Source organism: Epilithonimonas hispanica (assembly GCF_003385395.1).
In the GTDB taxonomy this organism is placed as follows: Bacteria; Bacteroidota; Bacteroidia; order Flavobacteriales; family Weeksellaceae; genus Epilithonimonas; species Epilithonimonas hispanica.
This window is the reverse complement of sequence record NZ_QNUG01000021.1, coordinates 1-57,671: the sequence shown is the minus strand read 5'-3', so window position 1 is coordinate 57,671 and position 57,671 is coordinate 1. Positions and strand designations below refer to the sequence as shown.

The window sequence follows — 57,671 nt, the reverse complement described above, 5'->3', positions numbered from 1 at the left end:
GGTAGATGCTATTCTTATGAATTGGTGGATAAAACAAAAGCTATAGAATGATATCTTGGTCGGACCTATTTTTGTGTTTGTAGATTGTAAAAATCAATTGATAAAAGAAATCCGAAAAAGCAGTTTATTATTTTAATGAAACAACAAATCAATATCGCAAAAAAGTTTTCAGGATCTTAAGGAACTAATGCCTCATACAACTCTATTTTTATTGTTAATTCTTTAGCCAAAACTATCACAGCTATGATTGCATTGAAATTGGTAAGCTTAAGAAAATGGAATTTTAACGAAACTATATAAGTATACCATCCATTAAAATTGTCTCGCGGTTGAAATAAAAATTTTTCAAAAAAAATATTAGATAAAGCAAAAATACGTAAAACGGTTAAAACTGTTACTATACAGCGGTTTATAAAAGAGCAATACTAAGTTGGAAGTTGTTGTACGTTATCCAATAGGTAAATGTTAGATGGTCGCAAATGTATATTACATAATACTATTTGTATAATATCAGGAGATTTGGGGAGTATAACTTTGCATTATCAAATTAGAAGAAATAATTATTAAAGTTCTTCTAAAAGCAAAAAATGGAACAAGTGAATACTACAATAGACAATTTAAAAAAGATCCTGATCGAAAATGAAGAAATCTCAACTCTTCTGAATCCAGAATCTCTATCGTTGCTTGAAAATCATATTAAGCAAGCAAAACGTATCTTTTTTGTAGGAGCTGGACGTACTGGATTAGCATTAAAGATGGCAGCTATGAGGTTTATGCACCTTGGATTTGAAGTGCATGTAGTGGGAGAAACTACAACACCTGCTATTTTAGAAAATGATCTGCTTATAGTCGGTTCCGGTTCTGGCACAACATCAACCCTTGTGCTTGCTACAGAAAAAGCTAAAAAACAAAATGCCACAGTAATTGCAATTACAGCAGATGAGCATAGTAAAATCGCAACTCTATCAGATCAAATAATAGCCATTAAAGCAGCTGTAAAAACCGATTTCGGTATATCTGCTTCTGAGCAATATGCAGGTAGCTTATTTGAACAATCTGTTTTGTTGATTTTAGACGCAGTCTTTATGACGCTATGGCAAAAATCAGGATTAACAAAAGAAAATCTTTGGCCGAAACATGCCAATCTCGAATAATTAAAATACAATTAAATTTTTAAATTTTATATCATGACTAAATTACAAGTAGCAATCGACTTATTAACTACTGAAGCAGCCTTAGAATTGGCAGAAAAAGTAGCACCTTATGTAGATATCATTGAGTTAGGTACTCCATTAATCAAGGCAGAAGGTCTTAAAGTAATCACAGCAATGAAGGCCGCTCATCCAGATAAACTGGTATTTGCAGACCTTAAAACTGCTGATACAGGTGCATTAGAAGCAGAAATGGCATTCAATGCTGGAGCAGATTTAGTAACCGTAATGGGTGCTGTAGATGATGCAACAATTATTGGCGCTATTGAAGCTGCGAAAAAAGCAGGTAAAAAAGTAGTAGTAGATACAATTGGTGTTAAGAATCGTGTACAACGTGCTAAAGAAGTAACTGCTTTTGGAGTAGAGTTTGTGGAATTACACGCTGGTTTAGATGAACAAGCATTACCCGGCTATAATGTACAAAAATTAATCAGCGAAGGTAGAGAAGCTCAAGTTCCTTTCTCAATCGCTGGTGGTGTTAACATCAACACAATAAAAGATGTCGTAGCTGCTGGTGCTGCAGTAGCAGTTGCTGGTGGAGCAATCTATGGTGCAGAAGATCCTGCCGCAGCTGCAAAAGCTTTAAAAGAAGCAATAATATCATAATTTGCTAGTAACTCACCATCAAAGTCTTCTCTATTATTGTAGGGAAGACCTTGTTCTATGATATTGATGATATAAATTCTCTTTTTTTAATCTCTGCATATTAAAATAAGCATTAATTTTAGTTAGGGATTTTAAATTCAGAATGGCTAATATCTCAATTAGTTTGTTAGTAATTGATATTAATAAAAAACTTAGAAAATGATTACATATAATTTCGGTATAGTTGGTTTAGGTGTTATGGGCAGAAATCTATTGCTCAATATGGCTGACCATGGGTTTGCTGTAGCAGGTTTAGATTTGGATCAAGAAAAAGCAGATTCATTACAGGCAGAAGCTCAGGAAGGTCATTCTGTTTTTGCAACTGTTAAACCAGAAGACTTTGTAAAGTCCTTAGAACAACCAAGAGCTATAATGCTATTAGTTCCGGCTGGTGTTCCAGTAGATGGAGCAATTAAAACATTGCTTCCATTTTTGGACGAAGGCGATATTATTATTGACGGAGGAAACACGTATTTTACAGATACAGACAGAAGATATAATGAGCTTTCTTCAAAAGGAATCCATTTTTTCGGAATGGGTATTTCTGGCGGAGAAAGTGGGGCAAGAAGAGGCCCAAGCATGATGCCCGGAGGAGATAAGATAGCTTACGAACGTTTACGTCCAATCTTCGAAGCCATAGCTGCAAAAGTAGATGGTGAACCTTGTGTAGAATTTTTAGGCAACGGATCTGCTGGGAATTATGTAAAAATGGTGCATAATGGTATAGAATATGGAATTATGCAGCTTATTGCAGAAACCTATGATATTATGAAAAATGTTTATCATTTGGATCATGAAACCATTCAACAATTATTTGAACAATGGAATAAAGAAGAATTAAACTCTTTCCTTATTGAAATTACAGCTGATATTTTGAAGCAAAAAGAAGGTGATGAACATTTGGTTGATTTAATTTCAGACTGGGCTAAATCTAAAGGAACAGGAAAATGGACTTCACAAAATGCAATGGATTTACAGGTTCCGGTTCCAGTTATTGATGCTGCTGTAAATATGAGAGATATGTCTAAATACAAACTCGAAAGAATACAGGCTTCAGCTTTATTAAAATGGAATAAGGAAGAAAATATCAGTAATGCAAATTTAGATGATTTGAAAAAAGGACTGTACTTTGCCATTATAACCACTTATGCACAAGGATTAGCTCAACTTAAAATTGCTTCTGAAATCTATGAATACGATTTGAATTTAGAAACAATATGTAAAATTTGGAGAGGAGGATGTATTATTAGAGCAATTTTATTAGAAGATTTTAGACAAGCATTTGCAACAGAATCCGATTTACCAAACGTAATGCTCGATAAGCACATTGCAGAAAAACTGAATACAACACAAAACAGTATTCGTACTGTTTTGAAAGACACTATTCAAAATGGAACTCCAGCTTCTGCATGGATGAACGCATTATCTTATTTTGATGCTTATCGTTCTGAAAAATTGCCAACCAATCTTATTCAAGCGCAACGTGATTTCTTTGGAGCACACACGTATGAAAGAATTGACAAAGATGGAATATTCCACACCCGTTGGGAATCGTAAAAAATAAATCAAATGAAAAATAATGATAAAAAACCAACTTCTATTGTCATTTTTGGCGCAACGGGAGATTTAGCAAAAAGAAAATTATTTCCTGCATTTTTTAATCTGTTTTTGGACGGTTGGATGCCAGAAGATTTTGAACTTCTTTCTTTAGGAAGAACAGAACATACTCAGGAAGAATTCAGAAATTATATTTTAGAAAATATCAACGATTTTTCGAGAATCAAGAACTTTTCTGAAGAGAAATGGAATCAATTCAAAGAAAAAATCAAATTTGTCAGATTCGATATTACACAAGAAGAATCTTTCATTCAGTTGAAAAATCAACTTGACGGCATAGATGCTAAATTAGGTGCCAGAGCCAACCGTCTTTTTTACCTTTCGGTAGCGCCAAGCTTTATTGAAAAAGTTTCAAAAAGCCTTAAAGAAAATGGCTTGGCTAATAATATGAATCAAGATCGCATGATTATCGAAAAGCCTTTTGGGTACGATAAAGATTCGGCTGTGGCGCTTAATGCAATGTTAGCACAAACGTTCAAAGAAGAGCAAATCTACAGAATTGACCATTATTTGGGTAAAGAAAATGTTCAGAACATTTTAGCGTTCCGTTTTGGTAACACTATTTTCGAACCACTTTGGAATAATAAATATATCGATTCTGTGCAGATTACTGTGGCGGAAACCGTAGGTGTTGAAGATCGTGGAGGTTATTATGACGGTTCGGGAGCATTGCGAGATATGATCCAAAACCATTTAATGCAGATTCTTTGCATGGTAGCTATGGAACCACCAACTGCATTTGAATCTACAGAAATCAGAAACCGAAAAGTAGATGTCTTAAAAAGTGTGAGAAGAATCAATTTGGAAGACATCAACCATTATACGGTTAGAGCACAATATACTGAAGGCGAGATTGATGGTAAAAAGAAATTAGGCTATTTGGCAGAGCCAGGAGTTAATCCAAACTCAAATACAGAAACTTATGTTGCCATGAAGTTTTATGTTGATAATGAGCGTTGGAAAGGTGTTCCGTTCTATATGCGCACAGGAAAACGTATGTCCAAAAAAGAATCTTCTATTGTAATCAGTTTTAAAGAAGTACCTTGTACTACTTTTCAGGATAGAATAAAAAAAATGCAACCCAATAAATTAACCATCAATATTCAACCTGAAATGGATATCAATTTATCGTTTATGACGAAAAAGCCAGGGCTTGATATGAAACTGAAACCTGCTGAAATGGTATTCGATTATTTTGAATGTGCACCAGATACACCGGAAGCTTACGAGACGTTATTATTGGACGCTCTTGATGGAGATTCAACACTGTTTATGCGTTCAGATCAAGTGGAAGAAGCTTGGGATGTTATTGCGAATATTCAAACAGCATGGGAAAATGGAAACGTGTCAAAAATGGTAACTTATCCTGCTGGAAGCTCAGGGCCAGAAGCAGCAGATGAATTGTTGAAGAGACAAGGACATACTTGGCTGAGCAATTCTAATGAAACATTGAAAACCAAAAAAGATGCTTAATATACAATCATCAACTGAAGAAATATTTAAAACGGCAGCACAATTATTTGTAGCTGCCGCTTGTGATGCAATAGATCAAAAAGGCTTTTTTACAGTTGCATTAACGGGAGGATCTTCACCAGAAGGTCTATACAAACTTTTGTCCGAAGATCAATACAAAAATCAAATTGACTGGACTAAAGTTCTTGTTTTTTGGGGAGATGAAAGATGGGTTCCTTTAGATAATGAGCTAAGCAATGCTAAAATGTCACAAGAAATACTTCTACAAAATGTTCCTGTACTGCCGTCTAATATTTTTCCAATGTATGCAGATGGTGTAAAACCCGAAGATTTTGCATCAACTTACAGTACACTTTTACATGAAAAACTTGGAGATGATGGAGTAATGGATTTTATTCTTTTGGGGATGGGAAGTGATGGACACACTGCTTCATTATTTCCTGGAACTGCCGTTCTTGAGGAAAAAGAAAAATGGGTTGCTGCTTATTATTTAGATGCACAGAAAATGTATAGGATCACTCTTACAGCTCCTTTTTTAAACAAAGCAAAAAAAATAATCGTGTTAACTTTTGGCGATGCTAAGGCTGATGCCTTGAAAGAAGTTTTGGAAGGAGATTATAATCCGTCCCTCTATCCATCGCAATTATTGAAACCCACAAAAGGAGAACTTTTGTTTTTAGTGGACAAAAAAGCGGCAAAATATTTGAGCAATAATGATTAATTAGCAAAAAGAAAAACTACAATATGTTTACACATTATCTTAAAGATATACAGCATAATTCTGAAAGGGCAATCTCGCCTTTTCATATTTTTGATTTGGATAAAGAGGATATGAAGCAATATCGAAATCCTCATACAAAAGACCATTTTTGTCTTCTGTTTGTTAAAAAAGGGAGTATGAAAATGCAAGTAGAAAATCGTCGTTATGATGTCAGTGAAAATTGCATAAGCGTTATATTTCCTGGTCAATTATCCTCAAAAGAACAAATCAGTGATGATTTTGATGGAAAAATGATTTTATTTGATGAAGTATTATTTTGTTCAGATATTTTAAAAAATGAGTTAAGTATCTACAATCACAATATATCCGTTAAGCTAAACCATATTGAATTACCCGTTGCCGAAATAAATGAAGTACAAATGTTATTGGAACAAATTGAAAAGTTGTATCATGACCTAACCTCTGTCAAAAAAGAGCAAGCACGATTTTTTATCAAGATAACATTGTTGAAATTAGTGGAGTTTGCACATACAAAATGGGATAAAGATAAAGTAACAAATGAGAATACCAGACTTTATGGAAAATTTCTTGAATTGTTGGAACGCCATTATAAAACGGAACGAATGGTTAGTTGGTACGCTGAAAAACTACTCATTTCACCAAAGAAATTAAATGAAATAACGAAGAAATCGGCAGGTTTAACTTCAATTGAAACCATTCACGCAAGAATAATGAACGAGATCAAACAATTGCTCTTACTATCCAGTTATTCTCATAAAGAAATTGCTTTTGAACTTGGATTCAATTCGCCAGCAGCGTTGAATAAGTTTGTGCGTGCAAAATTGGATGAAACCCCAACAAATCTGCAACAACAATTGGTACAAATGTATAATACATAGACTTAACTTGATAGCATAAACGCAAGATTAGAGTTAGGTTTGTATTACAAATTAAAAGTATATGTTACCATCAGTTCAATTAAAAAACACGCAAGCATTTCAGAATCTTGCATCACATTTCGAGGACACAAAAGATGTGCAGATTAAGGACTTATTTTCAAAAGATCCACAACGATTTTCTTCGTTTTCTATCTTATGGAATGATATTTTGTTCGATTATTCAAAGAACAGAATCACAAAAGAAACATTTGATTTATTGCTTGATTTAGCAAATGAAGTGAAACTTCAGGAAGCTATAGAAAAGATGTTCGCAGGCGATAAAATTAATGCAACAGAAGGAAGAGCTGTTTTACATAGAAGCGGTCTTTTTTCTAGACCATCATAAATTGCATGTTTTCTTAATTCAGTATTTTTGAATTAATAGTCTAATGTTAAACTTGATATTCTTAAGTTTATTTTCTAACTCAAAAACAGCAAATCTCCTTGCAAGGAATCTGATTTGTACTCCAATTCATAAAAAATTTATGAGTCTGAGCATCTAATAATCCTATGAATAAAATACTAATGAAGTAAATAATTCTTTTCATATTAATGTTACAATCTATTTTTCTTAATTATACCAAAAACACAAAATATAAGACCATTATTCTTCGTAACTATAACTTATTACAATATTAAAAAATAGCATTGTGATTAACATTTTTTTAACAAAACCATCAAATTTTCATTACATTTGTTTCTTTCACAAAAATTAACAACTTAGATGAGTTCACTTTTCAGAAGAAAACACTACGTAGAAAATACAGATTCGGGACAACTAAATAGAGTTCTTGGAACTTGGGACATTGTATTTTTTGGGATTGCCGCCATTATTGGAGCAGGAAGTTTCAGCAGTTTGGGAGAAGCTATTTTCCGTGGCGGACCCGGTGTTATTGTTTTATATCTGATTTGTGGTTTTGCCTGTGCTTTTACTGCACTTTGTTATGCCGAATTTGCAAGCAGAATCCCTACTGCAGGAAGTGCTTACACCTATGCTTACGCCAGTTTCGGAGAGTTGATTGCGTGGGTTATCGGCTGGGCTCTGATTATGGAATATTCTTTCGGGAATATCTATGTTGCCTTTTCCTGGTCCGATTATTTTACCAGTTTTATGGAAAGAATCGGGGTTCATATTCCTGATTATTTTACCTGTAGTTATACCGAAGCTAAAAAAGCTTTTCTCAATAATTCAACAAACGGAGAACTCATCAACGCTTGGAAATCTGCACCAATTATAGGCGGATTGAAAATTATCGTTGATATTCCTGCTTTGGTTATTAATGGATTAATCACTTGGCTTTGTTATCAAGGCATCAAGGAAAGTAAGAACTTTAACAACTTTTTTGTAATTCTGAAGTTGTTTGTCATTCTTTTGGTGATAGCTGTGGGTGTGGCTTATGTCAATACGGGAAATTGGTTTCCGGTGACCGATACGCATACTTCCGGCTCTTTTATGCCTAATGGCTTTGCAGGAGTAATGTCTGCCGTTTCGGGCGTTTTCTTTGCTTATATCGGATTTGATGCCATTTCTGTTCTATCAGAAGAGACCAAAAATCCTCAAAAAGACCTTCCGAAAGGAATGCTTATTTCTCTTGGACTTTGTACTGTGATTTATATTATTCTGACTTTAGTTTTAACAGGATTAGTAGATTATAAAAGATTTGATGGGATTGGAGACCCGTTGTCATTTGTTTTTGACAAGAGCAATCTCAACCTTCCGTGGATGGAATTTGTAGTCGCTTTGATTGCAATTGTTGCGATTACAACAGTTCTTTTGGTGTTCCAAATGGGGCAACCGAGAATCTGGATGGCAATGTCGAGAGACGGACTTTTACCAAAGAAATTCCAAGAAGTTCACAGCAAGAACAAAGTTCCTTCTTTTGCAACCATCGTTACAGGAATCGTAGTAGGTATTCCTATCCTATTCACCGATAAAACTTTCATTCTAGATTTCACAAGTATCGGAACTATCTTTGCATTTGTTTTAGTTTGTGGTGGTGTTTTAATGTTGCCTCCAAAAGAAAAAATCAAAGGAAGATTCCATTTGCCTTATATTAATGGGAAGATTATTTTTCCTACAATTTTCATTGGTGGATTGGTATTTTTCTACTTTTTTCAGCCAGAATTCTTCCACAATTTAACTAATATTAATGACCCAAAAGAAGGCGAATTCAGACTAGCAATTATTGTTTATTTGATTGCAAATTTTATCCTGTGCGGTCTTACATTTATTAAAAATCTTTCATTAATCCCATTGATTGGTCTAAGTTCTTGCCTTTATCTATTGACTGGAATGAGCCACGAAAACTGGTTTTGGTTTGGACTGTGGTTTGCTATAGGCTTGGTAATATATTTCCTTTATGGATATAAAAACAGCAAACTAAATAAGTTAAACAATGGAAACTCAAAAAATCAAAACCTATAAAGAGTTTTATCAATTATATCTTAAAGAACATAGCCAAGCAATAACAAGAATATTCCATTTCGTTGGGATATTTTTGGTTTTTGTAGTTATTTTTTATGTTATCTATTCGGGAAAAGAGCGGTTTCTTTGGTACTGTCCGATTTTTGGATTAGGATTAGCTTGGTTGAGCGATGCAATTTTTGAGAAAAAATGGCCTTCAACATCCAGATATCCGCTTTGGTCCTTGATTTCGGATTTCAGATTGTTCTTCGAGTTGTTGATAGGAAAACAACATTTTCAAAGTAAAAACTAATATAAATTATTAATCATGTTGCAATGAAAAACTTCATCAAAAGTAATATTTCTCAGGATTCGCTTTCATTATTATTTGTTCAGGCTCCTGTTGCTTTGTCTATGTTGATGGGAGACGAATTTGTCATTCAGGTTGCAAATCCACAGATGTTGGAAATATTAGGGAAGAATATAGAAATCATTGGTAAAAAATTAATCGCCGCTTTACCAGAGTTGGAAGGACAACCTTTTATAGAAATTCTAACCAATGTCAAAAAAACAGGAGAAACTTACAAAGGCTATCATCAATTAACCAAACTTATAAGAAACGGAAAAGAGGAAGAATGCTTTTTTGATTCCACTTTTGCTCCCATTTATAATGAAGATGAAACTGAAATAATTGGAGTAAGCATCGTTGCAATAGAATCGACTGAACAAGTTCTTACCAAACAAAGAATTAAAGAAAACGAACAGCGATATAAGAATCTTGCAGACAGTTTGCCAATCATTATTTGGACTGCCGACAAAAATGGAAACATAGATTATTACAATCAAAAATGGTACGATTATACTGGTTTTGAAGGCATCGATAGTCGTGAATCTGCCACTCACAAAATCCTACATCCCGACGATGTAAAAAGAGCAATGCATATTTGGAAAACCAGCCAACAAAACAAAAGCGCTTACGAAATCGAATATCAGTTCAAAGACAACAAAACCGAAGATTCTTACAAATGGTTTCTTGGTCGTGCTGTTCCTATAAAAGACCCAAACGATAATATCATCCAATGGATTGGCACCTGCACAGATATTGATGAATTCAAACAATTCCAACAGCAGAAAGATAATTTCTTAGGAATCGCCAGTCACGAGCTCAAAACACCTTTGACAAGCCTCAAACTCTATTCTCAATTCTTAGAAAAAAATCTCAGAAAACAAGACGACAACAAGAATGCAGATGTTGCAATGAAGATGGATGAACAAGTCAACAAACTGACCAGCCTCGTGAATGATTTGCTAGATGTGACGAAAATCCAAAACGGCAAAATCCTTCTTAACCGAAATGAATTTGATTTTGATGAACTCGTGAACGAAGTGATTGCGGAACAACAGATGAGCACAAGCCACAGAATCTATCTGGAAAACGAAAGAATTGGAAATATCTATGGCGACAAAAATAGAATTTCGCAAGTCATGACTAATCTCATAAGCAATGCGATAAAATATTCTCCCGACTCCGATAATATACAAATCACAACAAAATTAACTGAAGAAGATTGCGTACATTTCTCCGTGAGAGACTTTGGAATCGGCATTCCTGAGGATAAACAAGACCGAGTTTTCGAACAATATTACAGAGTGAGTGGAAGTAAGGAACACACGTTTCCAGGACTTGGTCTGGGACTTTATATCTCATCGGAAATTATAAAACGAAGCGGTGGCAGGATTTTTGTAAATTCTGTTGAAGGGAAAGGTTCAGACTTCTGTTTTGAAATCCCAAAAAATTACAACCACTAATTAATTACTTTAAGAAAATGTCAACTTCAAAAAAAATATATGTTGTGGATGATAGCCCAGCCATTCTAGACTCAGTCAAATTGATGCTCAATATGGAAGGTTATGATGTAGATAATTATGAAAAAGGGTCTGAGATGTTCAACTCTCTTCAGACTTCTTCTACCAAACCCGATGTGATTCTGATGGATATGTGGCTGTCCGGAGAAGATGGGCGAGACATCTGCAAGATGATAAAAGCACATCAGGATTTTAAGAACATTCCGGTGGTGATTATGTCTGCTAGCCGAGGTTTAGGAGATTCTGCAATAGAAAGTGGCGCAATAGATTTTATTCCAAAACCATTTGATTTGGGAGAAATCGTTGAGAAAATTAGATATTACTCTAGTTCCAGTGAGTAATTAAAAATCAATAGCAAATTAATTATATAAAAAATCCGTTTTAAAACTTTTTAAAACGGATTTTAATTTTTCTTACTAAAAATTTAAAAATCTACTGTTTCAGGATTCAATCCAGAGAATCCAGTTTCTTCCAATGTCTTCAAAGCTTTCATATCACTTTCAGAAATCTTGAATCTTTCAAAATGTAAATTATTGTAGATATTATTTGGATTTTCAGATTTTGGTAAAACAATCACACCGGACTGCAGACAAAACTGAATACAAAGAATCGCAGGAGAAACACCATAACTGTCAGCAATATTTTTCAAATCCTCATCTTTTAGCAATCGTCCAGAACCAATCGGACTCCAAGCTTCTATTGCAATTCCTTTTTCTTTACAAAAATCTACAACTTGCGGTTGCGTGTATCCCGGATGAAACTCAATTTGATTGACTACAGGAATCACTTCTGCAGTTTCCAAAAGTGCTTCGATTTGTGGCAACATAAAATTACTTACACCAATCGCTTTTACAACGCCGGATTTGTAAAGTTCTTCCATCGCTTTCCAAGTTTCCGCATTGATTTCTTTCCAATTATCAAATTGTTTTGCATTCGCAGGCCAATGGATGAGAAGCAAATCCAGATAATTGGTTTTCAGGTTTTTGAGCGATTGCTCCACAGAATATTTTACACCTTCTGCACTTCTGTTGGAATTCCAGATTTTGGTTGTGAGATACAAATCTTTTCTATCAATTCCGGATTCTTCAATCGCCTCTCCTATTTCCGCTTCATTTCCGTAGATAGCGGCTGTGTCAATATGTTTGTAACCTGCTTTCAAAGCTTCTTTTACCGTTTTTTGAACACCTTCTGTCGTCTGCCAAGTTCCAAAACCGATTTCAGGAATTTCTGTCCCGTTATTGAGAACAACATTTTTCATTTTAAAATAATTTGATTTTTTCGAAATCCAAAATTACGCCAACAGAAAGAGATTTTAAAATAATTCAGCTGATGGAAGAATCAAAAAATTATGATGAATCTTGTGTTGATATTTCCTAAATTTGGACTATGGAAAAACAGGAATTCGGATTACTTGGGAAGAATATCTCTTACTCATTTTCAAAAAAATACTTCGAGGAAAAATTCAAAAAATTATTTCTAAAAAATCATTCATATAACTTCTTCGATATCTCTGAAATCGAAAATGTTACGCCTTTCTTAGAAAACCCGAATCTCATTGGAATGAATGTCACTATTCCTTACAAACAAGCGATAATCCCCTTCCTTGACGGATTGAGTGATGAAGCGCAACAAATCGGTGCTGTGAATTGTGTGAGTTTCCAAAACGGAAAAAAAATTGGTTATAATACAGATGCTTTTGGATTCGAAAAAACTTTACTTATCAATAAAAAAGACTACCATAAAAAAGCTTTGATTCTTGGAGATGGCGGCGCTGCAAAAGCGGTGAGATATATTCTTAACAAACATAATATCGAACATCAGACGATTTCCAGAAAATCTGAAATTACTTTTGAAAATCTTTCGGAAGACTTGGTAAAAGATTCTTTACTGATTATCCAGACAACACCAGTTGGAACTTTCCCGAATGTAGATGATTTTGTTCAGTTTCCATTTGATGCAATTACAGATAAACACTATGTAATTGATTTGATTTATAATCCTTCCGAAACGGCTTTTCTAAAAAAATCTGCAGAAAAAGGTGCTACAACGCTTAATGGTTTTTATATGCTAGAACAGCAGGCGGAAAGAGCTTGGGAGATTTGGAACAGTTAATTCTACAAATAATCCTTAATCACTTTCCAGCTCTCCAATTTCTCATCAAACTTCACCGTATGAAGCGGACTTGTAGAAGGCAAAACTACAATCGGTATTTTGAAATTTTTGCCTAGAATCTTCAAAAGGTTTTTGTAAGACTTTTGTCCGTTACAAAAGATAGTTTTGATGTTGGGATGATTTTCGATTAATTCGAGGATGTTATTATCAATTTCATCTTTGATTTCTGTATCCAAGCTACCTTTTCTTTCGCAACTTTCGATAACATCCCAAAGTGCGACTTTATTGGTTTTCAGTAATTCTAATCTTGTGTTATAATCCGTAGAAAATTCTGAATCAAAAAGATAAAACATCAATTTCCAAAACTGATTTTGTGGATGCGCATAATACTGTTGCATTTCCAAAGACTTCACACCTGGAACCGAACCAAGAATCAAAATCTCTGAATGTTCATCAACAATTGGCGGAAAAGAATTGATTCTGTTCATTTTGTTTTATCGCAAAGTCGCAAAAATATTTAAAAATAATTTAGCAAAAGTCGCAAAAGTAAATCTTCGATTTTAGAATTTTAACGAAGTTAAAATCTTTGTGCCTTGAAAAGCGTTATAAATATTAACCTTTTGTGCCTTTCCGTTAAAATCTTACTTCAAATTATCCAAAATCTTAAACAAAGCATTACTGATACTTCCGCCTTGATAATTATTCAGAATGATGGAAAACACATAATTCTTACCACTTTTAGAGGTCTGATAACCAGCAAAAGATTTACTGTCTTTGATAGTCCCGCTCTTCATTTTGATACCATTTTGAGTGGGAAAACCTTCGTAAAAAGCATCAAACCAGTTTTGTTTTTTCGCATACAACAATGCCTGAACCTGCGCTTTTGCCGAAACATAATTCTGTGGAGAAAGTCCACTTCCATCTGCAAAGTTTATCATCATTGGATTAATTCCTTTTGATTTCCAAAAGTCTTTTAAAAAGTCAACACCGGTTTCAAAACTCGGGTTATTTCGTTTTTCTTTCGCCATAGTTTTGATTAATGTTTCTCCATAGAGATTGATACTTTTTCTCAAGAACCAATAGACTATTTTGTCCAACGTTGGCGATTTATATTCAAAAATCTGATTCTGAGTTGGTGCTTTGGAAATAGATTTCCCAGCAATCTTCTCATTATAATAAGTGGTTGTTCTTCCAGAAATAGAAACTCCGTTTTCTTCTAATAACTTTTTGATTTCGACAGCTAATTGCATTGGTGGATTGGGTGTTGCTCCGGAAACTGTTGTTATTTTTCCTGCAGGCAAAGTTCCATTAATCATTGCGGTTTCGGAATGTGGCGCAGTGAAAATTAGACTTTTATCAGAGTTTCCTCCGGTTTTCAGTTCATTAATCCAATTAACTTGATTCAAATCGTAAGAAAAACTCTTGAATTGATTTCCATTAATATGAATATCAAATTGATTTTCTCTCCAATTCACACCAAAAGTTCCTGCACCGTAATAATTTCCTAAATCATTCCAAGGCCAACCTCCGGGTGTACTTTGAAAATCGAAATAAGAATCATCTACAATCAGATTGCCTGATATTTTCTTGATTCCGGATTTCTTTATGGCTTCTAATAACTGCTGTTTGAAATTTTCAGGCTTATAATTTTCCCAACGCCAACTTCCCAAAGTCGGATCGCCATTGGAAGTGATGTAAAAATCGCCATCTAAAATACCATTCGATATCTTCCCGGAATATGAAGCTGTGGTTTTGAATTGATAATTCTTTCCCAAAGTTTCCAAAGCCGCCGCAGATGTGAAAATCTTCTGCGTACTTGCCGTAGAAAGTCCTTTGTTCCCATTGTATTCATAAACAAGATTTCCATTCTCATCCGAAATATAGAACGAAAGATTAGCTGACAAAGCGTTGGAAGTCGACAACATTTCTTTTACAGATTTGTCCAAGTGATCGGAAACTGATTGTGAGAAATAGGTTTGAGAAAACAATATAAAAATAATGAAAAGTTGCTTCATTCCTGAATTTTTATCAAAACTAAGAATTTTAAATGATGTTAATAGTAATTAAACTCTGTTAAAACAAACATCTTCTGACAATAATCGCAACTTTGAAAAAGTTTAATAACTAACTTTACTTCAAAATCAACATTATGCCGAAAAAGAATAGAAAAAAAGAAGAGCTTTACAATGTGATTACACACGGTTTAGGAGCAATTCTGTCCGTTGTGGCTTTGGTTCTGATGATTGTTTATTCTGCTATCAGCGGAAGCGCTATTGCAATTGCCTCATCGTTGGTCTTCGGGATTAGTTTGATACTACTCTATTCCGCATCCACCGTTTATCACGCAGTTTACAAATTGAAATGGAAAAAAATCTGTCAAAGAATCGACCATCTTAGTATCTATCTTCTCATCGCCGGAACATACACACCTATTGCTTTACTGGGGCTGAAAGGCGCTTGGGGCTGGAGTATGTTTGGCGTGATTTGGGGAATGGCCTTGATAGGATTTATTTTCAAATTTTCCCCCTTGAGAAACAATGAAAAAATCTCACTTTCTCTGTATGCTCTAATGGGTTGGGCCGCAATTATCGCCATTAAGCCAATGATAGAAAATCTTTCCACAGGTGCATTAACACTGATTATTCTTGGTGGATTGTGCTATACTTTTGGGATTTATTTTTATGCTAAGGACAAGAAACCTTTTTACCATCCTATTTGGCATTTATTTGTTTTAGGTGGAAGCATTATGCACTTTTGTGCAGTTTTCTTTTTTATCTTGCCATAAATTCTAAAAAATATTAAACCACAAAAGTCACAAAAGAAATTCTATAATTATATCTTTTGTGACTTTTGTGGTTTTTAAATTAAATCTTTATTGCAAAGATTTTTTAAAGTCAAAGTATCCAAAGCATCAATAAATTGATATGTTGATAAAGCTTACGATTATATATTCGCCTTTAATAAAATCAACTTGTTGATTCTTTACCTTCTTAACACGTTCTTAATTCTTAAAAAAACTTTGCGTAAAATTTATATTAAAATAAAAACTCAATAATCTCATACCAAATTCCTGTGGTCACAAAACCAACAATAATACTAATTCCGATAATCAGATTAATGAGCTTTGTATTAAGTCGGTATTGTTCTGCGATGATGCTTGAAGTGATTACTGTTGGCATTGCCGCCTCGAAGATGCTAATTTTTGCAATATCACCTTTGATTCTAAAAGCCAGTGCCAAAATCAAAACCATTAATGGCATCAAAATCAATTTATAAAGCATTGATGTGGAAATCTGCGGAATAAGCTTTCTCCAACCATTGAATTTCAATTGTAGTCCTACAGAAAATAAAGCTAACGGAGCAACGGTTGAAGCCAGTTTATCAAACATAGGTTCGGCAAAATCCAGATCGATAAACTGCGACAAAATCAACGCACTCACACAACCTATAAACGGGGGAAAAGTAACAAGTCTTTTTAATATGAATTTGGGATCAACTTTACCACTTTTACTTCCACCTTTCAAAGCCGCTACAATACCCATTGTAGAGAGCATCAAAAACATCGTTTGATCGCAAATGATAGCAATACTCAGATATTTTTCACCATAAAAAGCTGTGATTAAAGGAAACCCTATGAAAGATGTATTACTATAACCGCTCGCCAATTCCATCGTACTTCTCGACCTTCGGGAGTAGTTTTTCATCCGGCTATAAAACAACATAAAAACCCAACCGCCAATTGCCGCTAAAACTGTACTCAAAATCGGGAACAGCATTTCCCACGACCATACTACTTTGGGAAGATATTTGAAAGAAACTGCAGGTAAAGCGATATAGAGAAGCCAAGTATTGATTCCTTTATGGGCATCTGGATGAATAGTTTTGGTAGATTTGAAAATCATTCCTGCAACTACGCAAACTATAATCAACACAAAATTTATCATCCTTTAGAAATTTGATTCTGCAAAGTTAAATATCACAAAACAAAAAACCCTCTAATGAAGAGGGTTTTATTTGATAATTTGATAAAAATTATTTTTTGATAAACTTATGAGAAGTAGAACCAGCTTCTGTGTTCACTTTCAATACATAAGTTGCGTTTTGTAATGATTTTACATCAATTTTAGAATCAACTACCGTTGGAGAAGCTACTAATTTACCTGCCATATCATAGACTTGAACAGAATTAACTTTTTGGTTAAATGTTAAATAGTCTGATGTTGGATTTGGATATACAGAGAATGCTTTTTTATTAACATCAGAAACAGCTAATAGACTTGTAGCGCTAACTGTTACATCATCGATAGAAAGGAAATCTTGATCTGTACAATCGTAATGTCTAAAAGCTACATATATCTGAGGCTGACCAATAAATGAAGTAAGATCTAAAGTATGATTTACAGGAGTTCCTGCATTTGTACCTTGACCTAAAGTCTCAATTACCTGAACATTAGATGCTAATAATGAAGTTTGATCCGGAGAAGTAGAAACATATACAGCATACTTTTCCTGATCCCAACTTTGTGCTGCAACTTGTGTAATCCACGATAAAGTAAGTGTTCCCTGAGCTTTAGAGATATCAATTGCTGGAGATACTGCCCAATTATCAGGAGTTAGGGGCACTTGTTGCCAAGATCTAGAAATCAATGAAATAGGTGTAACGGGATTTTCCTCACTATCTTGTATTTGAAAAATATCTCCAAATTGAAATCCATCTCCATCATCATCATATAAAGTCCAGTCAGATACATCTTCATCATTAAAGTCATCTTTCCAAACTTGTACTTGCGCATTCATTGAATTAAAAGCTAATGCTAAAGCACCAGCAAAAAGTAATTTTTTAATCATAACTATAATTTTAATATTTTCAAATATACAAACATTAATCAAATCACAGCTATAAAAAACAATTTTAACAACATAAAAAACCACATTAAACAATCATTTGTTTTCTTTAAAGACAATTCTACAATTCAAATATTAACAATTGTCTTTAATTTAATTTTATCATTAATTTTTTAGATTGTAAATTTGTAAAAATCAAAATATAAAATTATGTCTAAAGCGATTTCTCAAGTGCCTTTTGCACAAAATGAACCAGTAAGTTCTTATGCTCCAGGCTCTGAAGAGGTAAAAAGCCTTATTTCTACTTACAAAAAAATGTGGAAAGAAAAAACCGAAATACCAATGGTAATCGGTGGAAAAGAAGTAAAAACAGACAAAAAAATACAACTGAGTTCGCCTCAGGACCACCAGCACGACTTTGGTTTCTATTACGAAGGTGATATGTCGCACGTTGATCAAGCTATCGATTCTGCGCTTGCTGCAAAAGCAAAATGGAATGCACTTGGTTGGGAACATAGAGCTGCGATTTTCTTGAAAGCGGCTGACCTTTTAGCTGGACCTTACAGAGATGTTATCAATGCTGCAACAATGATTGGACAGTCCAAAAATGTTCATCAGGCAGAGATTGATGCGGCTTGTGAGTTCATCGATTTCTTGCGTTTCAATGTGGAGTTTATGACCGAGCTTTATGCGGAGCAACCAGTATCCGATGCAGGAATCTGGAACCGTGTAGAATACAGACCACTTGAAGGATTCTGCTTTGCGGTGACGCCTTTCAACTTCACAGCAATCTCTGGAAACTTGCCAGCTTGTATGGCTTTGATGGGAAATGTGGTGGTTTGGAAACCGTCTGATAAGCAAGTTTATTCAGCTAAAGTGATTATGGACGTTTTCAAAGAAGCTGGACTTCCTGATGGTGTTATCAATATGATTTTCACAGATGGTAAAGAAACGGCTGAGAAAGTTTTGGCGCATCCAGATTTTGCAGGTCTTCATTTCACAGGTTCTACCAAGGTTTTCCAAGGAATGTGGAAAATGATTGGCGATAATATTCATAATTATAAATCTTACCCAAGAATCGTTGGAGAAACTGGTGGAAAAGACTTCGTAATGGTTCATCCGTCTGCTAATGTTGAAGCAGTTGCAACTGGTTTGGTAAGAGGTGCTTTCGAATATCAAGGACAGAAATGTTCTGCAGCATCCAGAGCTTATATTCCAAAATCTCTTTGGAATGAAGTAAAAGCGGTGATGGAAGCTCAAATGAAAACCATCAAAATTGGTTCTCCTGAAGATCCATCAAACTTCGTTAACGCCGTTATCGACAAAAATTCTTTCGAAAAATGTAAAGGTTACATCGACAGAGCTGAAGCTGCAAATGATGCAACAGTTGTTATCGGTGGGAAATATGACGATAAAAAAGGTTGGTTCGTTCATCCAACTGTTATTGAAACTATAAATCCATATTACGAAAGTATTGTTGAGGAAATCTTCGGTCCAATCTTGACGGTTTACGTTTATGAAGATGAAAACTGGGAAGACACTTTGAAATTAGTTGATACTTCAACGCAGTATTCCTTGACTGGTTCTATCTTCGCACAAGACAGATATGCGATTGATGAGGCTTATAAAGCATTAGAAAATGCTTCTGGAAACTTCTATATCAATGATAAACCAACCGGAGCAGTTGTAGGACAACAGCCCTTCGGAGGCTCTAGAGCGTCTGGAACAAACGATAAAGCAGGTTCTAAAATGAACTTGACACGTTGGGTTTCTGTAAGAAGTATCAAGGAAACTTTTGTCTCTCCAAAAGATTACAAATATCCATATTTAGGATAATTTTAAAATAATTTAAGTCAAAATGTCATTTTGTAGGAATCTAAATGCTAATTATATTGATTGGCTCGGTTCTTTCAGAATGACATTTTGTATTTTAACAACCCAAATCTCAGACAATGAAAAAAGCACTTATTATAGTTGATGTTCAAAATGATTTCTGCGAAGGTGGCGCATTAGCCGTTCCAGAAGCTAACAGCATCATCCCTTATATCAATCTTCTGATGGAAGAAAACGAATATGACCAAATCGTTTTAACTCAAGACTGGCATCCTTCCAATCATAAAAGTTTTGCATCAAACAACGGAAAGAACGTTGGGGAAACAATTTCTCTAAATGGCGTTCCACAGTTTATGTGGCCAGACCATTGTGTTCAGGGAACTTTCGGGGCAGAGTTTCAGAAAGATTTGAATCGTGATAAAGTAACACACATTATTCAGAAAGGAAAAAATGTTGAAATTGACAGCTACAGCGGGTTTCAAGACAACAATCACTTTATGAAAACTGGTCTTGAAGACTTCCTAAAATACCACGATATTCAGTTGGTTGAGATTGTTGGATTAGCTTTGGATTATTGTGTGAAATTAACTGCGATTGACGCTTTCAATGCAGGTTTTATAACTTGTTTACATTTCAACGGAACAAAAGCTGTGAATGTAAAACCAGACAGCGCAAGAAATACGATTTATGATTTAGCAGAGAAAGGAATTACTATTTTAGCGTAATTCAAACTTTTTAAAGTCTTCGACTCCGCTCAGACTGACATTGTTAATTAAACTTTGTCACACTGAGCGGAGTCGAAGTGTTTTTATAATATGCTTTTACTGATTCCTAAACTTCCTTTTCATCTTAGTTTTATGTCTGGAATAATGTGTCTGTTCGGTATTTTTATCGGTAGAAATAACACTGATATTTCCATCTACTTCCAGAATCGCTAATTTCACTTCAGACACTTTTTCGATGCCATGTTCGTGAACAGCTTCTTCCAGTTCATCTTCGGAAATTGAGACTTTCTTTAAAATCTCAGGATACACTACCCCATCTTTGACCAAAATATAAGGATGATCTTCTATCAGTTCTTTGATTATTGGGTTTTTAAATATAAATTTCTTCACAACAAAGTTCGCTACAAACAAAACCAACGCGGCGACAATTCCGCCTTGTAAACTGTTATTGGGACCAACCATTGCATTTTGGACCGCATTACTTATCAAAAGCAAAAGAATTACATCACCTGCATTAAGCTGTGATAATTGATTTTTACCAAAAACGCGCACAGCAATCACCATAAAAAAGTAAACTGCCAGCGACCGAACGACAATGTCAAGAATTGGATTCAATTTTCAAAAAATTTATTCAAATAAAAATAGATAATTTTCGGGAGATTATTAAGTTAAAATTTGCCTATTTTTTGTATTGCAAAAGCTTTGTGAGGACAATTGTTCTTTCTCCATTTATGGATTTAGACAAATTCTTTAACATAGAAATTGGAAAATCTTTTATTGATTTTTTTGAACGATTTGAAAAAGGAATAGATTGGTTTATATAATTTATAAAAAAATCCGCCTCACAGCGGATTTTTATTATTAAGATTATAAATTGTCTAACTTCTAATATCTGACATCTAAAATCTGTCCTATTTTCTTCTCTTTAATTCCTTACTTATCAAACCAAGCTCTCTACCAGTTTGTCCCGCAACAGAAGTATTTTCCTGCGCACGTCTCGTAAGATAAGGAACAACGTCTTTTACAGGTCCATACGGAAGGTATTTTGCAACGTTATAATGTTGGTCTGCCAAATAATAAGTAATGTTATCACTCATCCCGTAAAGCTGGCCAAAATATATATGCGGATTGTTGTGTTCAAGACTTTTGGCTTTCATTTTATTCATTATCAATTCGGACGAAATCTCATTATGTGTTCCGAAAAATGCAGAAACCTTGTCTAAGTTTTCCATCACAAAATCAATTCCTGAATTGTAATTATCATCAGTCGCTTGTTTATTCGGCTGAATCGGATTTGGGTAATTCATTGCTTTTGCGCGGTCGGCTTCTTTTTCCATATATGCACCACGAACAATCTTATAACCAATGAAATAGCCTTTTTCCCTTGCTCTTTCCAGATGAGCATTCATATATTCCAAACGACCGGTTCTGTACATCTGAATCGTGTTCCAAACGATGGCTTTTTCCTTGTTGTATTTCTCCATCATTTCTTCACAAAGCTGGTCAGCTGAATCCTGCATCCAAGTTTCCTCAGCATCCACCATTACTTTTTTATCACTTTCGAAACAAAGTTTGCAGACTTCGTCAAAACGAGTCACTACTCTATCCCATTCTTCTTTCTGGCTGGTTGTCAACTCTTTTCCTTTTCCAACCGCTTCATAAATATCAATTCTGCCAAAAGCCGTTGGTTTGAAAACGATAAACGGAATCGCTGGATTTCCTACAGAAAATCTCACAATATCCTTGATTTCCTTACAAACCGCATCGAAAACCTCTTCCTCTTCTTTCCCTTCAATCGAGTAATCAAAGATACTTCCAACACCACGTTTGAACATCTGTTTCACTACTTTCATACTTTCTTCTCTAGTTTCGCCACCGCAAAACTGTTCGAACAAAGTCTGCTTCACAATCCCATCTACAAACGGAAAATTGTTCCTCACTGTAAAATTGAGAAGAGAAACGCCAATATTGGTCACTGCAGGCTGTTCAATCGCCTTGAACATCCAATAGGCTTTTTTGAGCTGAGCATCCGTTTTATCAGCAAATGCGAGCTTTGTATCATTGAAAATACTCATATCCAGAATTTGGTCTCAAATGTAAATATTATTTCGATTTTTGAATGAATTTTAAAGCTAAATTTTATCAGAATTATAAAATTAATTCAACAAAAAATCGATACTTCATCATAACTCGAAATCATTAGAATTAATGATAATTTTTACACTTGATTATTATTAATTATTAAAAAGAAAACCCTTTTGAAGTTAAACTTTAAAAGGGCTATTTATTTTGAACCACAAAAGTCACAAAAGAAATTATTATTAAATTTATTTCAGCTTTTGTTTAACTTAAAAGACAACAAAACTTTTGTGACTTTTGTGGTTAATTTATCAATGCAGGAAATGTCTCATTCCTGTAAACAACATCGGGATTTTATGTTCATTAGCTGCTTCGATAGAATCTCCGTCTCTCATACTTCCACCAGGCTGAATGATTGCTTTGATGCCTTCCTGCGCACAGAAATCAACGACATCTCTGAAAGGGAAAAACGCATCTGACGCTAAAACCAATTCACCATCGAATTTCTCTTTAGCTCTTTCAATTGCTTGCTGAGTTGCCCAGATTCTGTTCACTTGTCCACCACCGATTCCGATTGCCTGAACGCCGTTTGAAACCACAATTGCGTTAGATTTCACATATTTAACCACTCTTTGAGAAAATAATAAAGCTTTTCTTTGCTCTTCTGTCGGAGCCGTTTCTGTCATCAATTTGATATCTTCTGAGAATTGGTCATCTGCATTCTGAACCAGCATTCCGCCATCAATTTTTACCCAAACTTGTTTGTCTGTAACCGCATTTTTTATTTTGATGATTCTAAGGTTTTTCTTTTTTCTAAGAATTTCCAAAGCATCTTCATCAAAGTCGGTTGCCATTACAATCTCAAGGAATGTTTTGTTTAATTCCTCAGCTGTTGCAGCATCTACTTTGTAATTCATTCCAATGATTCCACCGAAGATAGAAACCGGGTCACATTCAAATGTTTTAGTATAAGTTTCTAAAGCCGAAGTTCCAACTGCAACACCACAAGGCGTAGAGTGTTTTACCGCGCAGCAAGCCATTTCTTCTTTGAACTCATTAACCACTTTCCAGCACAAATCCATATCGCGAAGATTATTGAAAGACAATTCTTTACCTCCCAAAATTTCGAAATCTTTCATTGCTCCGTTTTCGAAAGTCGAAGTGTAATAAGCTGCAGATTGATGAGGATTTTCACCATATCTTAAGTCGGAAACCTTTTTGTAAGAAGCGTTTAAGTAAGTTGGATATTCTTCATCCAAAAGCATACTAGAAATCGCAGCATCGTAAGCAGAAGTCAAGTTGAATACTTTTCCAGCTAATTTTTTTCTGGTTTCAATGTAAGTATCACCGTTTTGCTCCATTTCGATTTTAACGATTTGATAATCATTAACGTCTGTCAAAACCGTAACCGAATTGAAGTTCTTAGCTGCAGAACGCAACATAGAAGGACCACCAATATCGATGAATTCTACTTTTTCATCAAGAGAAATATCCTTGTTCACGTTTTCGAAAAACGGATAAAGATTCACAATCACCATATCAATTAGCCCGATTTCGTACTCTTGAACTGTTTTCATATGCTCCTCGTTGGAACGAACTGCCAACAATCCGCCGTGAACTTTTGGGTGAAGTGTTTTCACTCTTCCGTCCAGCATCTCCGGAAAATCGGTCACTTCATCAATTTGGATTGGATTAAGACCAGCGTCTTTCAGATGTTTGAAAGTACCGCCTGTGGAAATCAATTCGTAATTGTTAGCTTCCAAAAATTTGGCAAAATCTACCAAACCGCTTTTATCAGATACGCTGATAAGTGCTCTCTTTTTACTCATTTTTTCTTTCAAATTTTACTTTTTACAGTTTTATTCAAACTGTGATTTACCGGTTCTTTCACCTCCGGATTTACTTTTTATTTACTTTAGATTTTATCTTTTATTAATTAAAGTCAATTTTAATTAAAATCTGTAAATCATTATATTAAAACAATTTACGAATTATAATATCATTTTCACTTTAACTAAACCAATTCTATTTATTAAGAACCAAATCAATGGCTTTTGGGAAAATATCATATTCAATCTGATGAACTTTTTGAGCTAAAGTCTCAGCTGAATCATTTTCTTCAACATCAAATTTTCCTTGCAGAATAATCTCACCTTCATCGATTCCCGAAGTCACAAAATGAACGGTTGCCCCACTTTCTTTTTCGCCTGCCTCAATTACTGCATTGTGAACGTGATGTCCCCACATTCCTTTTCCTCCAAATTTCGGCAACAGTGCAGGATGAATATTTATAATCTTACCTTCCCATTTTTTGCAGAACTCAGGTTTCAAGATGGATAAAAAACCAGCCAGAACAATCAAATCTGTATTTTCCGGAATCGCTTTTTCTAAGTTCTCTGAAAAGTCTTTTCCACGTTTGATTAATAAATTCGGGATGTGATGTTTTTCTGCTCTTTCTAATCCGAAACATTCTCTGTCTGCAATCACCAGATTCACTTTTGCATTTCGGATTTCGCCGTTGCTGATGCAGTCAATGATTCTTTGAAGATTGGTTCCTGAACCTGAAATTAGTATGACTAAGTTTTTCATTTTAATGCTATGCTTTTTAAACGCCAAGTCCGCAAAGCTTTTTTTTAATACTCAATGTTTTTAAGTTCGCAATTCGCCTTTGGCATAATCATCGATTCCTTTAAAAACAATAAACATATTGAGATAAAGGCGTTTTACTCAGCAAAGAGTTTTTAACCATAATATTTACCTAGCCCCGATAGTAGCGGCATCCTTTTTTGTTTTTCTTTTCAATTTCTATTGATGACAAAACGTCTAAAAAACAAAAAAGATATAGCGGATAGCGGGATTAAGCTCCTAAAATTTTAAATCGATTTTCTCGCTTCCTTCTGTTATTTCGCCCACAACATAAGCATCTTCCAAAAGGTCAAGGATTTTTTCAGAATGTTCGGCATCGGTTACCAAAACCATTCCCACACCCATATTGAAAGTTCCGTGCATTTCTTTTCTATCGATGTTTCCTCGTTTTTCTAATTCTAACATCACGGTTGGAACTTTGATTTTAGATTCATCGATAGTGGCGCAAAGACCTTCCGGAATGATTCTCGGAACATTCTCGTACAATCCGCCCCCTGTGATGTGCGCAATTCCGCAAACAGGAACTTCTTCCAAAACTTTGTGGATGTCTTTATAATACAATCTTGTTGGCACCAGCAAAGTCTCGTATAATGGTTTCCCTTCGAATTCTTCTTCGAAATTTGGGAAAATCTTTCTTACCAAAGAAAATCCGTTGGAATGAAATCCAGAACTTGGGATTGCAATGATTTTGTTTCCTTTTTTGATTTTAGAACCATCAATAATCTGGTCTTTCTCCACAATTCCTACGCAAAACCCAGCTACATCATAATCGCCCGGCTGATACATTCCCGGCATCTCGGCAGTTTCGCCACCAATCAAAGCGCAATTATTGTCCTTGCAAGCAGTCACCATTCCAAGAACGATTTCAGCAGCAATGTCTGAATCCAATTTTCCACAAGCCAGATAATCCAAGAAAAACAATGGTTTTGCACCGTGACAAAGGATATCGTTGGCGCACATTGCAAAACAGTCTATACCGATAGAATCGTATTTCTTGGAATCCAAAGCTACTTTTAGCTTGGTTCCAACGCCGTCTGTTCCAGAAACTAAAACAGGATTCTTATATCCGGCAATCTCATAGAACGCACCGAAGCTTCCCAGATTGTTCAGAACATTTTTGTTATGGGTCTCTGCAACAGCAGATTTGATTTTATCAACGGTTTTGTAACCTTCTTCTTTATCAACGCCGGCTGATTTGTAGGTATTGCTCATTTTTAGATTTTCAGAATTGCGATTCTTTCGATTCCTTCAGGCTTTTGAAAACCTGAAAGAATCTTGGAATTCATTAGATTTATTTCAAACTTTACTTTCAGTTTTATTCCAATAAAAAAGCCGACAATCTTATTAAGATAGTCGGCCGTTATTTTAACTCACAAGTTCGGAGGCAATTGTATAATTCTTTTTGCAAGAATTAATAGATTGCTGGAAATGAAGTTGTGGGATTTTCATCGGATTAAATTTCATTTTTCTTTGTAGCAAAGTTAAGCATTCTTAACACAACATTCCAAAATGTTATTCAAAAAAGTTTTTAACAGCAGACAATTTCTCCTGAAACTCAGTATTCTTTTCTTCATCTACAATCCCTTTTTCGATATCAAAAGAGTCTTTAAACTTAGGTAAAGAAAAACTCTGTAGAATATTTGCTCCACTAAAAGGTGCTCTAGCTTCAAAATGAGCAATCACATTTTTGCCTCCTCCAGGCCCTGGCGCAGTTGCTAATACAAATACCGGTTTTTCGCCGAAATGTTTTCTGTCTTTGATTCTAGAAATCCAATCAAATATATTTTTAAAAGCTGTGGTATAAGTACTGTTATGTTCTGCAAAAGAAATAATCAACAAATCTGAAGCATCTATTTTCTCAGCAAATCTCAAAGCTAAAGTTGGGATTCCGTCGTGCTTTTCTCTGTCCACACTGAAGATTGGCATTTCGTAATCGTTCAAATCAAGAATTTCGACTTCTTCCCCGTTAAATTGTTTCGCTGTGTATTCTACTAATACTTTATTAATAGACTCTCTTGAGTTGCTTGCTGCAAAAGCTAATATTTTCATTTTAGTTTAAATTTTAAAGCTACAAATGTATTCTGTTTATATCAGAAAATAATTGATTTATGATAGTATTTTTTAATTATAAATTTCAATGATTCTTTTTGAGAATAACAAAATAATATTTAATACTAACGATGGAATCAATGGTTTTGAACTTTGGGAAAGTGATAGATACTAATTCCCCCTACTTATGTACAAAGAAGCTGAAGGAAGAAGTTACAAAAATATGATGAGAAGTAACGGTTGCAACTCTAACAATTGCAGCCAAGCCTAGTATTACCCATATCACAAAGCACAATTACTGTTAATGCTTATATGCAACAGAATCCAGGATACTAAAACAAAACCCTCTTGAAAATTTTCAAGAGGGTTTTATTATAAATCAATTCAGATTAATATCCAAAAATCTCTTCAAGACTTACTTCTTGGAACTCTCCCATTTTGTTGACAGACTCCATATTCAGGTTTTCTTTTTTACCGATGATTGCTGTGTTGTATTGCAACGGTTTTACTTCGGTGTTATAGAAATTAGTCAATTGAGGCAATGTCAAAGATTGGATTTCTGCGTAGATATCTTTTCTCACATCGTGATCAATTCCTAATTTTTTCAAAGATAACTGGTTGTAATAAGTCACAGTTCTGTTGATTCTGCTAGATGCAATTTGTTTCAAAGCAGATCCTTTTGCATTTTCGAACTGAGCTGGAATCTGCGGAAGTTCTGCCATCAATTCAGACATTGCAGAAACTGCTAAAGGTAATTTGTTTGCCTGAGTTCCGATATAAGTTGTTACATAATTCGGATGGTTTTTCTCAGTCGCATTAGCATAAGAAACGTAAGCTGAATAAGCTAAAGATTTACTTTCTCTAATTTCCTGGAAAACGATAGAAGACAATCCACGTCCAAAATACTCGTTGAAAACACTTGCTTTTCCGAAGTTTGCCACATTCACATCGCCGGCTTTTGCCACTTTAGACATTTCCATTTGTACCATATCGTATGGTGTAAAATATACTTTTCCGGCAGTTGCAGGCTCTGCATATTCTTTCGCAGTTGCAGGCTGTAATTTTGTATTAACAATATAAGGCTTCACTGCTTTTTCCAATCCTTTTTGATCTTCCCCGTAAAGGAAAACTTCGTAAGGATATTCGTTTAACGTTTTGATTTTAGAAATCAATTCAGAAACGTTGATGCTTTTCAAACGATCTTTAGAAATCACATCAGAGAATCTAGAATCTTTTCCAAACTTAGCATAATTAGCTAAAGCCGCCATAATTCTATTCTTATCTTTCTTCGCAACTTCTCTGGACTCAAGGATTGTATTCACCGTTTGGTAATAGATTGCTTGATCTGCTTTCACATTATTAATCCAGTGATTCATAAGCTCTACTCCTTTTTTCATATTGCTTTCCAATCCGCTAAGCGCAATAATCATTTGGTCATTAGACGTTTTGAATTGATTCGTAATTCCTAATTTGTAGAACTCTTCTTTCAATTGTTCTGGTGTATATTTATCCGTTCCAAGATATTGTAGAACTGTTACACCAAGTGCCAATTCTTTATCATTATCGGTTCCGAAAGGGAAAACATAATTCACCTGAGCTACTTCATTGTATTTATTTTTAATGAAGCTTACTTTTTTGTCTTTGATTGTAGAAGTTGCAATAGCAGTTTTGAAATCAACAAACTCTGGTTTGATATCAGAAGATTTTGTATTAATGATATCTTTCAGGAATGGTGATTGTGCTTCTCTGTTCAATTTGATTGGCGTAATTCCTGGGTTTTCTACACGAACCAATTTATCATTAACGCCTTTTTCTTTGTAAACAACTACGTAATTATCTTTGAAGAAATCATTCGCAAATTTCACAACATCCGCTTTAGTGATCGCTTCGTATTGGTTTACTTCATCTAATTCCTGCTCCCAAGTTCTGTCCCCGATGTAAGTTGAATATAATGTTGTAGCCAATCCATCAGCCGTTTCCCATCGTTTCATTCTCTGAACTTTCAGATCATTCACGATTGCGTTTAGCATCCAGTCTGGGAATTGTCCCTTTTTAACCAATTCAATTTGGTCTAATAACAACTTTTTAGCTTCATCAAAGCTCTGCCCATCTTTCGGAACAACACTTAAAACAAATGCACCATAAGTTTTGAAAGGCGATTCGTAAGCACCGGCACCAAGTGTTTTTTGTTTTTGATTAATATTAAGGTCAATCAAACCTGCGTCTCCGCTGTTGCTCAATATTTCAGCGACAACATCTGCTAATCTTGCTTCTTGAGTTCCGTTAGAATCTGTTCTCCAAGCCATTGTCATTCTAGGTGTAGAAGGACTTTTTACAGTTCTGGAAACGATGCTCGTCATTGGCTCCTCAGCAACCATTTTCTTCATTGGCAATTCTTTGTACTTGAACGTTCCAAAGTATTGATCTACCATTTTGATCGTTTTATCAAAATCCAAATCTCCAACCAAGACTACCGCCATATTATTAGGCACATAGTAAGTATCAAAATACTTGTGGATCGCTACCATAGAAGGGCTTTTCAAATGCTCCGAAGTGCCGATAGTCGTTTGCTGACCGTTCGGATGTTTTGGGAAAAGCGCTTCCATCATTGCATAATTTACCAATCTTCCGTCATTATCCTGAGCACGATTATACTCTTCATAAACCGCTTCCAATTCTGTATGGAACAATCTCAAAACCAATTCAGAGAAACGCTCGTGTTCAACCTTAAGCCATTTCTCCAATTCGTTGGATGGTATATTGTTTTTATAAACTGTTTCGTCTAACCAAGTGTGAGCATTGGTTCCTGTTGCACCAAGAGAAGAAATCGCTTTGTCATACTCGTTAGCAATCGCATATTTGGAAGCTTCCTGAGAGACTTCGTCTATTTTCTTGTATAATGCTTTTTTCTTTGCAGGATCTTTTTCTGCTTTGTGCTGCTCGTATAAATCAGAAATCTGAGCTAGTAATGTTTTTTCTTTTGCCCAATCGCTAGTTCCTAAATGTGAAGTTCCTTTGAAAACCATGTGTTCCAGATAATGCGCTAATCCTGTATTATCACTTGGATCGTTATTAGAACCCGTTCTTACAGGGATGTAGGTTTGGATTCTTGGAGCGTCATCATTTTTAGCGAGATAGACTTTTAGTCCGTTTTTCAGGGTGTAGACTCTCACACCTGATTGGTCATTTTTTACGGTTTCGTAAGTATAACCTTGTTTATCTGTAGCAGATTGTGTTTCAAATTTCTGTGCCATTGCATTCATCATAAATAATAGTGAAACTGAAATAAAAATTTTCTTCATACTATACTTTTAATTTTTATTAATTTTTATTTTGGGGCGTAATTTACGCAACATTTTATTAGTCACAAAGAATTGAGGATTGTTACTTTTGATTGGTTACAATATAAATCTATTTTTAACGTAAAGCTTGTCAGTCCGTAGGAATCTAAACTTTGCAGTAGCGATTCGTAATAACCTGCTAATATTAAACATTATAAATCTTAGCAATAAAAAGAGACAGCCTCTTTTTTTGTTTTGATGCTAAAATCTATTTTACTCCATTCTTAAAATTTTATTTAAATTAGTGCCTCTTAAAATTTATAAATGAAAAAAATTCTCTTATCAGCTTTTGCATTGTCAGCTGTAATGACATTAGCACAGCAATACGGAGGAATGTGGATTCCGACAGAAGTCAATGAAAAAGAAATGAAAGAACTGGGAATGAAGATTTCTGCAAAAGATATTTTCAATCCTGAAAAGGCAAGTATCAAAGATGCGGTTGTTCAGTTTGATGGTGGTTGTACTGCTGAGGTTATCTCTCCTAGCGGACTTTTACTAACCAATCATCATTGTGGTTATGATAATATCCAATCTCATTCTACTGTAGAAAATGACCTTTTGACCAACGGATTTTGGGCAAAAGATATGAACGGAGAATTACCAAATCCTGGTGTAACTGTAGATTTTATCACAGATATCAAAGAAGTAACTAAAGACATTCTTGCAGGAACAGCAGGTTTGACTGGAAAAGATTTGGATGCTAAAATCAAACAAAACACTGAGGCTTACATTGCTTCTCAAAAACCTGAAAGCTATCAGAAAATCTCGGTAAGATCAATGTATTATGGTAATAAGTATTATGCCTATGTCATAGAAACTTACAAAGATATTCGTTTGGTTGGTGCTCCGCCTCAGGCCATTGGAAAATATGGTTCTGATACAGACAACTGGGTTTGGCCAAGACACACAGGCGATTTCTCTATGTTCAGAATTTATGCTGATAAAAACAACAAGCCTGCAGAATATTCCAAAGATAATATTCCTTACACACCAAAACATTTCTTGCCAATTTCTATCAAGGATAAAAAAGAAGACGACTTCACTTTTGTTTTTGGATTCCCAGGAAGAACAACCGAATATCTTCCCGCAGTAGCGGTTGAGAAAATCATGACAGAGATTGATCCAGCGATGATTTCTGTGCGTGATGTGACATTGAAAACTCTTGATGAAAAAATGAGAGTGGACAATGCGACAAGAATCAAATACGCTTCTAAATATGCAAGAATATCCAATGCTTGGAAAAAATGGCAAGGCGAAATCGAAGGTCTTAAAAAGTCTAATGCTGTTGGAAAGAAACAACAATATGAACAATCTTTGATTTCAAAAAACCCAGCCATCAAAACAACAATTGATGGATTAAACAAACTTTACAACGAGCAAGCACCTTACGCATTGAACAGAGCTTACTACAGCGAGTTACCAAGAAATTCAGAGACATTGGCTCTCGGAAGTTTATTTGGGAGTTATGTAGAAGCTGTGGAAAACGGTACATCTTCTCAGAAATCTTTGGACAATCTGAAATCTAGATTGACTGAGATGTACAAAGATTATGAAAGTGGTTTGGATGCTAAAGTTACAGCAAAAGTAGTTGCACTTTACGCCAACAAAACCCCACAACAATTTTTGCCAGTAGGTTTTGAGAAATATAAAGATGTGAATCAAAATGTTGTAACCATTGAAAATTGGGCGAAAAATTCTGTAGTAATGGGAAGCGGAAAAGTGAATGGTGCTACAGTTTATTCTGACATCAATAAAGTTTTTGCAGATCAAAACACTTTAATTCAAGCTCTTAAAAACGATCCAATTGTTGAGCTTTATGCATCGATTAAGAATACTTATGTACAAACAACTCATGAGAAGGTAACATCTTATCAAACTGAAATCGATGCGTTACAGAAGCAGTTTATGGCTCAGCAAATGGAAACTGATAAAGACAGAAAATTCTTTCCAGATGCTAATTCTACGCTACGTGTGACTTATGGAAAAGTAAAAGGTTCTAACCCAAGAGACGCCGTTAATTATGGTTACCAAACGCATCTTGCGGGCGTTATGGAAAAATACATTCCCGGAGATTATGAATTTGATCTACCGAAAAAATTAATCAATCTTTACAATACCAAAGATTACGGAATCTACAAAGATAAATCTGGCGACGTTCCTGTAAACTTCACAGCAACCAATCACACAACTGGTGGAAACTCAGGAAGTCCTGCCCTAGATGCTTATGGAAACCTCATCGGGCTCAACTTCGATAGACAATGGGAAGGCACAATGAGTGATATCAATTATGACCCTAAATTGTGTAGAAATATTATGGTTGATACCAAATATATTCTTTTCGTAATCGATAAATATGCTGATGCAAAATGGCTATTGAACGAAATGAAGATTGTAAAGTAATCTTTTAATTAATCTAAGAAATTTACTTTGTCAAAGTCCAGAACTTTGACAAAGTTTTTTTTTATAAGTCTAATGCTCAATAAAGAATATTATCAATGATTAAGGAAATAGAAAAATTAGAAAAAATATTACAAAAACACTTTGAATTACCATTCTCAGAAATCACTCAAGATTCTGAATGCGAAGAGTACTTTGGTTTTAATTTTAAAATTAATCAAATCAATTTCAAGTTTAGGAAATCTAAGCTGACACCTAAAAAGATGGGGCAATTTGTAACTTTATGGAAAAGAAACGCTGAAGGAAAAACCATTCCTTTTGATATTAATGACAACTTCGATTTCTACATTATTGCTGTTGAAGAGAATCATCATTCTGGATTTTTCATCTTTCCAAAAACAGTTTTAGAAAAAGAAAACTTAATATCAAGCAAAATCAAAACAGGAAAACGAGGCTTCAGAATCTACACAGATTGGCATTTCCCCAATAATAAACAAGCAGAAAAAACCAAACTTTGGCAAACCCAATTTTTCATTAATCTTTCTCATCAAGAAAAAGAAATCCTTGAGAAATTTAAAAAGATTTTGGATTAAGGCAAGTCTGATAATACTTTACAATAGAAACCCAAATCAATAGCTTATCTTTGCTCCAAACAACGCTCTATGTCATTCGAATCGCTAGGACTTTCTCATAATATCATAAAATCGGTTAAAAAATTAGGTTATCTGAAGCCATTTCCAATTCAGGAACAGTCTATTCCTGTGATTTTGCAGGGAAAAGACCTTGTGGGAATTGCCCAGACTGGTTCAGGAAAAACAGCTTGTTTTGTAATGCCGATTCTCGAAAAGCTACAGAATGCAGAAGTTAAAAAAGACCGCAATATCCAGGTTTTGATTCTTGTTCCTACACGCGAGTTAGCGATTCAGATAGATGATGTCTTCCGAGCTTTTACAGATAATCTAAAACGTGATGTCCGCACAATGGCTGTTTACGGTGGTGTCTCCATCAATCCTCAAATGAAAGGAATGATGGGTGTAGAAGTTCTTATTGCTACGCCAGGTCGTTTGCTGGATTTGATAGATCATAATGCTTTGAGTATCTCAAAAATCCAACATCTGGTAATAGATGAAGCGGATAAGATGTTTCAGCTTGGTTTTGGCGAAGAGATGAACAAACTTTTCGCAATGATGCCTGTCGCAAAACAAACCACTCTTTTCACAGCAACTCTAGACGACAAAGTTTCTGAGATGAAGGCTAGATTATCAATCAATCCTACATTAATAGAAATCAAAAAAGAAGAAATTGAAATTGATAATATCGAGCAATTGGCTTATCATGTTTCTCCAGAAAACAAAGGTCCTTTTTTAAGATATCTCATCAAAGAGAAAAAAGTGGAGAAAGCCTTGATTTTCGTTTCTTCTACTAGATCTGCAGATAATTTGGTTGAAAAACTCAAGAAAAACAAAATCAAAGCGGTTGCTATCCACAGCCAGAAATCGCAGGGTGCTCGTAGAAATAACCTTGAAGAATTCAAAGTTAATGGCGCTCAGATTTTGGTTGCAACAGACCTGATTGGACGCGGAATCCATATTGACTCTCTTCCTTTTGTCATTAATTATGAATTGCCTCGTTCCCCGCTAGATTATATCCACAGAATTGGTAGAACTGGTCGTGCAGGTGAAAAAGGAACTGCAATTAATATTTTGACGGATGATGAATTGCAACATTTCCGAGTGATTCAAAAGAAAATGGGCAAAAAAGTGACTTTACAAAGAACCGGAGATATCAATTTACACGGATATTAATCCAATCACTTTTCACAATCACATTGTTCTCTTCTATGGCGTTTGAAAGCATTATCCCAAAACGGATAAAGTTTGATTGCCAAATAGACATTCGCAGCGTGTAGTTTTTTATGCTTGAATAAAAGAGGAAAAGCATTCTCACTTCCCAAAATCAAAGGTCCAAGTCTCACATAACCTCCGAATTGTAGATTTCTATATTCTGACAAAGTGGTAGAAACGCCTTTTTATTGATTATAAATAAAGATCACATATATTTTCAATTTTTTTCTTTAGTCGGAGGAATTTTCTTTCGACTTTCTTGTTTTATTAATTAATCAGTAGTTTTACTTTAATTAAAAAAAAATCGATGTTATTAGCCATTCTTCTACCTTTCGTTTCTTTCTTCGTTAGAGGAAAAATCATTACAGCAATCATTTGTTTTATAAATCAAACGTGTGGATATTGGACGTTTCAGAAGATGCTCTGTTTATCTTTATCAGGATAAAACCTTACTATCTAAAATAATTTATCATAAAAGCGACTCCAAAGAAGTTGAATATTTAAAGCGAAACAAGCATCTAATTAACTATAATGTTCTTATTGAAGATAAAAATTAATTCAAAAAAAAACTAAAATGAAAACTCTACTTCTACCCTTTTTTCTGATATTGATTCTGATGAGCTGCGATACAAAAGGAACAGAACAGAAGAATATCATCATCTTAAAAATCCATTACAAACCGAATTCAAAAATCATTGATACACTTTGGGTTTCACAAAATGATTCTAAAGTTTTTCTTCAGAAAGAAGTGATGTCTGGCAATCCCGGACAAAGACCTGAACCAATTACTATTTACGAATTGATATCTCCAATTGACGGTGCATATTATTACATTTATGATAATGAAGGAAAGTTGTTTATGGAAGGCCGCTACAATTCTGAATATACTTATGAAGGTCATCTTAATCAACAGGGAAATTTCTATAATTCTAAAAGTTACAGATATAGAGACAACGGCAAATTAAGAAGCGTTCATTATATGGAAGATGGCAGAAATGTCAAAACTGAATCCTACAACAGAAAAGAACAGCTGGATGAAGTCCGTTATATTGATAAAAAGTCTGAAACGACTACCAAAGTTGAGATCTACGAAAATGGTGAAGTGAAGAAAACTAGAGTCTATACAAGTTTTGATAATTACTATACAGTTCCGGGAGCGACTTCTCTGTAATCTATTGGTCTTAAAATTGATATTAGAAATTAAATATAATGTTCTATTCGATTTAACTCTAATACCTTCTGCAATATGATATTTGATAAAAACCACCTCAAGCCTAATAATGATATTCGCTATCTTGTTTATCACGAAGACAATACTGATGCTGGTTTCAGTACGCCTTACAATGACAATCCGTATATGCTAAGTTCTTTAAAAAAACTGAAGAAGAATATCACTTGCAAAAAGAAAAAACGCGCTATCAAAGAATGCTTAGAGAATTACAAAGACGATATTGTAGAGCGTCCACAAATCAATAACGCATTCGACACAGAAGACCAACAATCATCTTCCAAAGCCAATTTTGCAGATTACGCGAAAGCTTCTTATCAAAAGGTTTTAAAGGACATTGAGAATATTCAGAAACTAATGGAACAACTTAGCATCAATCAGGTTAGCCTATAAAAAAAAGACTCGTTAAGATTTTATAAATTTGTTGCACTTAAGACGAAACAATGACAACACAAGACTTGGTGGGCAATTACGCTGTAGAAGGCGGTAATCAGGATGGGAACGGAATCAGTTATCACGGTGTACTTACTCTCAGCTTAGATGAAAACAACCGAATAGTAGCAAAATGGATTATCGGTGATCATATCCAGAAAGGAACAGGTTTCTTCAAAGATGATATCTTGGTGATCAATTTCAATTATGAAGGCGATGAAGGCAAAGTTTACAAAGGCGTGGCAGTTTATAGATTCATCAATCCCAATACTTTAGATGGCTTCTGGTCCGAGAAACACGGCAATCCTTTATTTCTAGGCAGTGAATATTGTGTCAGAATCCCTGCCTCTGAGTTTTTGAATTAATTTGTCATTGCGAGCAAAGCGAAGTAATCTATCGCCAGTTCAAGTAGCGAAGCATATTGAGAGCTTTGTACGTCTTCAAACTAAATTGGACATTTTGTAATACCCCCCCCCGCTGCGCAAAGTCTCCTGACTTTGAGCATACAATTATTCATCATAATTATTATATTTCCAAAACTCGCCCCGCTGCGCAAAGTCTCCCGCTGCGCAAAGTCTCCTGACTTTGAGCATACAATTATTCATCATAATTATTATATTTCCAAAACTCGTTCTTTTCTGTTACATCAATTATAGGATTATCAGCCAATTCAATTTCTAATAATCCTTTGCCGTTTACATAATTACTTGCTGATGAATATATAAAATGATGAGCTTTTTCTACAATACCAGCCCCCGCTGCGCAAAGTCTCCTGACTTTGAGCATACAATTATTCATCATAATTATTATATTTCCAAAACTCGTTCTTTTTTGTTACATCAATTATAGGATTATCAGCCAATTCAATTTCTAATAATCCTTTGCCGTTTACATAATTACTTGCTGATGAATATATAAAATGATGAGCTTTTTCTACAATACCAGCCCCCGCTGCGCAAAGTCTCCTGACTTTGAGCATACAATTATTCATCATAATTATTATATTTCCAAAACTCGTTCTTTTTTGTTACATCAATTATAGGATTATCAGCCAATTCAATTTCTAATAATCCTTTGCCGTTTACATAATTACTTGCTGATGAATATATAAAATGATGAGCTTTTTCTACAATACCAGCTCTTACCGGATTTAGATGGATATAATTTAATTTATCCCACATAAAATGAAGAGTGAAAATTTCTTCAGCATGGTTTCCATATTGCCAAAACTGATAATTTTTATTTCGTGTGTGGCTTTCTGTTGCTTTTTTAAATAAATCAAGCATCCACTCTCTGCGGCTTTCTGGTTCTGTCTTTATTACTTCAAGAATATTTGTGGAAGTAAATTTTTTAAAATCTCTTAGCAAGTCTGATAGTCTACCCTGTTTAGATTGAACAATTAAATGAATATGGTTGCTCATTATAACGTAGCCAAACAGTATCATCCCTTTTTCTTTGATGCAATATTCTAAAGAAGAAATTACAATATCTCTATACACTTTTCTGGTAAAAACATCTATCCAATCTACTACGGTACATGTAATAAAATGTGGTTTTTCCTGATCTTTTATGGTATAGCCTTCTTTCATATTTTCTTATTTTTCCCAAAAGCTATCTTGTGGAACGAAAAATAAAATTAAGAAATTTTGGTCATATTTCATTGCTCAAAGTCGGGAGACTTTGCGCAGCGGAGAAATGTGAATATATTTTTCATTTTTGTTTTATTATATGTGTTCATTTTTTCCATTTAAAAGCATTAAACCAAATCCTAAAAGCATCAAATCTTTAAGAATAAAAAAATCTGTAACAGGAACGCCGTCTACAATATGCCAGACATTTGGTGTTGTAAAGAGGTAACTTAATGTCACTAGAAAAGTAACCACCATTCCGATGCCCGCAAACTTTTTAAGAGATGCAAATTTCACGCTAAAGATTAATAACAAGGCAATGATAATTTCTATCACTCCGATTATATTCGAAACCGCTTGGGCGCTCATAATATCATATACGAAAAACGTGAGAAAATGGTTTTCTACCAAAGGTTTTATCGCTGCTGCTTCTGTAGGTGTAAATTTGAAAGCCCCAATCCAAAGTAAAATAATTGCTGCCCCAAAAAGTGAAATGTAATAACCGATTTTATACGTTGATAAACTTTTGTGCTGTGATGTCTGTTGCATTGTTCTTAGATTTTTGAATTAAAATTTATTATTTTCAAAACTATAGTCGCAACAAATACAAAATCCTGACAATTTTTTTTCTTAAAAATCTAACTTTCTAAATATTTTGTCTTTAAATTCCTGAATATCTGTATCATTCAAATCGGTTTTCTCTTCCTTAAACCATTTATTTTTTAAGATAGAATCTAAAGTTTTCAGCTTTTCTTCATATGCTTTGCACCATTTGCAAATCATTACATGCATCGAAAGCTGCCAGTTTTCTTTTGGCGAAATATTCTTTGCATTGCGTTTTTCCATCAGTAAAGTTGCCGTACTGCATGGTAAAAAGAAAATATGTATTATTTTTCTAAACATTTCTATTATTTACGATTTTGAAAACCAATTGGTTTCCAGACACTCTCTCAACTGCATTCTCGTGCGCTGTAAAATCTTCCAAAGATTAGTCGTAGAAATATTCAATTCCTGACTTACTGCGGGTGCTTTTTTTTCTTCGAGATAATAAAGTTTCATCGGAATCTTCCATCGGGAAGGTAAATCTTCAATGCAATCTTCCAAACTTTTATTAAAATCCTGATTGTCCAGAAGTTCAGGTTCTGAATTGGAAACATTCCAATCATTCAAAACGTTATCGCTTTTCCAGGAGCCGGTTTCATCAAAAAAATGGTCGAGTCTAATCTGCGGTTCCGATTTGTATTTTTTACGGTAAAAATCAGCGACTTTATTGTTGAGAATGGTATTGAGCCAAGTCTGTGGCTTACTTTTTCCTTCAAAAGAATCGTACGAAGAAAAAGCCGCAATAAAAACTTCCTGAACGATATCTTCTGCTTCAACGGTATCCGAAAGCAGAAAAATTGCTCTTCGCAGCAAAGATTCAGAATACTGTTCTATCCAGTTTTTTAAAGCTTCGTTTTTCGTCATTTTTTTGATTGTATCTTTTCAGATACTAGCGAAGGTAATAAGTTAAACGCAGAAGTGCAAAGTTTTTTAATAATCCTTTTTAATTGTTCAATCAAAATTTTATGATGAACAGTTTTTGAATATAATCTGATATTAACAGTATTTTTGTCTTTCCGTAGGAATCTAAACGGTTGAATTTTATAATGTTGAGATTCCTGCGGAATGACAAACTACATGATACAAACCTAACGGGTTTTTGAAACCCGTTAGGTTTTATTTATGACAAAGCGTTGTCAATAGCCCCGATTGAACGACCTGTTTGAGCTCTTTTTGAGAGTTTTAGCGGTGGCAATGCAGATGCTGAAACTCTCAAAAAAGCGAGTAGTGAAAGCAGGAAAAGCTTCGCATAAAAAAATAAAATGTCTTTTTGATATAATCTAAATAGCATCTAAATGTTATTGTCTAATAAGCAATATTTTACTTAGTAATTATGACATTTTGTGACATAAAATCGATTGAAAATCTTAAATTTGCATCTTATCAAAAATTTGTAAAAAGCAAAGCAATATATAATTATGACATCACAAGAGATTCGTCAGAAATTTTTAGATTATTTTAAAAGCAAAGACCACCTTATCGTTCCTTCTGCACCGATTGTGCTGAAAGATGACCCTACTTTAATGTTTTCCAACTCCGGAATGACGCAGTTCAAAGATTTTTTCTTAGGCTACAAAACGCCGACTGCACCGAGAATTGCCGACACACAAAAGTGTTTGAGAGTTTCCGGGAAGCATAATACTGCGGATAACGGCACAAGATTTTTTCTTCTTTTTTAGACGTATCAGGGAACAGGATAAAGTGATGCAGAATATCACAAAGCCTTTGCTTGTTCAGCATTCCGTGGACGATGGATGTGGCGGTATGAATGCCCGTCAGTGCTTTCTTTTCTTCGCCTGTTATTTTATGCCAACCGTAGAAAAAATCGTAAGGCGCAAACAGAGAACCCGCTTTGTTGTTCACGCCATCGCTGATGATGCAGAACGCATTGTATTTCATCAGTTCCGGAATATCTCTTCGGTAGCGGATGCTTAGTTGTTTGTACGCATCATAGATGGTAATCTCTTCTTCTATCGTTGTTTTAAACTCAAAAACTACCACTGGAATACCGTTGATGTACAGAATCAAATCCGGAATCCGTAGTTCTTTTCCCTGAATCTCCAGCTGGTTCACAATCTTAAACCGATTGGTTGTTAAAAGACTGTTTACATCAATATCGATGTAGCGGATGTGCAAATCTTTTTTAGAAGGATTGTTTCTCTTAAAAATCAGACCGTCTGCCAATAGTTTCCCAATGTATTTATTGCTGTCATACAGATTGGATGCAGGTTGATACGCCAATTCATTGATAAGAGTTTCCAGTTCTATCGCTTCCAAATCGGGATAACGCGACAGCAGAAAATTACTCAGATCTTCCCGAATCAAAACCTCCTGATGCAATGCCCGAACTACGTCTTTGCCATTCGTGTACTCGTAGCCTTCCTCTTTCAAAAGATGGATAAATGATTTTTCTAATTGGGATTCGGTGTATTTCATTAGAAATTTTTAAGATAGATAATTTATAAAAATATTGTACAATTTTGATTCTTTATTAGTGTCACAGCCCAATCCTTGTTTTGATTCACGTCTAAATGCATCAAAATTTTGGGGAAGTCTTTCACTTGCGTAGTATGACAAGACCTGATCAAAATCCTCTTGAACAATACAGTTCCCTTTCAGTCCCAATATACGATGTTCAGATATTTTTTCCGTCTCAAATAGCTTAATGTAAGTTTTATCAAATCTCTGCGTTGTAATTGCCACCTCTGAATTAGGCATACAAGGAAACACTGACATTAGTTTGCCGAATGTGCTCATTGCGTTCATATATCTCTTATTAAAAGGTCTATTCAGAATACTTCTAATTTCGACTTTATTGACGCAAGCATTATCATAACATAGAAGCAAATCTGCAAACTTATATTTTTCAGTAATTTCAACCTTAAATAAATAATCTGATACGTCAATTGTTGACATCATATAAGTATTATCCTCAAATATATATAAATACCCTAGTAAATTGTGACTTGTTTTGGGTATGGGATTAGAAAAACGATCACCCTCTTTTTTAAGATCTGCATAAAAATCTTCATTTTGAATTTCAAAATTTAGCTCTTCAATATATGACTTATTTTTATTTGTTATTTCAGTTTTATTCTTTTCATTCTTGAATTTTAAATCGCCAATCATTTGTACACCTTGACTATTAACATTCGCTTTACGATACATAAAGTCAATCAAATCAGCGCCCTTTAGAATTCTTGTCTGTACACCTTGCCTTTGATAGAATTCATTTTCGAAAGGAATGGGCTTTTCAAATTGTGGAATTACGATTTCCAGATAATCCAATAGATTTGACTTATGGAATCTGTAATCTAATAAAGCATTGATTTCTTTTGGAAATGCAGATACAACAAGTGATTGTATATGATTTTGATAATTATCAAGAGTTTTGATTCTAACATCAAAATTAAGATCGTTTTTTATTCCTTTTATATCCCCAGAATCATCAACTCCAATAAATAGCGATCCCCCATTATCATACGAATTCAAGAAACCTGCGATTGTGCGTAGTATTACTTTTTGCTGTGCTTCTTCTGATGCAGAGTAAAATATAGAAGTTTTAAATTCTTTGTTCTTAGATTCAGACCCGAGATTTGTAACATTTTTGTTAGCATTTTCATTTTCGTCGGTAGCACTCTCACCAAGCAAAACTGATTCAAATTCCTTTATAGAGTTTTTGTCACCCGTGATAGTCACATTGTATAGTTCACTTATTATAATTTTCCTTAAATATGTAAGGACTGGTGCAGTTTTATCTAGTGAAAAAAATAAGTTATTTGATTCTATGAGTTTTTTAAGGATGTAATAATTTGAATCAGGTGGCAGATTAATCGGTAACTCCAATACATCAGTATTAATAAACTTAATCAATGCAAAAACCTCTGATTCTTGATCTAGTTGCAAAGTATTTATAGCAAGAGCAGAATTATTAATTGGTTCTTGTTTTAACTCAAGATCCTCTTGGTATTCTAATTTAACGATTTCAGCTAAATCATTTAATTTAATATTATAAAAGAATGATTTATTACTTTTGACAATACCAGAAATTATGATTAAAAAGAAATAATTAATTGCAAGTTCTTTGGGATCTTTGATATAGAATAGCCGTTGCTCTAAACAATGCAAAATAAGATCACAAAACATTTTCAAATTAGAATCATAATGATATTCCAATTCATTGTCATCAGAGTTATCATTATCTTCAAATTCGCAATTGATCTCACTGGTTTTCTCTTCTTTTACATTTTCTACAAGAACACCTGAAGAAATAAGATAATTTCGATAATGATCTTCAGCTTTTCCTGAGTATTCTTCTTTGGATAATCTGTATTGAGTAGCATAAAATGATTGATGTTCCTGCGAATAATCTGTAATGATCATTTCGATTACATCATCTAATACAAAATTGGAATTTGGCAAAAAGACTGGCCAACCTTCTTTAGTAATTGCGTAAGTTTTATCTTCATAAACCTTAACTATTTTACCTATGGTTTCTACCGAAGTATATAAAATTTCATCAGCATATTTATTTAATGCAAACTTTGGTGAGATTACAATTCTTTCATTTTCAATTCCTACAATCTCAAAATTAATGATGTCGTTAATTTTAAAAAAATCTTCTAATTTATTTAATGCTTTTACTTTCTGAAAAGAATTAATATGTAAAAGTATATCTTTCTTTAGACCATCGATATCGCATTTTAAAAAACAAATACTTTGATTTTCATTGTGAAATGATTTTATTCTTCCTTGGAAAATTTCATTTATCAAATGATTTGAAAACGGTTTTTCAGTTTTCTCTTTTATTTGTTTTCTGTATGTTATCTTACCTATAAGATTTTTTAAAAGGTCACTGATATTATCCTCCACTTGGATGCTATCTGTTTCTAAAGTTGAAGAAATAAATAAATTGCAAGTATCAAGCTTTGCTATTGGAAATTTTTTCTGGATCAAATTTTTTCTGTAGAGATTTCTTGGCACAAATTCCAAACCTACAGCTGAATAAAAAATTCGACCAGCACCAGTACAGTATGATTCTTTAATTTCAGGAATAATGCTTGAGTCAATAAATGCAGTTAATGAAATTTCGTAAACACTTTGATGTCTATGGATATTTGGATTCAAATAACCCTGTTTTACCGCAAGTTCAATCGCAAAATTCAAATGTTCAACACTATTATGGTAAATAGCAAGAAAACGCAAAAGATTAATCGAAGAAATACTTGCTTTAAAATAATTTTTGTCAAGTACATTCAAAATGACTAGTAAATATTGATTAGAAACTAGAAACTTGAGATTACTGTTTTCATCTTCTACAAAATTATCGGAACGGGCTTCTAAAATTTTGTCTCTAACTCTGCTTATTTTTGACTCAATCGATCGAATATAAGTGTAACGATCTTCATCTTGAATAAAGCCGTATTTGATCATCAAAAAAATAGTATCGTATAGATTCTCATCATTAGAATCTGCATTAAAAAACTGAGAAATCTTAACTAGTTCCTTTAGAATATTCTTATTAGATTGACTTAAATATGGTGTACGATTCAAACTCTCCTTAATACCGGATAAAAATTCTTGATCTTTATCATCCAAATAAAGATCAATGGCATTAAGCATTGCTTCCAATTTCTCAATTTTACTTTCTGCTTTTTGAATAATCTCCGTAGTCTTATGCATACTAAAGTTCTTCAAATAATCAGATCCTTCAAGAATCCATTTTTCAATCTTAATGTAGATATCGATAAGTATTTTTGCTACTTCATATTCGCCCTCATCTAATTTTTTAAAAATTTCTAAATCTAAAAATGCCAAGTAACTAAATACCCACAAATTTTCTCCATCATTATATTGGTCAATAAATGACAGATTTTTTTTCTCGTCCAGCGGATCATCTGCATTTTCAGATTCTGAGAGAAGGTTAAAGAAGTACTTATCTTCCTCATCGGCGTAACCAATTGCGTCAAAAACATCTTCAACTAGATAATTTATACTATCCCAATCAGTGATAGCATTTATCAAATCCAGATAACCTCTTTCTGTAATTCTGAAAACATACAATTCGATAGTATCCCCTTCTTGTAATTTACTCATCTCTTTACTAAATGAGATGTCATTACTCGGGTGATAGTTGTTATACATTTTATATTGGTCTTTAAGAGACCAATATGTCATTCCGTTTGCAGGGTCGTGAAATTGTTTTTCGATTATGAAGCTATATTTTTCACCAACTTTATATAGCTTCGACGTAATGTATGACCGAACCACCTTCAAAGTGGAACTTCCGTCACTGTAAGTTCCAAGATGCACAGAAATATTATCGTCTAAATTTTCCTGAGAAAGTGTTGGAGGAATATTAACAATAAATTGTTTTTCTAAAAACTCAGTTACTGCAAATAGATTATTATTTTTGTTGTAATAAGATTTTATAATTGGTAAAGTATATATTTGATTATCTTCAAAAACAGAGTAATCAAATTCTTGCCGAGCAGATTCCGAAGGCAAAACATCTCTTTTGTTTACAAACTTTAATCTATTATTATTTAGATCCAAATCATATATCTCTAAGCTGATTTTCTTCTGATTTTCTGACTCTTTAAAAGATAGTGGAATACCGAACTCCATTCTGTTGTAGTTGGAAACAACAATTACCTTTTCTGTTTCCCTTACAATGTCAAATTGATACGATTTACCAACCTCATACAGATTAAGAATACTGTATTCAAAAGTTATATGGCCACTAAAAATACTAGTTTCTTTTTCAAACAGAAAGAATTCATCACCTACTTTGTGATCTAAAACAAAGCATCGATGCTGTACTTTTGTAGAAAGGTCGTAGACCCAAGCTGTATTATCTAAAATAGACTCGAGTCTATATTTTTTATGTTTAGGGTGCTTCATAGTATAAACATTCATAATCTTTATTCGTACAATAAGTGATTTTCGATATCTCAGTGTAAAAAAGTTTACATCGAAAATTTATCTTTTTGAATGCCGATTATTTTTTTGTTTTAATTTCATTTTTAACTTGTCTGTTAATCTTGGTTATCACTAGTTTTATTTCTTATTCCATAAAATTTATCCTCTTTCCAGCGTTTCGGATTATCTCTAATGTAGTCAGATATTCTTTCGTAAGCCTGTTCGTTTCTAATGATATGCTCATAATAATTCCTTTGCCAAATCTTAAAATCTAATTCTTTTATCTTCTCGGTTGGGGCGGTTGGGGCAGTTGGGGCGAATTGCAATTCGCCCTTACTTTCCATCGATTTTTCGCCCGTACTATCATTTATTTTTTCGCCCATATCTAAAATATTATCTTTTATTTTTTTAATCGCTGCGATTTTATATCCTCTGATAATAGCTCCCACCGTTTGCGATGGCGATTGAAATTTCCCAATCTCATTATTTCCTTTTTGAAATTTTATTTCTATGATGGAATGAAAATGGTTAGGCATTACGACAAATTCGTGCATAACGACATTATCTCTTATTTCACTAGTGTTTAGCCATTCTTTTTGTGCTATTTCTCCATAGCTGTTCAATATCATTTCTCCATCTACAATTTCCCCAAACAAATATGCCCTGTCCTGACAACAAATCGTGATAAAATACAATCCTTCCTGGCTATAATCATAACCTTGCAAACGTATCGATCGGCGATGGTGTTTTTGGGGATTGTAATGTTGCATTTTTTTTCAGTTTACGTCGGGGCGAATCGCAATTCGCCCTTATACCGTTATCTTTCTCTTTTCTTCCTCCCCAACCGCCAACCGTGACAACAACAAACTTTGCAGTTGTGTGAGTTTTTGGTTTTGATTATTTAATAATTTTACTTCTTCGAAAATTACAGTAGAAGATTTATGAAACTTATTCATCATATCTTCATTAATAATTGAATATTTATATTTCAGTAGATAAGATTCGTGAACTCTTTGTCTACCGGAAGAACCAATCATACTACTAATTGCAAATGCTCTAAAATCTGCATCTTTACATAAACAATATATCCAGAAGGGACTAACAAATGACTTTGGTCGTATTACAATGAATTCCGTGGATCCAAATCCTATCTCATCATTACTCAAAAAATTAACAAATCCTGTTTTTCCATTCTCTAAACAAGGGGTTATTCTAGCTAATAAGGTATCATCATTTTGAAATCTTGATCCGCCATTGTATTCTCTTTTAATAGGTTTTGTAATGGATAGTTTATTTGCTGATAAATCACTCATTTCTGTGTAATTTGCAATATCTCCTTTCTTTAAACTTAAAGTAGGATTTGTAATTATGTAATCTTGCAAAGTAGTGACATTAACGCTTTCAAAATCCACAAACCAATGTTTATACAAAGCCTGCGCAGTCGCTTCCAGTTTTTCGCAAATCTGCTCGTTCACTTTTATTTTGTTGGCTATGCTTTGGTATTGCGCTACAATTTGTCGCTGTTCTTCTATGGAAGGAACTTTTATTTCAATAGACTTCAAAGCCTCTAAATGAAGTCCTCCTCTTACATCCGCATCGGTGTAGAACCAACATTGTCTGTCAAATTCTTTACGTCTAAACCATAACATCAGATATTCTGGCAAAACGTCAGAAGTTATAACTTCAAAAACATCATACGCGGGAGAAACAATAAAATCATAATCAAAAGTTGACATCGAAATAGGCAATCTTTCATCACGACCAACGTGCATTCGGTTACAGGCAAATTGGTATTTCCCTACAACTTTATATTTCTTTAGGTCAACACCAATAATATTTGCCACCGAAGGCATAAAGAATTTATCAATATTAATCCCAAATAATACTGTTGCATTTCCATCAGTATTTTTGTTACTGATAAATTTGACCATATCACCCAATCTCCTATAACTCATAACCCAAAGTTTTAAAAACATTGGAAACCTCTTCTTTCAATTGGCTTTCCTGCTCAAATAAATCTTTCAAATCGGTCTGTAAACTTTGCATCTGCTCATCATAATCCAGACTTTCATCACGGTTGACGAATTCTATATATTTACTCGGCACTAAAGAATAATCTTTTTTGCGGATGTCCTCCAGAGTCGCACTGTAAGAATATTCTGGTATATCCTGATAGGTTACTTTCCAGTTTTTCTGTTGCCAGTTATGATAATCGGTAGCAATAGCCGTAATCTCTTCCTCACCAAACTGAATATATTTCTTTTCAAATGGTTCACCTTTCTGTCGAAGATCCATAAACAGCACTTCGCCTTTTCGGTCACGGTAATTTTTTACACCATCGTTCACTTCAAAAGTTCGCTCATTTTTATTGCGGTTCAGAATCCAAAGTGTTACCGAAATATCGGTAGAATAAAACATACTTTGCGGTAAAATTACAATGGCTTCAACCAAATCATTTTCAATAATCTGTTTCCTTATTTTATATTCTTCGCCACCACCACTCAAAGCACCATTTGCCAAAATAAATCCGGCAACGCCATTCTGAGAGAGTTTAGAAATCATATTCAGAATCCACGCATAGTTGGCATTGGATTTTGGGGGTACTTCATAACCTGCCCATCTTGGGTCGGTAGTCAGTTCGCTGTCGGCACGCCAGTCTTTTAAATTAAAAGGCGGGTTCGCCATTATGTAGTCGGCTTTCAGATCTTTGTGCTGGTCGTCGCCAAAAGTATCTGCTGCTTTGTTCCCCAGATTAGAAGAAATCCCACGGATGGCGAGGTTCATCTTAGCCAATTTGTAGGTGGTATTGGTAAGCTCCTGACCGTAGATAGAAATATCTTTTTTGTTTCCTTTATGTTTTTCAATAAACTTCAGCGACTGTACAAACATCCCGCCCGAACCACAGGAAGGGTCATAGATTTTCCCCTTGTACGGCTCTATCATTTCAGCAATCAGATTAACAATGGATTTTGGCGTGTAGAATTCCCCTTTTCCTTTCCCTTCGGCAATGGCAAATTTGCTCAGGAAATATTCATAAACGCGACCTACGATATCGTGTGCCTCGTCTTTCAGGGTATCAATATTGTTAATGGTATCCAACAAAGCAGAGAACTTAGACTGATCCAGCCCAAGACGGGAAAAATAATTATCGGGCAACGCGCCTTCCAGAGATTTGTTGGTACGCTCAATGGTTTTCAGGGCAGAATCTACAATTAGGGTAATATTTTCCTGCTTGGCATTTTCCATAATGAAAGTCCAGCGCGATTCTTCAGGAAGATAAAACACATTTTCCGCCTGATAAAATTCGGGAATATCTAAGAATGCTTCTTTGTGTTCGTTGATGAGTTCCTGTCTTCTTCTCAGAAATTTGTCATTCGCAAACTTGAGGAAGATGAGACTCAACACTACGTGTTTGTATTCGGAAGGCTCTACAGAACCTCTTAATTTATTGGCAGAATCCCACAGGATTTCTTCGGTACTTTTAGTTTTTGCAGCTGTTTTCGTTGCCATTATATCTTTTCTTGATCAACAGTTTTATACTGTATAATGAGTTGTTTTATGTTTAACTCTCAAATATAACCAAAATCCCTATTCAAAGATTACGATTTCCCTTTCTTAAAGCAATTTTCATCAAAAAAATAAAAAGCAAAACCAATCCCTTTTGCATCGGAAACAATTCCGCTTAATCCATTTAATTATATAAGGGCTCACTCATACAAGTTCTCTACACCGTGCTGTTCCCGCCAGATATTGATCTGGCCTCGTTGTACACAATCACAGAAACCCTGCCATAGCCCTACCCATTCATAATACGCAATTTCAAGATTATCACTATCATCAAAATTTTGGCTTACACTCGCATTCGGAAAAGACTGCTTCTCCCACACACCACTGTTTAGACTTGTTTCAACATTCATAATCGTATTGTAAAATTCAAAAACAAGTACACCTCCCTTTTTTCTGCGCTCTTTTTTAATCGCTTTTATCTGAAAAAGATTCAAAGCCAATCCATCGTGCTCGTATATCATAACATTTTTTTTAAATTAAATACTAACTAATCAACTGCCCAAACCATCATAAAACGTATCATTAGAATCCTCATCTTTCAATTCATAACTATTCCACGCCTTTACCCACCAAGAAAAACTTTCCTTTAGATCCAAAACATCATCAAAATACTGTGTCACTGGTTCATTCCGGAAAGACAAAAAATCTATATCTTCTTGCCGGTTATCTGGATCATCCAATTCTATCAAAACATTATTAAATTCAAAAAGCAGAAAACCTCCCTCTCCAGATATTTCACTTTTTATAGCCTTCAAAGAAGACAACGAAACGGCTAATCCTTTATAAGATGCGATCATAACTAATTATTTTATATAAACCTTTATCCATTTTAGTACACATAACTCACCTCCAATAGTCCGAATTAAACCAAACATCTATCGACAAGTTTGTAATCTTTAACAAAAATCTATTACCAATACATCTAAAACCTATTTAAATTGATATTATACATAACTTTAAAACCACATAGACACATAGTTCTTCTGAAAATAAAGAAGAAAATAGTATACTTCTATTTTTACTTTCCCGCACTTAAAATTATAATTTTCTATCTGACTATGTGATTTTAATTAATTTTTAAACAGGTTCTTAGATTTTCACAACTATTTTAAAATAGTTTTTTTCTTAACACCTACATACCCAGTAATTCAAATATACAAATTCCCCCATAAAAATCTAAAAACCAAACAACTAAATAACTAAACAACTAAATAACTAAGTAACTAAATAACTAAATAACTAAAAATTACATAACTAAAAAAAAGCCTCTCCACAGAAAGACTTTTCCAAAAAATTCAACCAAAACACTCATCCCTTGTAAGGTCCATAATTCTGAACATAATACTGTTTCAGAAGATCCAACATCAGCAGTGGCTTGATAAAAATCACATTACCATTCAGCTGGATCCCATTGATTAGGCCCTTTTTTCGATAATTGCTCATGCTCCTTACAGAGACACGCAGCATTTGACACACATCATCCAAAAACATAATCTGACTTTCATCAAGCAAAAATTTTAAAAAATTTTCAGCATCATTCATCATGTTTTCTAGGTACTCAATTAGTTTTCTCACAAAATCTTGAGAATTTAAAAAATTAATTTCCATATAGCAGTGTTTAAAAGTAAAGCAAGTTAAACAGAATCCATCAATAAAAATTACGTATAAATACCTAATTTACAAACTTAAGAAACAAACCTCTCGTCAATTCGAGTGTTTTCGCAACGCAGTGGAGAAAATCTATCGAGAACCCTTCCTAAAACTTTACAAGCACATGAAACAAACCTCTCGTCAGTTCGAGTGTTTTCGCAACGCAGTGGAGAAAATCTATCGAGAACCCTTCCTAAAACAAAACCAACTGCCCCATCAAAAGGTATCCAAACTCCCCACAAACTCCGAACAAACTCCCCAGAAAAGGTACAGAATAGGTACAGAAAAGGTATAGAAAAGGTACGGAATAGGTACAGAAATACTACACAATCGGCAAAATGCAGCAAAATTCGGCAAATCAATGCACTTTTCGGCAACACCTCCCAAACCCTCCTTTCTGCGATATACCTTTACATCACAAACAAATAAAATTATTTATTATGTCAAAATTAGACGACTCATTGCTTAGTGGTTCCAGAGGACGCACTGGCAGACTTGTAGTAGCGAATGTTAACGGTATCGAAGTACTCAAAATCCGTCCAAAAAAGAGTGGCAAACAAAGTTCTTTAAAACAAGATCTGGTCAAAAAAAGAATGAAAGACACCTACACATTTATGGGCGCCTACAAAGCATTCGCATCGCAGTTCTTTGGGCATCATTTCGGGATGACTTCCCAATTCAACCAAGCCATGGCAAACCTCCTCTTAGCCTTCAAACTAGATTATCTGCAAAACCAGATCAACATCAGTTACAACGAGATTCAGTTTGCAAAAGGCAATCTTTTAGAACCCATCCCCACAGCCATTGCATCTCCGGTAGCTCAGCAACTCTCACTGGAGTGGTACAACAATTCTGCTGGCAACTTAGACAGAGAGTCAGACCTCGCACAGATCCTTTGCGCCATAGAAGGGGAAGCCAATACTATTTTCTTCCAGACTCAGATCAAAAGATCCGAAACAGAAACCACGCTCACCCTTCCTCCCAATGCATCTGGAAAAGAAGTACACGTTTACATTGCCTTTTGCGACAATCTTCTTACACAGGTATCCAATTCTGTCTATGTAGGATCTGTAACACTGCTCTAGAAAAACCCATTCAAAAACAAGAAACACCCTCAAGATAAGGGTGTTTTTTATGGTTAATAGAGGGCAGTCATCACATCGCTATGCCACAAATACAGCCATAGCATTACCAATTTTAATCACTAAGTATCTCCATAATATGTCCTACTCAGCACCATATAAAAATAGGATTTCACAAGCTATTAGGTTCAAAATCGATAGGCATTTCAAGATTCACCACAAATTCTGTCCACAAGCTCCACGTGTTAACCCATTCCTCATAATACAACTCCAGATCCGCAAGATTATCATAATATTGGCTAACTGGCGCATTTTCATAAGAATTCTCCTCCCAAACATTGCTGTTATGACTCGTTTCCGAAACACGTACCATATTATGAAACTCAAAAATAAGATAACCGTCTCTCCCTGTTACTTGCTTCTTAATTGCTTTCAGTCTGAAAAGATTGAGCGCAATACCACCATGTTGATAAATCATAATTAAATAAAGGATTATAAAGATTAATAACAATACTACCTTATGCAAACAAGCACTTCATAAGCGTTAAAGCCTGTAAACCATTCTCAAAAACCTAGATCACAAACTTCCAGTCACTGCACTATTCAGAGGTGCTTACCTGCGTCACAAAATTATTCCATACTCCAATCCAGGCATCAAAACTCTCTTGCAAGTCCAGAACATCATCATAAAACTGGCTCAAGGGCTCATTACGATAAGACCGCTCCACCCATTTCCCCGTCTCATCATTTTCTAAACGAACCAGTGCATTATCAAACTCAAAAATCAAAAAACCACCTTCACCAGAAAGTTCCATTCGCAGAGCCTTAAGAGAATAAAGTGAGATCGCAATCCCATTGTGTTCATGTATCATAATTCAGTTGGATTGATTATACAAAAAGTAAAAAACATTGACATAACTCAACAGAATAATGGATGATAAGATATATTTAGAATCTCAAAAAACAGATCTGTTTTCATTAGGTATTATTTTTTAATAAAGATATCAAAATAAATCATTAAATTCAAAACAATATTAAAATCAACCAAAATCATTACCATTTCATCAAACAAATACAACAGATAATATCTAATTCACAATCCAAACCACCGCCATACATCAAACAACATACATCTACCTCACCAACGCCGTCTTCACCCCTTCTTTCTCCAACTGATCTTGCAATTCCTCTATATAAGCTGTAACCGTAGATTCAGACTCTGACTGCAAAGTCAATCTGGTAGAGAAACGAAGACGCATACTCTTTGTACCATTTTTTAGCACAATTTGCATTTTACCTACATAACCACTGGTCGTTCGGTAATTGGATTTAACAACAGAAAACATCACTTTCTCAATATCCTTAATCCTATATTTTTTAAAGTTAAGACTATTGAAAATCAAATAACCGTCTTCTATAAGAAATGGAGCTATTTTTTTGTTACGTAATAAGTAACTTACCAAAAAAGCAACTCCTGCACCGCCCAAAATCAACAGATAAGGCAGATACCAATCGCTATCATAAGAAACACTAGAAGCTACAACACTATCACTTTCTGGCACTATCAATGCTCCCGAGCGACTCAGCTTCTGGATATCATCATGATAAAATTCGGTGCTCATCAGCATCTCTCTGGCTGTAGCCCAATCCTTGATTTCATACACTCCAGACGACATCAGATTGGAACTACCAAAGCGATCAAAATAAAAATAGCGATTCGCTGTCTGCCAGAGATTAGTGTAAGGATTTCCACCGTTATCCAACTTTTTCAAACCGATTGCAGAAACATCTTCCAACACCATCAGATGGGTAGATCGGCTACCCAACCCTGTTTTTCTGCCCCAATGTTCTGAAGCCTTTAGGAAATAACTTATCACCACTCACAAAAACATCCGGTGCTAATAGCTTAAACTGGTTATCCACAAACGGATTATCGCCAGCACGTTTCACCTTTTCAGATTCAGGGTCATAGAAATAGATACCTTTTCTACTGCTGAACAATGCTTGACTGGCATGTTTCAGATTAGCACTCAGCATTTTGTAAGGCGCAGCAGACTCGTCAAAACCATGTCCATCAGCATAAACCATTCCGTGCAGATCATCGATGAGATAAGCAGTTCTGGATGGTACATCACCTTCTATCCCCACCTGAAACAAACTGGCATTATAAGCAACAGGCAGCAACAGGTTTTGGTAATACACGTGCTTACCATCAGTAAAGTAACTAGTACTCTCTCGCATATCTCTATCCATATAACGGATGCTAAGCGGGCGGATAGACTTAGGATCTGCTTTTGGCATGACCAATCCCCTGAAAAAAGCATGTTGAGTATGACCCACAATATCAAATCCTCTTTTAGATGTATAAAGTTGATTCTTGGGAAGTTCTATGAATGGGTACCAATAGGTCTGGGGTTTCTCGGCAATACCTATACTATGCCCTACCAATTGCATTACCTCTGTCAGAGTGCCTAGTTCCTGATTACGCTCTGAGTGTCTGGCACAGAAATAAGTAATAGTGCCATCTGTATAGTAGTTATTAGACAACGCTTTTATTTTATTGGGATCTAGCCCTTCAAGAATGATATTCCCAGCATAAACATGATTAGCATCCCAACCAATATGGGCATCCTGAAAATGATCAGTAAAAGTCTTAAAGGTCTTAGCATCCGCACCCATCACTTCATAATAACCATTACTCGGTATCATGGCATAAACTTTCCCTTCATAAATGCAATAAACACCATTAAGGTCATTCTTAGGCGTATTGTAAGTAATAGGCTGAGCTTTGTCTGATAAAGAAACATATAGGAGACCAAAACAAGAGGCAAAAACCAAAATTAGTAAGCCGGCAATGAGAAATCGAAATCGATAGAACATTAATAGTTTTTATAGTGGTTGATTCTCAAATTTAATGAAAAACAAAATACCATAATCATTAAAAAAACAGACTACCATTAATATTAAACTCGGCTAAGCCATTCATTTTCATAGCTTCAAGCTATATTAATAGGATATGAATCAATAACTTGTATTTTCTCATTATGAGATAATGAAGTTTTTATTATATTTGTGAAGAACCACTAAATAAATTTTATGTTAAAGAAAATCGTTTTTCTTAGTATTCTAACGCTCTCATATACCGCTTCTACAGCTCAAACCAAATCTACACCTATCTATCTGGATGATACCAAACCTGTAGCAGAAAGAGTGAAAGATGCCCTCTCCCGTATGACTCTGGAGGAAAAAGTGGCAATGCTCCACGCCCAATCCAAATTCAGTTCCGCAGGTGTTCCAAGATTAGGAATCCCAGAATTCTGGACTACAGATGGCCCTCACGGTGTACGTGCAGAAGTAAAATGGGACGAATGGGATCAAGCCGGCTGGACCAATGACTCTATCATCGCCTACCCGGCTTTAACAGCATTATCTGCTACTTGGAACAAAAAAATGTCCTGGAACTACGGAAAAGCTTTGGGAGAAGAAGCGCGTTACCGTAAAAAAGATATCCTTTTAGGGCCTGGTGTCAACATCTACAGAACCCCACTCAACGGTAGGAATTTTGAATACATGGGTGAAGATCCTTTCCTGACTTCCAAAATGGTAGTTCCTTACATACAAGGGGTGCAGTCTAATGGTGTTGCAACATCTGTAAAACATTATGCACTGAACAACCAGGAAACATTCCGCCACACCAGTAATGTGAAAGTAGATGACAGAGCCTTATACGAGCTCTATCTTCCACCATTCAAAGCGGCAGTTACAGAAGGTGACTCTTGGACCATAATGGGTGCATACGATATGTACAAAGGTCAATACGCCAGCCAAAACCAATATCTATTAAATGATATTCTGAAAGGCGAATGGGGTTACAAAGGTGTTGTAGTCTCGGATTGGGGCGCAGTCAACAATACCGAACAAGCCATCCACAACGGACTAGACATGGAGTTCGGAAGCTGGACCAATGGCTTATCTGCCGGTACTAGTAACGCTTATGATAATTACTATCTGGCTAAGCCTTATTTGGATTTAATTAAATCCGGAAAAGTAGGCACAAAAGAATTGGATGACAAAGTAACGCGCATCCTGAATCTGGCTTACAAAACCACCATGAACAAGAACAAGCCTTTCGGGAATGTAGCCTCTGAAGATCATAAAGCAGTTGCTAAACAAGTAGGCGAAGAAGGCATTGTACTTCTTAAAAATCAAAACAACATTTTACCGATCAACCTTAATAAAGTTAAAACTATTGCTGTTATCGGTGAAAATGCCATCAAAATGATGACTGTCGGCGGTGGTTCTTCTTCCTTAAAAGTAAAATATGAAACGCTACCTCTCGACGGTATCAAATCTCGTTTCGGAAAGCAAGCTGAAGTGAAATATGCCAGAGGCTATGTAGGTGATCCAGGCGGCGAATACAACGGTGTGAAATCTGGTCAGGACTTAAAAGATGACCGTTCGGCAGATGCTATCCTAAATGAAGCTGTAGAATTAGCTAAAAAATCTGACTTCGTCATCTTTGTTGGAGGACTCAATAAAGCCGATTACCAAGATGCAGAAGGGATTGACAGAAAAAGTTATGGATTGCCGTACAACCAAGATAACGTAATCTCAGCCTTGGCAAAAGCTAATAAAAATCTAGCTGTTGTACTGGTTTCAGGAAATGCTGTTGCCATGCCTTGGATTAAGGATGTTCCTGCTATTGTAGAATCTTGGTATCTAGGTTCGGAAGCTGGTAATTCTTTAGCATCAGTTTTAGCAGGTGATGCCAACCCTTCTGGTAAATTACCTTTCACTTTCCCTGTAAAATTGGAAGATAATTCTGCCCATCAATTAGGAGAATATCCTGGAAACAAAGAGGAATTAGCAGCCGGAAAAGGGAAAGATCAAAAAAATCCTATCAACATCACTTATAATGAAGGTATCTTCGTAGGTTACCGTTGGCACGACACAAAACATATCAAACCGCTTTTCAGTTTCGGACACGGTTTAAGTTATACGACTTTTGAGTTTGGTAAAGCTAAAGCAGATAAAACGAGCATATCGCAAGATGATAAAATCACATTTACTTTCACTATAAAAAACACAGGAAAAAAAGCAGGTGCTGAAGTCGCTCAACTTTATATCTCCGATTTGAAGTCTTCTCTTCCACGTCCTACCAAAGAACTGAAAGGTTTTGAAAAAGTATTCTTAAACCCTGGTGAAGAAAAAGAAGTCAGCATCACAGTTGACAAAGCTGCTCTAAGCTTTTTTGACGCAGACAAACACGCTTGGGTTGCTGAGCCTGGAGATTTCGAAGCTTTGATTGGAAACGCTTCCGATAACATCAAAACAAAAGTAAAATTTACTTTGAAATAAATAGTCCTAAATAATAAGTTTCAATTTTCACTTTAAAATAACAATCCGGAAGATCTTGATTTTCCGGATTAATTATACATCATTACCAATATAGCTAAGAACTTTTAGTTATTTAAAAATACTTAGATATCATAATAATTGAATTAAATATAAGCAAGAAACTAGTATTTCTGTTTAATTTCAACATACATATTCCATCTATATGCATCCTTAAAATCATGAGACATAATATCAATTTTGGTTTTCAAATAAAATATATTCTATTATATCTTCTTAACCCGTAGTGCATTATAAAAAAGGTTACTCATAATACGAAAATTTCGTATATTGTATTGACTATCAATCTAATACGTTATGAATAACCTAGATGCAATTTACGATTTTATTTTAAAGGAATTAAGAAAATTAACCATCAAAGAAAATTTTTATTTCAAACCAATTAAACCAAAATTATCT

54 protein-coding genes and 2 pseudogenes are annotated in these 57,671 nt (G+C 34.7%); 25 read left to right on the top strand and 31 right to left on the bottom strand.

The window, feature by feature from the left end:
• The first annotated feature begins 587 nt into the window (after window positions 1–587).
• From hxlB to DRF58_RS11085, 11 genes are all read left to right on the top strand, one after another.
• Window positions 588–1,154 (top strand): 6-phospho-3-hexuloisomerase, encoded by a 567-nt coding sequence (gene hxlB / locus DRF58_RS11135; RefSeq protein ID WP_116035474.1) that lies wholly within the window; start codon window positions 588–590, stop codon window positions 1,152–1,154.
• 33 nt (window positions 1,155–1,187) lie between these two features.
• Entirely contained in the window at window positions 1,188–1,817 is a 630-nt protein-coding gene (gene hxlA / locus DRF58_RS11130) for a 3-hexulose-6-phosphate synthase (RefSeq protein ID WP_116035472.1), read from the top strand.
• Between the two features lie 198 nt (window positions 1,818–2,015).
• Window positions 2,016–3,413: an NADP-dependent phosphogluconate dehydrogenase gene (gndA, locus tag DRF58_RS11125; RefSeq protein WP_116035471.1), complete on the top strand. Its 1,398-nt coding sequence runs from the start codon at window positions 2,016–2,018 to the stop codon at window positions 3,411–3,413.
• Between the two features lie 12 nt (window positions 3,414–3,425).
• Complete coding sequence (zwf, locus tag DRF58_RS11120) at window positions 3,426–4,946, top strand: glucose-6-phosphate dehydrogenase (RefSeq protein WP_116035469.1); 1,521 nt, start codon at window positions 3,426–3,428, stop codon at window positions 4,944–4,946.
• Window positions 4,939–5,667, top strand: a complete 729-nt coding sequence (gene pgl, locus DRF58_RS11115; RefSeq protein WP_116035468.1) for a 6-phosphogluconolactonase — start codon at window positions 4,939–4,941, stop codon at window positions 5,665–5,667. Before zwf ends, pgl begins: the two co-directional genes overlap by 8 nt.
• 23 nt (window positions 5,668–5,690) lie before the next feature.
• The gene (locus DRF58_RS11110; RefSeq protein ID WP_116035466.1) at window positions 5,691–6,566 is read left to right on the top strand and encodes an AraC family transcriptional regulator; all 876 of its coding nucleotides are present in this window, start codon (window positions 5,691–5,693) and stop codon (window positions 6,564–6,566) included.
• A 61-nt stretch (window positions 6,567–6,627) separates the two neighbouring features.
• A complete protein-coding gene (locus DRF58_RS11105) occupies window positions 6,628–6,951 on the top strand; it encodes a hypothetical protein (protein WP_116035464.1) in 324 nt (107 codons plus the stop codon).
• A gap of 378 nt (window positions 6,952–7,329) precedes the next feature.
• Window positions 7,330–9,030 carry an APC family permease gene (locus DRF58_RS11100; RefSeq protein WP_116035463.1) on the top strand — a complete coding sequence of 567 codons (1,701 nt, stop codon included), beginning with the start codon at window positions 7,330–7,332 and terminating at the stop codon, window positions 9,028–9,030.
• Complete coding sequence (locus tag DRF58_RS11095) at window positions 9,002–9,322, top strand: DUF962 domain-containing protein (protein ID WP_116035461.1); 321 nt, start codon at window positions 9,002–9,004, stop codon at window positions 9,320–9,322. Before DRF58_RS11100 ends, DRF58_RS11095 begins: the two co-directional genes overlap by 29 nt.
• A gap of 23 nt (window positions 9,323–9,345) precedes the next feature.
• Window positions 9,346–10,818 (top strand): PAS domain-containing sensor histidine kinase, encoded by a 1,473-nt coding sequence (locus tag DRF58_RS11090; RefSeq protein WP_116035459.1) that lies wholly within the window; start codon window positions 9,346–9,348, stop codon window positions 10,816–10,818.
• Between the two features lie 17 nt (window positions 10,819–10,835).
• Complete coding sequence (locus tag DRF58_RS11085) at window positions 10,836–11,216, top strand: response regulator transcription factor (protein WP_116035458.1); 381 nt, start codon at window positions 10,836–10,838, stop codon at window positions 11,214–11,216.
• An 83-nt stretch (window positions 11,217–11,299) separates the two neighbouring features.
• Here the strand turns inward: DRF58_RS11085 and DRF58_RS11080 are convergent, their stop codons facing one another.
• Complete coding sequence (locus tag DRF58_RS11080; protein ID WP_116035456.1) at window positions 11,300–12,133, bottom strand: aldo/keto reductase; 834 nt, start codon at window positions 12,131–12,133, stop codon at window positions 11,300–11,302.
• Window positions 12,134–12,261: 128 nt separating this feature from the next.
• On the opposite strand from DRF58_RS11080, the gene DRF58_RS11075 reads away from it, so the two are divergent.
• The gene (locus DRF58_RS11075; RefSeq protein ID WP_116035455.1) at window positions 12,262–12,987 is read left to right on the top strand and encodes a shikimate dehydrogenase family protein; all 726 of its coding nucleotides are present in this window, start codon (window positions 12,262–12,264) and stop codon (window positions 12,985–12,987) included.
• A 2-nt stretch (window positions 12,988–12,989) separates the two neighbouring features.
• Here the strand turns inward: DRF58_RS11075 and DRF58_RS11070 are convergent, their stop codons facing one another.
• Complete coding sequence (locus DRF58_RS11070) at window positions 12,990–13,475, bottom strand: DNA-deoxyinosine glycosylase (protein WP_116035453.1); 486 nt, start codon at window positions 13,473–13,475, stop codon at window positions 12,990–12,992.
• Between the two features lie 153 nt (window positions 13,476–13,628).
• Window positions 13,629–15,002 carry a D-alanyl-D-alanine carboxypeptidase/D-alanyl-D-alanine endopeptidase gene (gene dacB / locus DRF58_RS11065; RefSeq protein ID WP_116035451.1) on the bottom strand — a complete coding sequence of 458 codons (1,374 nt, stop codon included), beginning with the start codon at window positions 15,000–15,002 and terminating at the stop codon, window positions 13,629–13,631.
• A gap of 134 nt (window positions 15,003–15,136) precedes the next feature.
• Here dacB and trhA point away from each other — a divergent pair, with 134 nt between their 5' ends.
• On the top strand, window positions 15,137–15,772 hold the full coding sequence (gene trhA / locus DRF58_RS11060) for a PAQR family membrane homeostasis protein TrhA (RefSeq protein WP_116035449.1): 636 nt from the start codon (window positions 15,137–15,139) through the stop codon (window positions 15,770–15,772).
• A gap of 250 nt (window positions 15,773–16,022) precedes the next feature.
• Here trhA and DRF58_RS11055 read toward each other — a convergent pair whose 3' ends face one another.
• Both DRF58_RS11055 and DRF58_RS11050 read right to left on the bottom strand, forming a co-directional pair.
• Window positions 16,023–16,931 carry an AEC family transporter gene (locus DRF58_RS11055; protein ID WP_116035448.1) on the bottom strand — a complete coding sequence of 303 codons (909 nt, stop codon included), beginning with the start codon at window positions 16,929–16,931 and terminating at the stop codon, window positions 16,023–16,025.
• A gap of 88 nt (window positions 16,932–17,019) precedes the next feature.
• A complete protein-coding gene (locus tag DRF58_RS11050) occupies window positions 17,020–17,784 on the bottom strand; it encodes a T9SS-dependent choice-of-anchor J family protein (protein ID WP_162300304.1) in 765 nt (254 codons plus the stop codon).
• Between the two features lie 258 nt (window positions 17,785–18,042).
• Here DRF58_RS11050 and pruA point away from each other — a divergent pair, with 258 nt between their 5' ends.
• Window positions 18,043–19,668, top strand: coding sequence for an L-glutamate gamma-semialdehyde dehydrogenase (gene pruA / locus DRF58_RS11045; RefSeq protein ID WP_116035444.1), 1,626 nt, complete (start codon window positions 18,043–18,045; stop codon window positions 19,666–19,668).
• 116 nt (window positions 19,669–19,784) lie between these two features.
• Window positions 19,785–20,390: a bifunctional nicotinamidase/pyrazinamidase gene (gene pncA, locus DRF58_RS11040; protein WP_116035443.1), complete on the top strand. Its 606-nt coding sequence runs from the start codon at window positions 19,785–19,787 to the stop codon at window positions 20,388–20,390.
• Between the two features lie 96 nt (window positions 20,391–20,486).
• On the opposite strand, the gene DRF58_RS11035 is transcribed toward pncA, so the two are convergent.
• The 7 genes from DRF58_RS11035 to DRF58_RS11005 all read right to left on the bottom strand — a co-directional run bounded on the left by DRF58_RS11035 (window position 20,487) and on the right by DRF58_RS11005 (window position 30,466).
• Window positions 20,487–21,005 (bottom strand): DUF421 domain-containing protein, encoded by a 519-nt coding sequence (locus tag DRF58_RS11035; RefSeq protein ID WP_116035441.1) that lies wholly within the window; start codon window positions 21,003–21,005, stop codon window positions 20,487–20,489.
• A gap of 296 nt (window positions 21,006–21,301) precedes the next feature.
• Complete coding sequence (locus DRF58_RS11030; protein WP_116035439.1) at window positions 21,302–22,465, bottom strand: proline dehydrogenase family protein; 1,164 nt, start codon at window positions 22,463–22,465, stop codon at window positions 21,302–21,304.
• A gap of 315 nt (window positions 22,466–22,780) precedes the next feature.
• Entirely contained in the window at window positions 22,781–24,298 is a 1,518-nt protein-coding gene (purH, locus tag DRF58_RS11025) for a bifunctional phosphoribosylaminoimidazolecarboxamide formyltransferase/IMP cyclohydrolase (RefSeq protein WP_116035479.1), read from the bottom strand.
• A 196-nt stretch (window positions 24,299–24,494) separates the two neighbouring features.
• Entirely contained in the window at window positions 24,495–25,058 is a 564-nt protein-coding gene (gene purN / locus DRF58_RS11020; RefSeq protein WP_116035437.1) for a phosphoribosylglycinamide formyltransferase, read from the bottom strand.
• Between the two features lie 276 nt (window positions 25,059–25,334).
• Window positions 25,335–26,327 (bottom strand): phosphoribosylformylglycinamidine cyclo-ligase, encoded by a 993-nt coding sequence (gene purM / locus DRF58_RS11015; RefSeq protein WP_116035436.1) that lies wholly within the window; start codon window positions 26,325–26,327, stop codon window positions 25,335–25,337.
• A gap of 300 nt (window positions 26,328–26,627) precedes the next feature.
• Window positions 26,628–27,164, bottom strand: coding sequence for an NADPH-dependent FMN reductase (locus tag DRF58_RS11010; RefSeq protein ID WP_116035434.1), 537 nt, complete (start codon window positions 27,162–27,164; stop codon window positions 26,628–26,630).
• 389 nt (window positions 27,165–27,553) lie between these two features.
• Window positions 27,554–30,466, bottom strand: coding sequence for a M16 family metallopeptidase (locus DRF58_RS11005; RefSeq protein ID WP_116035432.1), 2,913 nt, complete (start codon window positions 30,464–30,466; stop codon window positions 27,554–27,556).
• 303 nt (window positions 30,467–30,769) lie between these two features.
• On the opposite strand from DRF58_RS11005, the gene DRF58_RS11000 reads away from it, so the two are divergent.
• The 3 genes from DRF58_RS11000 (at window position 30,770) to DRF58_RS10990 (ending at window position 34,707) form a co-directional block, all read left to right on the top strand.
• Window positions 30,770–32,905 carry a S46 family peptidase gene (locus DRF58_RS11000; protein ID WP_116035431.1) on the top strand — a complete coding sequence of 712 codons (2,136 nt, stop codon included), beginning with the start codon at window positions 30,770–30,772 and terminating at the stop codon, window positions 32,903–32,905.
• A gap of 95 nt (window positions 32,906–33,000) precedes the next feature.
• A complete protein-coding gene (locus DRF58_RS10995) occupies window positions 33,001–33,495 on the top strand; it encodes a MepB family protein (protein WP_116035429.1) in 495 nt (164 codons plus the stop codon).
• 69 nt (window positions 33,496–33,564) lie between these two features.
• Window positions 33,565–34,707, top strand: coding sequence for a DEAD/DEAH box helicase (locus tag DRF58_RS10990; RefSeq protein WP_116035428.1), 1,143 nt, complete (start codon window positions 33,565–33,567; stop codon window positions 34,705–34,707).
• Between the two features lie 5 nt (window positions 34,708–34,712).
• On the opposite strand, the gene DRF58_RS10985 is transcribed toward DRF58_RS10990, so the two are convergent.
• Window positions 34,713–34,913 (bottom strand): hypothetical protein, encoded by a 201-nt coding sequence (locus tag DRF58_RS10985; RefSeq protein ID WP_116035426.1) that lies wholly within the window; start codon window positions 34,911–34,913, stop codon window positions 34,713–34,715.
• A gap of 407 nt (window positions 34,914–35,320) precedes the next feature.
• Between DRF58_RS10985 and DRF58_RS10975 the strand changes: the two genes are divergently transcribed.
• From DRF58_RS10975 to DRF58_RS10965, 3 genes are all read left to right on the top strand, one after another.
• Window positions 35,321–35,917 carry a hypothetical protein gene (locus DRF58_RS10975; RefSeq protein WP_123902397.1) on the top strand — a complete coding sequence of 199 codons (597 nt, stop codon included), beginning with the start codon at window positions 35,321–35,323 and terminating at the stop codon, window positions 35,915–35,917.
• A 75-nt stretch (window positions 35,918–35,992) separates the two neighbouring features.
• A complete protein-coding gene (locus DRF58_RS10970; RefSeq protein ID WP_116035423.1) occupies window positions 35,993–36,367 on the top strand; it encodes a hypothetical protein in 375 nt (124 codons plus the stop codon).
• Between the two features lie 50 nt (window positions 36,368–36,417).
• A complete protein-coding gene (locus DRF58_RS10965) occupies window positions 36,418–36,771 on the top strand; it encodes a hypothetical protein (protein WP_116035421.1) in 354 nt (117 codons plus the stop codon).
• Between the two features lie 232 nt (window positions 36,772–37,003).
• Here the strand turns inward: DRF58_RS10965 and DRF58_RS10960 are convergent, their stop codons facing one another.
• From DRF58_RS10960 to DRF58_RS10935, 6 genes are all read right to left on the bottom strand, one after another.
• Window positions 37,004–37,207, bottom strand: coding sequence for a hypothetical protein (locus tag DRF58_RS10960; RefSeq protein ID WP_123902396.1), 204 nt, complete (start codon window positions 37,205–37,207; stop codon window positions 37,004–37,006).
• Entirely contained in the window at window positions 37,197–37,385 is a 189-nt protein-coding gene (locus DRF58_RS10955; protein ID WP_206605218.1) for a hypothetical protein, read from the bottom strand. The genes DRF58_RS10960 and DRF58_RS10955 overlap by 11 nt, the downstream gene beginning before the upstream one ends.
• Window positions 37,386–37,389: 4 nt before the next feature.
• Window positions 37,390–37,995, bottom strand: coding sequence for an REP-associated tyrosine transposase (locus tag DRF58_RS10950; protein ID WP_116035416.1), 606 nt, complete (start codon window positions 37,993–37,995; stop codon window positions 37,390–37,392).
• Window positions 37,996–38,130: 135 nt separating this feature from the next.
• Window positions 38,131–38,583: a DUF417 family protein gene (locus DRF58_RS10945; RefSeq protein WP_116035414.1), complete on the bottom strand. Its 453-nt coding sequence runs from the start codon at window positions 38,581–38,583 to the stop codon at window positions 38,131–38,133.
• Between the two features lie 81 nt (window positions 38,584–38,664).
• Window positions 38,665–38,937, bottom strand: coding sequence for a hypothetical protein (locus DRF58_RS10940; protein ID WP_116035413.1), 273 nt, complete (start codon window positions 38,935–38,937; stop codon window positions 38,665–38,667).
• Between the two features lie 9 nt (window positions 38,938–38,946).
• A complete protein-coding gene (locus tag DRF58_RS10935) occupies window positions 38,947–39,501 on the bottom strand; it encodes a sigma-70 family RNA polymerase sigma factor (RefSeq protein WP_116035411.1) in 555 nt (184 codons plus the stop codon).
• A gap of 554 nt (window positions 39,502–40,055) precedes the next feature.
• Here DRF58_RS10935 and DRF58_RS10930 point away from each other — a divergent pair.
• Window positions 40,056–40,277 (top strand): annotated as a pseudogene (locus tag DRF58_RS10930) (alanine--tRNA ligase-related protein); the annotation flags it as partial.
• On the opposite strand, the gene DRF58_RS10925 reads toward DRF58_RS10930, so the two are convergent.
• The 8 genes from DRF58_RS10925 to DRF58_RS10890 form a co-directional block, all read right to left on the bottom strand.
• Window positions 40,189–41,073 carry a type I restriction endonuclease gene (locus DRF58_RS10925; protein ID WP_116035409.1) on the bottom strand — a complete coding sequence of 295 codons (885 nt, stop codon included), beginning with the start codon at window positions 41,071–41,073 and terminating at the stop codon, window positions 40,189–40,191. The pseudogene DRF58_RS10930 and the gene DRF58_RS10925 overlap by 89 nt on opposite strands.
• Before the next feature lie 9 nt (window positions 41,074–41,082).
• Window positions 41,083–45,540, bottom strand: a complete 4,458-nt coding sequence (locus DRF58_RS10920; RefSeq protein WP_162300303.1) for an RNA-binding domain-containing protein — start codon at window positions 45,538–45,540, stop codon at window positions 41,083–41,085.
• A gap of 134 nt (window positions 45,541–45,674) precedes the next feature.
• The gene (locus DRF58_RS10915; RefSeq protein WP_116035406.1) at window positions 45,675–46,328 is read right to left on the bottom strand and encodes a transposase; all 654 of its coding nucleotides are present in this window, start codon (window positions 46,326–46,328) and stop codon (window positions 45,675–45,677) included.
• 39 nt (window positions 46,329–46,367) lie between these two features.
• The gene (locus DRF58_RS10910; protein ID WP_116035477.1) at window positions 46,368–47,513 is read right to left on the bottom strand and encodes a restriction endonuclease subunit S; all 1,146 of its coding nucleotides are present in this window, start codon (window positions 47,511–47,513) and stop codon (window positions 46,368–46,370) included.
• Window positions 47,503–49,068: a type I restriction-modification system subunit M gene (locus DRF58_RS10905; RefSeq protein ID WP_116035404.1), complete on the bottom strand. Its 1,566-nt coding sequence runs from the start codon at window positions 49,066–49,068 to the stop codon at window positions 47,503–47,505. The genes DRF58_RS10910 and DRF58_RS10905 overlap by 11 nt, the downstream gene beginning before the upstream one ends.
• 197 nt (window positions 49,069–49,265) lie before the next feature.
• The gene (locus DRF58_RS10900) at window positions 49,266–49,586 is read right to left on the bottom strand and encodes a hypothetical protein (RefSeq protein ID WP_116035403.1); all 321 of its coding nucleotides are present in this window, start codon (window positions 49,584–49,586) and stop codon (window positions 49,266–49,268) included.
• A 30-nt stretch (window positions 49,587–49,616) separates the two neighbouring features.
• Window positions 49,617–49,922, bottom strand: coding sequence for a hypothetical protein (locus tag DRF58_RS10895; protein WP_116035401.1), 306 nt, complete (start codon window positions 49,920–49,922; stop codon window positions 49,617–49,619).
• A 511-nt stretch (window positions 49,923–50,433) separates the two neighbouring features.
• Complete coding sequence (locus DRF58_RS10890) at window positions 50,434–50,700, bottom strand: MerR family transcriptional regulator (RefSeq protein ID WP_123902395.1); 267 nt, start codon at window positions 50,698–50,700, stop codon at window positions 50,434–50,436.
• Between the two features lie 413 nt (window positions 50,701–51,113).
• Here DRF58_RS10890 and DRF58_RS18725 point away from each other — a divergent pair, with 413 nt between their 5' ends.
• Window positions 51,114–51,860, top strand: coding sequence for a DUF6266 family protein (locus DRF58_RS18725; RefSeq protein WP_317124862.1), 747 nt, complete (start codon window positions 51,114–51,116; stop codon window positions 51,858–51,860).
• Window positions 51,861–52,029: 169 nt separating this feature from the next.
• Here DRF58_RS18725 and DRF58_RS10880 read toward each other — a convergent pair whose 3' ends face one another.
• The 4 genes from DRF58_RS10880 to DRF58_RS10865 form a co-directional block, all read right to left on the bottom strand.
• Window positions 52,030–52,335 carry a hypothetical protein gene (locus tag DRF58_RS10880; protein WP_116035395.1) on the bottom strand — a complete coding sequence of 102 codons (306 nt, stop codon included), beginning with the start codon at window positions 52,333–52,335 and terminating at the stop codon, window positions 52,030–52,032.
• A 121-nt stretch (window positions 52,336–52,456) separates the two neighbouring features.
• On the bottom strand, window positions 52,457–52,729 hold the full coding sequence (locus tag DRF58_RS10875) for a hypothetical protein (protein ID WP_116035393.1): 273 nt from the start codon (window positions 52,727–52,729) through the stop codon (window positions 52,457–52,459).
• A gap of 261 nt (window positions 52,730–52,990) precedes the next feature.
• Complete coding sequence (locus DRF58_RS10870; protein WP_123902393.1) at window positions 52,991–53,683, bottom strand: hypothetical protein; 693 nt, start codon at window positions 53,681–53,683, stop codon at window positions 52,991–52,993.
• Window positions 53,676–54,737, bottom strand: coding sequence for a DKNYY domain-containing protein (locus DRF58_RS10865; RefSeq protein ID WP_116035390.1), 1,062 nt, complete (start codon window positions 54,735–54,737; stop codon window positions 53,676–53,678). Before DRF58_RS10865 ends, DRF58_RS10870 begins: the two co-directional genes overlap by 8 nt.
• A gap of 216 nt (window positions 54,738–54,953) precedes the next feature.
• Here DRF58_RS10865 and DRF58_RS10860 point away from each other — a divergent pair, with 216 nt between their 5' ends.
• Together DRF58_RS10860 and DRF58_RS19240 are read left to right on the top strand one after the other, a co-directional pair.
• Window positions 54,954–57,215: a glycoside hydrolase family 3 C-terminal domain-containing protein gene (locus tag DRF58_RS10860; protein ID WP_116035389.1), complete on the top strand. Its 2,262-nt coding sequence runs from the start codon at window positions 54,954–54,956 to the stop codon at window positions 57,213–57,215.
• 354 nt (window positions 57,216–57,569) lie between these two features.
• Window positions 57,570–57,671 (top strand): annotated as a pseudogene (locus tag DRF58_RS19240) (IS982 family transposase); the annotation flags it as partial.

What these genes read in the sequence shown, in the direction of transcription:
- hxlB (WP_116035474.1), top strand. Translation starts at nt 588, where the DNA reads ATGGAACAAGTGAATACTACAATAGACAATTTAAAAAAGATCCTGATC.
- hxlA (WP_116035472.1), top strand. Translation starts at nt 1,188, where the DNA reads ATGACTAAATTACAAGTAGCAATCGACTTATTAACTACTGAAGCAGCC.
- gndA (WP_116035471.1), top strand. Translation starts at nt 2,016, where the DNA reads ATGATTACATATAATTTCGGTATAGTTGGTTTAGGTGTTATGGGCAGA.
- zwf (WP_116035469.1), top strand. Translation starts at nt 3,426, where the DNA reads ATGAAAAATAATGATAAAAAACCAACTTCTATTGTCATTTTTGGCGCA.
- pgl (WP_116035468.1), top strand. Translation starts at nt 4,939, where the DNA reads ATGCTTAATATACAATCATCAACTGAAGAAATATTTAAAACGGCAGCA.
- DRF58_RS11110 (WP_116035466.1), top strand. Translation starts at nt 5,691, where the DNA reads ATGTTTACACATTATCTTAAAGATATACAGCATAATTCTGAAAGGGCA.
- DRF58_RS11105 (WP_116035464.1), top strand. Translation starts at nt 6,628, where the DNA reads ATGTTACCATCAGTTCAATTAAAAAACACGCAAGCATTTCAGAATCTT.
- DRF58_RS11100 (WP_116035463.1), top strand. Translation starts at nt 7,330, where the DNA reads ATGAGTTCACTTTTCAGAAGAAAACACTACGTAGAAAATACAGATTCG.
- DRF58_RS11095 (WP_116035461.1), top strand. Translation starts at nt 9,002, where the DNA reads ATGGAAACTCAAAAAATCAAAACCTATAAAGAGTTTTATCAATTATAT.
- DRF58_RS11090 (WP_116035459.1), top strand. Translation starts at nt 9,346, where the DNA reads ATGAAAAACTTCATCAAAAGTAATATTTCTCAGGATTCGCTTTCATTA.
- DRF58_RS11085 (WP_116035458.1), top strand. Translation starts at nt 10,836, where the DNA reads ATGTCAACTTCAAAAAAAATATATGTTGTGGATGATAGCCCAGCCATT.
- DRF58_RS11080 (WP_116035456.1), bottom strand. Translation starts at nt 12,133, where the DNA reads ATGAAAAATGTTGTTCTCAATAACGGGACAGAAATTCCTGAAATCGGT.
- DRF58_RS11075 (WP_116035455.1), top strand. Translation starts at nt 12,262, where the DNA reads ATGGAAAAACAGGAATTCGGATTACTTGGGAAGAATATCTCTTACTCA.
- DRF58_RS11070 (WP_116035453.1), bottom strand. Translation starts at nt 13,475, where the DNA reads ATGAACAGAATCAATTCTTTTCCGCCAATTGTTGATGAACATTCAGAG.
- dacB (WP_116035451.1), bottom strand. Translation starts at nt 15,002, where the DNA reads ATGAAGCAACTTTTCATTATTTTTATATTGTTTTCTCAAACCTATTTC.
- trhA (WP_116035449.1), top strand. Translation starts at nt 15,137, where the DNA reads ATGCCGAAAAAGAATAGAAAAAAAGAAGAGCTTTACAATGTGATTACA.
- DRF58_RS11055 (WP_116035448.1), bottom strand. Translation starts at nt 16,931, where the DNA reads ATGATAAATTTTGTGTTGATTATAGTTTGCGTAGTTGCAGGAATGATT.
- DRF58_RS11050 (WP_162300304.1), bottom strand. Translation starts at nt 17,784, where the DNA reads ATGAATGCGCAAGTACAAGTTTGGAAAGATGACTTTAATGATGAAGAT.
- pruA (WP_116035444.1), top strand. Translation starts at nt 18,043, where the DNA reads ATGTCTAAAGCGATTTCTCAAGTGCCTTTTGCACAAAATGAACCAGTA.
- pncA (WP_116035443.1), top strand. Translation starts at nt 19,785, where the DNA reads ATGAAAAAAGCACTTATTATAGTTGATGTTCAAAATGATTTCTGCGAA.
- DRF58_RS11030 (WP_116035439.1), bottom strand. Translation starts at nt 22,465, where the DNA reads ATGAGTATTTTCAATGATACAAAGCTCGCATTTGCTGATAAAACGGAT.
- purH (WP_116035479.1), bottom strand. Translation starts at nt 24,298, where the DNA reads ATGAGTAAAAAGAGAGCACTTATCAGCGTATCTGATAAAAGCGGTTTG.
- purN (WP_116035437.1), bottom strand. Translation starts at nt 25,058, where the DNA reads ATGAAAAACTTAGTCATACTAATTTCAGGTTCAGGAACCAATCTTCAA.
- purM (WP_116035436.1), bottom strand. Translation starts at nt 26,327, where the DNA reads ATGAGCAATACCTACAAATCAGCCGGCGTTGATAAAGAAGAAGGTTAC.
- DRF58_RS11010 (WP_116035434.1), bottom strand. Translation starts at nt 27,164, where the DNA reads ATGAAAATATTAGCTTTTGCAGCAAGCAACTCAAGAGAGTCTATTAAT.
- DRF58_RS11005 (WP_116035432.1), bottom strand. Translation starts at nt 30,466, where the DNA reads ATGAAGAAAATTTTTATTTCAGTTTCACTATTATTTATGATGAATGCA.
- DRF58_RS11000 (WP_116035431.1), top strand. Translation starts at nt 30,770, where the DNA reads ATGAAAAAAATTCTCTTATCAGCTTTTGCATTGTCAGCTGTAATGACA.
- DRF58_RS10995 (WP_116035429.1), top strand. Translation starts at nt 33,001, where the DNA reads ATGATTAAGGAAATAGAAAAATTAGAAAAAATATTACAAAAACACTTT.
- DRF58_RS10990 (WP_116035428.1), top strand. Translation starts at nt 33,565, where the DNA reads ATGTCATTCGAATCGCTAGGACTTTCTCATAATATCATAAAATCGGTT.
- DRF58_RS10975 (WP_123902397.1), top strand. Translation starts at nt 35,321, where the DNA reads ATGAAAACTCTACTTCTACCCTTTTTTCTGATATTGATTCTGATGAGC.
- DRF58_RS10970 (WP_116035423.1), top strand. Translation starts at nt 35,993, where the DNA reads ATGATATTTGATAAAAACCACCTCAAGCCTAATAATGATATTCGCTAT.
- DRF58_RS10965 (WP_116035421.1), top strand. Translation starts at nt 36,418, where the DNA reads ATGACAACACAAGACTTGGTGGGCAATTACGCTGTAGAAGGCGGTAAT.
- DRF58_RS10960 (WP_123902396.1), bottom strand. Translation starts at nt 37,207, where the DNA reads ATGATGAATAATTGTATGCTCAAAGTCAGGAGACTTTGCGCAGCGGGG.
- DRF58_RS10955 (WP_206605218.1), bottom strand. Translation starts at nt 37,385, where the DNA reads ATGCTCAAAGTCAGGAGACTTTGCGCAGCGGGGGCTGGTATTGTAGAA.
- DRF58_RS10950 (WP_116035416.1), bottom strand. Translation starts at nt 37,995, where the DNA reads ATGAAAGAAGGCTATACCATAAAAGATCAGGAAAAACCACATTTTATT.
- DRF58_RS10945 (WP_116035414.1), bottom strand. Translation starts at nt 38,583, where the DNA reads ATGCAACAGACATCACAGCACAAAAGTTTATCAACGTATAAAATCGGT.
- DRF58_RS10940 (WP_116035413.1), bottom strand. Translation starts at nt 38,937, where the DNA reads ATGTTTAGAAAAATAATACATATTTTCTTTTTACCATGCAGTACGGCA.
- DRF58_RS10935 (WP_116035411.1), bottom strand. Translation starts at nt 39,501, where the DNA reads ATGACGAAAAACGAAGCTTTAAAAAACTGGATAGAACAGTATTCTGAA.
- DRF58_RS10925 (WP_116035409.1), bottom strand. Translation starts at nt 41,073, where the DNA reads ATGAAATACACCGAATCCCAATTAGAAAAATCATTTATCCATCTTTTG.
- DRF58_RS10920 (WP_162300303.1), bottom strand. Translation starts at nt 45,540, where the DNA reads ATGAAGCACCCTAAACATAAAAAATATAGACTCGAGTCTATTTTAGAT.
- DRF58_RS10915 (WP_116035406.1), bottom strand. Translation starts at nt 46,328, where the DNA reads ATGCAACATTACAATCCCCAAAAACACCATCGCCGATCGATACGTTTG.
- DRF58_RS10910 (WP_116035477.1), bottom strand. Translation starts at nt 47,513, where the DNA reads ATGAGTTATAGGAGATTGGGTGATATGGTCAAATTTATCAGTAACAAA.
- DRF58_RS10905 (WP_116035404.1), bottom strand. Translation starts at nt 49,068, where the DNA reads ATGGCAACGAAAACAGCTGCAAAAACTAAAAGTACCGAAGAAATCCTG.
- DRF58_RS10900 (WP_116035403.1), bottom strand. Translation starts at nt 49,586, where the DNA reads ATGATATACGAGCACGATGGATTGGCTTTGAATCTTTTTCAGATAAAA.
- DRF58_RS10895 (WP_116035401.1), bottom strand. Translation starts at nt 49,922, where the DNA reads ATGATCGCATCTTATAAAGGATTAGCCGTTTCGTTGTCTTCTTTGAAG.
- DRF58_RS18725 (WP_317124862.1), top strand. Translation starts at nt 51,114, where the DNA reads ATGCAGCAAAATTCGGCAAATCAATGCACTTTTCGGCAACACCTCCCA.
- DRF58_RS10880 (WP_116035395.1), bottom strand. Translation starts at nt 52,335, where the DNA reads ATGATTTATCAACATGGTGGTATTGCGCTCAATCTTTTCAGACTGAAA.
- DRF58_RS10875 (WP_116035393.1), bottom strand. Translation starts at nt 52,729, where the DNA reads ATGATACATGAACACAATGGGATTGCGATCTCACTTTATTCTCTTAAG.
- DRF58_RS10865 (WP_116035390.1), bottom strand. Translation starts at nt 54,737, where the DNA reads ATGTTCTATCGATTTCGATTTCTCATTGCCGGCTTACTAATTTTGGTT.
- DRF58_RS10860 (WP_116035389.1), top strand. Translation starts at nt 54,954, where the DNA reads ATGTTAAAGAAAATCGTTTTTCTTAGTATTCTAACGCTCTCATATACC.